57 protein-coding genes and 2 tRNA genes (1 of these 59 running past the window's edge) are annotated in these 57671 nt (G+C 43.8%); 31 read left to right on the top strand and 28 right to left on the bottom strand.

Translation table 11 applies throughout. From position 1 onward, the window contains the following. Both rbbA and ACEYKX_RS09200 read right to left on the bottom strand, forming a co-directional pair. On the bottom strand, positions 1-2085 hold the 5' portion of the coding sequence (gene rbbA, locus ACEYKX_RS09205) for a ribosome-associated ATPase/putative transporter RbbA (protein ID WP_373767712.1). It extends 636 nt beyond the left edge of the window; only the first 2085 of its 2721 coding nucleotides appear in the window; its start codon is at positions 2083-2085; the stop codon falls past the left edge of the window. A gap of 15 nt (positions 2086-2100) precedes the next feature. Beyond that, positions 2101-3159: an HlyD family secretion protein gene (locus ACEYKX_RS09200; RefSeq protein ID WP_373767711.1), complete on the bottom strand. Its 1059-nt coding sequence runs from the start codon at positions 3157-3159 to the stop codon at positions 2101-2103. 184 nt (positions 3160-3343) lie between these two features. Between ACEYKX_RS09200 and ACEYKX_RS09195 the strand changes: the two genes are divergently transcribed. From ACEYKX_RS09195 to ACEYKX_RS09185, 3 genes are all read left to right on the top strand, one after another. After that, positions 3344-3898, top strand: a complete 555-nt coding sequence (locus tag ACEYKX_RS09195) for a TetR/AcrR family transcriptional regulator (protein WP_373767710.1) — start codon at positions 3344-3346, stop codon at positions 3896-3898. A 227-nt stretch (positions 3899-4125) separates the two neighbouring features. Next, positions 4126-4290, top strand: coding sequence for a hypothetical protein (locus tag ACEYKX_RS09190; protein WP_373767709.1), 165 nt, complete (start codon positions 4126-4128; stop codon positions 4288-4290). A gap of 142 nt (positions 4291-4432) precedes the next feature. Beyond that, entirely contained in the window at positions 4433-4786 is a 354-nt protein-coding gene (locus ACEYKX_RS09185; protein WP_373767708.1) for a hypothetical protein, read from the top strand. 73 nt (positions 4787-4859) lie between these two features. Here ACEYKX_RS09185 and recR read toward each other — a convergent pair whose 3' ends face one another. Beyond that, positions 4860-5465, bottom strand: coding sequence for a recombination mediator RecR (gene recR, locus ACEYKX_RS09180; protein ID WP_373767707.1), 606 nt, complete (start codon positions 5463-5465; stop codon positions 4860-4862). Positions 5466-5551: 86 nt separating this feature from the next. Next, positions 5552-5881 carry a YbaB/EbfC family nucleoid-associated protein gene (locus ACEYKX_RS09175; RefSeq protein WP_373767706.1) on the bottom strand — a complete coding sequence of 110 codons (330 nt, stop codon included), beginning with the start codon at positions 5879-5881 and terminating at the stop codon, positions 5552-5554. A gap of 228 nt (positions 5882-6109) precedes the next feature. Between ACEYKX_RS09175 and dnaQ the strand changes: the two genes are divergently transcribed. Further along, positions 6110-6880, top strand: a complete 771-nt coding sequence (dnaQ, locus tag ACEYKX_RS09170; RefSeq protein WP_373767705.1) for a DNA polymerase III subunit epsilon — start codon at positions 6110-6112, stop codon at positions 6878-6880. Between the two features lie 101 nt (positions 6881-6981). Further along, positions 6982-7058: transfer RNA gene (locus ACEYKX_RS09165), tRNA-Asp, on the top strand. A 112-nt stretch (positions 7059-7170) separates the two neighbouring features. On the opposite strand, the gene ACEYKX_RS09160 is transcribed toward ACEYKX_RS09165, so the two are convergent. From ACEYKX_RS09160 to ACEYKX_RS09140, 5 genes are all read right to left on the bottom strand, one after another. Continuing rightward, positions 7171-7434, bottom strand: a complete 264-nt coding sequence (locus tag ACEYKX_RS09160) for a GrxA family glutaredoxin (RefSeq protein ID WP_373767704.1) — start codon at positions 7432-7434, stop codon at positions 7171-7173. A 45-nt stretch (positions 7435-7479) separates the two neighbouring features. Then, entirely contained in the window at positions 7480-9327 is a 1848-nt protein-coding gene (gene typA, locus ACEYKX_RS09155; RefSeq protein ID WP_373767703.1) for a translational GTPase TypA, read from the bottom strand. Positions 9328-9484: 157 nt separating this feature from the next. Further along, positions 9485-10834 carry a patatin-like phospholipase family protein gene (locus ACEYKX_RS09150; protein ID WP_373767702.1) on the bottom strand — a complete coding sequence of 450 codons (1350 nt, stop codon included), beginning with the start codon at positions 10832-10834 and terminating at the stop codon, positions 9485-9487. 103 nt (positions 10835-10937) lie between these two features. Further along, a complete protein-coding gene (locus ACEYKX_RS09145; protein ID WP_373767701.1) occupies positions 10938-11666 on the bottom strand; it encodes a DUF6636 domain-containing protein in 729 nt (242 codons plus the stop codon). Positions 11667-11794: 128 nt separating this feature from the next. Then, the gene (locus ACEYKX_RS09140; RefSeq protein ID WP_373767700.1) at positions 11795-12799 is read right to left on the bottom strand and encodes a LacI family DNA-binding transcriptional regulator; all 1005 of its coding nucleotides are present in this window, start codon (positions 12797-12799) and stop codon (positions 11795-11797) included. Between the two features lie 260 nt (positions 12800-13059). On the opposite strand from ACEYKX_RS09140, the gene ACEYKX_RS09135 reads away from it, so the two are divergent. The 6 genes from ACEYKX_RS09135 (at position 13060) to ACEYKX_RS09110 (ending at position 23035) form a co-directional block, all read left to right on the top strand. Further along, positions 13060-14346 carry an MFS transporter gene (locus ACEYKX_RS09135; RefSeq protein WP_373767699.1) on the top strand — a complete coding sequence of 429 codons (1287 nt, stop codon included), beginning with the start codon at positions 13060-13062 and terminating at the stop codon, positions 14344-14346. Between the two features lie 30 nt (positions 14347-14376). Next, complete coding sequence (locus ACEYKX_RS09130; protein WP_373767698.1) at positions 14377-16515, top strand: alpha-galactosidase; 2139 nt, start codon at positions 14377-14379, stop codon at positions 16513-16515. Between the two features lie 79 nt (positions 16516-16594). Next, positions 16595-19609 carry a glycoside hydrolase family 2 TIM barrel-domain containing protein gene (locus ACEYKX_RS09125; protein ID WP_373767697.1) on the top strand — a complete coding sequence of 1005 codons (3015 nt, stop codon included), beginning with the start codon at positions 16595-16597 and terminating at the stop codon, positions 19607-19609. Between the two features lie 70 nt (positions 19610-19679). Continuing rightward, positions 19680-20732, top strand: coding sequence for a UDP-glucose--hexose-1-phosphate uridylyltransferase (locus ACEYKX_RS09120; RefSeq protein WP_373767696.1), 1053 nt, complete (start codon positions 19680-19682; stop codon positions 20730-20732). Between the two features lie 59 nt (positions 20733-20791). Next, the gene (gene galK / locus ACEYKX_RS09115) at positions 20792-21946 is read left to right on the top strand and encodes a galactokinase (protein ID WP_373767695.1); all 1155 of its coding nucleotides are present in this window, start codon (positions 20792-20794) and stop codon (positions 21944-21946) included. Positions 21947-22048: 102 nt separating this feature from the next. Next, positions 22049-23035, top strand: coding sequence for a galactose-1-epimerase (locus ACEYKX_RS09110; RefSeq protein WP_373767694.1), 987 nt, complete (start codon positions 22049-22051; stop codon positions 23033-23035). An 87-nt stretch (positions 23036-23122) separates the two neighbouring features. On the opposite strand, the gene aspA is transcribed toward ACEYKX_RS09110, so the two are convergent. From aspA to purM, 5 genes are all read right to left on the bottom strand, one after another. Further along, the gene (aspA, locus tag ACEYKX_RS09105) at positions 23123-24547 is read right to left on the bottom strand and encodes an aspartate ammonia-lyase (protein WP_373767693.1); all 1425 of its coding nucleotides are present in this window, start codon (positions 24545-24547) and stop codon (positions 23123-23125) included. 186 nt (positions 24548-24733) lie between these two features. Next, the gene (locus ACEYKX_RS09100; RefSeq protein WP_373767692.1) at positions 24734-25096 is read right to left on the bottom strand and encodes a YgiW/YdeI family stress tolerance OB fold protein; all 363 of its coding nucleotides are present in this window, start codon (positions 25094-25096) and stop codon (positions 24734-24736) included. A 17-nt stretch (positions 25097-25113) separates the two neighbouring features. Further along, positions 25114-25479: a YgiW/YdeI family stress tolerance OB fold protein gene (locus tag ACEYKX_RS09095; protein ID WP_373780711.1), complete on the bottom strand. Its 366-nt coding sequence runs from the start codon at positions 25477-25479 to the stop codon at positions 25114-25116. A gap of 105 nt (positions 25480-25584) precedes the next feature. Next, on the bottom strand, positions 25585-26226 hold the full coding sequence (purN, locus tag ACEYKX_RS09090; protein ID WP_373767912.1) for a phosphoribosylglycinamide formyltransferase: 642 nt from the start codon (positions 26224-26226) through the stop codon (positions 25585-25587). Between the two features lie 102 nt (positions 26227-26328). Next, on the bottom strand, positions 26329-27363 hold the full coding sequence (gene purM / locus ACEYKX_RS09085) for a phosphoribosylformylglycinamidine cyclo-ligase (protein ID WP_373767911.1): 1035 nt from the start codon (positions 27361-27363) through the stop codon (positions 26329-26331). Between the two features lie 341 nt (positions 27364-27704). On the opposite strand from purM, the gene dksA reads away from it, so the two are divergent. From dksA to folK, 3 genes are all read left to right on the top strand, one after another. Then, positions 27705-28154: an RNA polymerase-binding protein DksA gene (gene dksA, locus ACEYKX_RS09080; RefSeq protein WP_373767690.1), complete on the top strand. Its 450-nt coding sequence runs from the start codon at positions 27705-27707 to the stop codon at positions 28152-28154. A gap of 141 nt (positions 28155-28295) precedes the next feature. Then, a complete protein-coding gene (gene pcnB, locus ACEYKX_RS09075; RefSeq protein ID WP_373780709.1) occupies positions 28296-29801 on the top strand; it encodes a polynucleotide adenylyltransferase PcnB in 1506 nt (501 codons plus the stop codon). Further along, on the top strand, positions 29798-30271 hold the full coding sequence (gene folK, locus ACEYKX_RS09070; protein ID WP_373767689.1) for a 2-amino-4-hydroxy-6-hydroxymethyldihydropteridine diphosphokinase: 474 nt from the start codon (positions 29798-29800) through the stop codon (positions 30269-30271). Before pcnB ends, folK begins: the two co-directional genes overlap by 4 nt. 30 nt (positions 30272-30301) lie before the next feature. Here the strand turns inward: folK and ACEYKX_RS09065 are convergent, their stop codons facing one another. The 3 genes from ACEYKX_RS09065 to ACEYKX_RS09055 all read right to left on the bottom strand — a co-directional run bounded on the left by ACEYKX_RS09065 (position 30302) and on the right by ACEYKX_RS09055 (position 33866). Continuing rightward, positions 30302-31387, bottom strand: a complete 1086-nt coding sequence (locus tag ACEYKX_RS09065) for a metallophosphoesterase (RefSeq protein ID WP_373767688.1) — start codon at positions 31385-31387, stop codon at positions 30302-30304. A 123-nt stretch (positions 31388-31510) separates the two neighbouring features. Next, positions 31511-32962, bottom strand: a complete 1452-nt coding sequence (locus ACEYKX_RS09060) for a catalase (RefSeq protein ID WP_373780708.1) — start codon at positions 32960-32962, stop codon at positions 31511-31513. 163 nt (positions 32963-33125) lie between these two features. Further along, the gene (locus tag ACEYKX_RS09055) at positions 33126-33866 is read right to left on the bottom strand and encodes a cyclase family protein (protein ID WP_373767686.1); all 741 of its coding nucleotides are present in this window, start codon (positions 33864-33866) and stop codon (positions 33126-33128) included. Positions 33867-34064: 198 nt separating this feature from the next. On the opposite strand from ACEYKX_RS09055, the gene htpG reads away from it, so the two are divergent. Then, complete coding sequence (gene htpG, locus ACEYKX_RS09050) at positions 34065-35951, top strand: molecular chaperone HtpG (protein ID WP_373767685.1); 1887 nt, start codon at positions 34065-34067, stop codon at positions 35949-35951. Between the two features lie 26 nt (positions 35952-35977). Here htpG and mutT read toward each other — a convergent pair whose 3' ends face one another. The 3 genes from mutT to secM all read right to left on the bottom strand — a co-directional run bounded on the left by mutT (position 35978) and on the right by secM (position 39711). Further along, entirely contained in the window at positions 35978-36379 is a 402-nt protein-coding gene (mutT, locus tag ACEYKX_RS09045) for an 8-oxo-dGTP diphosphatase MutT (RefSeq protein WP_373767684.1), read from the bottom strand. Positions 36380-36454: 75 nt separating this feature from the next. Continuing rightward, positions 36455-39151 (bottom strand): preprotein translocase subunit SecA, encoded by a 2697-nt coding sequence (secA, locus tag ACEYKX_RS09040; protein ID WP_373767683.1) that lies wholly within the window; start codon positions 39149-39151, stop codon positions 36455-36457. A gap of 239 nt (positions 39152-39390) precedes the next feature. Further along, a complete protein-coding gene (gene secM / locus ACEYKX_RS09035; RefSeq protein ID WP_373767682.1) occupies positions 39391-39711 on the bottom strand; it encodes a secA translation cis-regulator SecM in 321 nt (106 codons plus the stop codon). A gap of 106 nt (positions 39712-39817) precedes the next feature. Here secM and ACEYKX_RS09030 point away from each other — a divergent pair, with 106 nt between their 5' ends. Beyond that, positions 39818-40126, top strand: coding sequence for a DciA family protein (locus tag ACEYKX_RS09030; RefSeq protein ID WP_373767681.1), 309 nt, complete (start codon positions 39818-39820; stop codon positions 40124-40126). Between the two features lie 33 nt (positions 40127-40159). Continuing rightward, on the top strand, positions 40160-40534 hold the full coding sequence (locus tag ACEYKX_RS09025) for a copper resistance protein NlpE N-terminal domain-containing protein (RefSeq protein WP_373767680.1): 375 nt from the start codon (positions 40160-40162) through the stop codon (positions 40532-40534). Between the two features lie 165 nt (positions 40535-40699). Here ACEYKX_RS09025 and ACEYKX_RS09020 read toward each other — a convergent pair. Both ACEYKX_RS09020 and ACEYKX_RS09015 read right to left on the bottom strand, forming a co-directional pair. After that, a tRNA-Ser gene (locus tag ACEYKX_RS09020) sits at positions 40700-40789 on the bottom strand. Positions 40790-40895: 106 nt separating this feature from the next. Continuing rightward, positions 40896-41207 carry a BolA family protein gene (locus tag ACEYKX_RS09015; RefSeq protein ID WP_373767679.1) on the bottom strand — a complete coding sequence of 104 codons (312 nt, stop codon included), beginning with the start codon at positions 41205-41207 and terminating at the stop codon, positions 40896-40898. An 80-nt stretch (positions 41208-41287) separates the two neighbouring features. On the opposite strand from ACEYKX_RS09015, the gene ACEYKX_RS09010 reads away from it, so the two are divergent. The 9 genes from ACEYKX_RS09010 (at position 41288) to ftnA (ACEYKX_RS08970) (ending at position 48087) form a co-directional block, all read left to right on the top strand. Further along, a complete protein-coding gene (locus ACEYKX_RS09010) occupies positions 41288-41875 on the top strand; it encodes a YajG family lipoprotein (protein WP_373767678.1) in 588 nt (195 codons plus the stop codon). A 100-nt stretch (positions 41876-41975) separates the two neighbouring features. Then, entirely contained in the window at positions 41976-42710 is a 735-nt protein-coding gene (rsmE, locus tag ACEYKX_RS09005) for a 16S rRNA (uracil(1498)-N(3))-methyltransferase (protein WP_373767677.1), read from the top strand. Next, the gene (locus tag ACEYKX_RS09000) at positions 42711-43268 is read left to right on the top strand and encodes a YqgE/AlgH family protein (protein ID WP_373767676.1); all 558 of its coding nucleotides are present in this window, start codon (positions 42711-42713) and stop codon (positions 43266-43268) included. Further along, positions 43268-43681, top strand: a complete 414-nt coding sequence (ruvX, locus tag ACEYKX_RS08995; protein WP_373767675.1) for a Holliday junction resolvase RuvX — start codon at positions 43268-43270, stop codon at positions 43679-43681. Before ACEYKX_RS09000 ends, ruvX begins: the two co-directional genes overlap by 1 nt. A gap of 178 nt (positions 43682-43859) precedes the next feature. Then, complete coding sequence (gene yajC, locus ACEYKX_RS08990; protein WP_373767674.1) at positions 43860-44153, top strand: preprotein translocase subunit YajC; 294 nt, start codon at positions 43860-43862, stop codon at positions 44151-44153. A gap of 31 nt (positions 44154-44184) precedes the next feature. Beyond that, positions 44185-46029: a protein translocase subunit SecD gene (secD, locus tag ACEYKX_RS08985; protein ID WP_373767673.1), complete on the top strand. Its 1845-nt coding sequence runs from the start codon at positions 44185-44187 to the stop codon at positions 46027-46029. Positions 46030-46041: 12 nt separating this feature from the next. Beyond that, positions 46042-47013: a protein translocase subunit SecF gene (secF, locus tag ACEYKX_RS08980; RefSeq protein WP_373767672.1), complete on the top strand. Its 972-nt coding sequence runs from the start codon at positions 46042-46044 to the stop codon at positions 47011-47013. 76 nt (positions 47014-47089) lie between these two features. Next, complete coding sequence (gene ftnA / locus ACEYKX_RS08975; protein WP_373767671.1) at positions 47090-47590, top strand: non-heme ferritin; 501 nt, start codon at positions 47090-47092, stop codon at positions 47588-47590. Continuing rightward, positions 47590-48087 (top strand): non-heme ferritin, encoded by a 498-nt coding sequence (gene ftnA, locus ACEYKX_RS08970; protein WP_373767670.1) that lies wholly within the window; start codon positions 47590-47592, stop codon positions 48085-48087. Before ftnA (ACEYKX_RS08975) ends, ftnA (ACEYKX_RS08970) begins: the two co-directional genes overlap by 1 nt. A 48-nt stretch (positions 48088-48135) precedes the next feature. Here ftnA (ACEYKX_RS08970) and ACEYKX_RS08965 read toward each other — a convergent pair whose 3' ends face one another. Beyond that, the gene (locus ACEYKX_RS08965; RefSeq protein WP_373767669.1) at positions 48136-48360 is read right to left on the bottom strand and encodes a YgjV family protein; all 225 of its coding nucleotides are present in this window, start codon (positions 48358-48360) and stop codon (positions 48136-48138) included. A 182-nt stretch (positions 48361-48542) separates the two neighbouring features. On the opposite strand from ACEYKX_RS08965, the gene ACEYKX_RS08960 reads away from it, so the two are divergent. The 5 genes from ACEYKX_RS08960 to ACEYKX_RS08940 all read left to right on the top strand — a co-directional run bounded on the left by ACEYKX_RS08960 (position 48543) and on the right by ACEYKX_RS08940 (position 54102). Then, entirely contained in the window at positions 48543-49478 is a 936-nt protein-coding gene (locus tag ACEYKX_RS08960) for an ABC transporter permease (RefSeq protein WP_373767668.1), read from the top strand. Continuing rightward, a complete protein-coding gene (locus ACEYKX_RS08955; protein WP_373767667.1) occupies positions 49475-50272 on the top strand; it encodes an ABC transporter ATP-binding protein in 798 nt (265 codons plus the stop codon). The genes ACEYKX_RS08960 and ACEYKX_RS08955 overlap by 4 nt, the downstream gene beginning before the upstream one ends. Before the next feature lie 83 nt (positions 50273-50355). Then, complete coding sequence (locus ACEYKX_RS08950; protein ID WP_373767666.1) at positions 50356-51459, top strand: CdaR family transcriptional regulator; 1104 nt, start codon at positions 50356-50358, stop codon at positions 51457-51459. 115 nt (positions 51460-51574) lie between these two features. Further along, positions 51575-52954 (top strand): GntP family permease, encoded by a 1380-nt coding sequence (locus ACEYKX_RS08945; RefSeq protein ID WP_373767665.1) that lies wholly within the window; start codon positions 51575-51577, stop codon positions 52952-52954. A 14-nt stretch (positions 52955-52968) separates the two neighbouring features. Then, positions 52969-54102: a glycerate kinase gene (locus ACEYKX_RS08940; RefSeq protein ID WP_373767664.1), complete on the top strand. Its 1134-nt coding sequence runs from the start codon at positions 52969-52971 to the stop codon at positions 54100-54102. A 23-nt stretch (positions 54103-54125) separates the two neighbouring features. On the opposite strand, the gene ACEYKX_RS08935 is transcribed toward ACEYKX_RS08940, so the two are convergent. The 5 genes from ACEYKX_RS08935 to thrS all read right to left on the bottom strand — a co-directional run. Further along, a complete protein-coding gene (locus tag ACEYKX_RS08935) occupies positions 54126-54422 on the bottom strand; it encodes a hypothetical protein (RefSeq protein ID WP_373767663.1) in 297 nt (98 codons plus the stop codon). A gap of 131 nt (positions 54423-54553) precedes the next feature. Further along, complete coding sequence (rplT, locus tag ACEYKX_RS08930) at positions 54554-54907, bottom strand: 50S ribosomal protein L20 (RefSeq protein ID WP_005714486.1); 354 nt, start codon at positions 54905-54907, stop codon at positions 54554-54556. Between the two features lie 90 nt (positions 54908-54997). Continuing rightward, positions 54998-55195 carry a 50S ribosomal protein L35 gene (gene rpmI / locus ACEYKX_RS08925; protein WP_006249241.1) on the bottom strand — a complete coding sequence of 66 codons (198 nt, stop codon included), beginning with the start codon at positions 55193-55195 and terminating at the stop codon, positions 54998-55000. A 101-nt stretch (positions 55196-55296) separates the two neighbouring features. After that, complete coding sequence (gene infC / locus ACEYKX_RS08920; protein ID WP_373767909.1) at positions 55297-55836, bottom strand: translation initiation factor IF-3; 540 nt, start codon at positions 55834-55836, stop codon at positions 55297-55299. Between the two features lie 198 nt (positions 55837-56034). Further along, a partial coding sequence (thrS, locus tag ACEYKX_RS08915; RefSeq protein WP_373780707.1) for a threonine--tRNA ligase occupies positions 56035-57671 on the bottom strand: 1637 nt, incomplete at its 5' end.

Raw genomic sequence — 57671 nt, 5'->3', positions numbered from 1 at the left:
CAGCGATGATGTCGTTGAATTTGCTGTAGCAGGAAAATTCTCCCGTACATATTGAGCAAGCACACCGTTTGCCGACGATTTCAAATTTTCCGCCGTGGACGGAAACGCCCCGTCAATAAAAATCCCGATTGGCGTCATTTGACCTTTTAAGATCGAACGCCCGAACTCCGCCGGAATTTCCAGCACCAACTTGACTTCGGCGCTTTTTAGCACCCGATCAATCTCCGCCGTGGAATAAATTTCAGGCTGTTCAATAAAATAAGGTGAGCCACGAAAATACTCGATCAATCGGCGGCTTTCCGAGCTGTTGTCATGATCCAATACCGTAAATTTCAGCGGGTTAATATCAAACGAAATACTCGATGCCATCGCTAACAACATAATGGCGGGGCCGCCAATCGCAAACAACAGGCGGATATTATCCCGTAGCAACTCTTTGCTCTCACGCAAAGCGAAAGTCCAAACCATGGCAAACCAAGCAAACAATCCGACCGCTTGTGAATGGCTGGCAAGCGGTTCGTTTTGCGCATTTTTTTGCAACTGGGGTTGGGTAATCTCGTCCGCTTGTTCTTCCAAGTAACGAATAAAGGCTTCTTCCAGCGTGGCGGCGTTTTTTCCGATCCGTAACTCCTCCGATGTACCAACGCCTAATACTTTGCCACGGTGCATAAAAGAAATACGATCGCAACGAGCCGCTTCATTCATAAAATGGGTGGTGACGAAAATCGTGATCTTATCTTCCCGAGACAGTTTAATGAGATATTCCCAAAACATATCCCGTGCGGCAGGATCAACCCCCGACGTCGGTTCGTCCAAAATTAACACTTCCGGCTGATGTAAACAGGCGGCAGCCAGTTGTAACCGTTGGCGAATGCCCAACGGCAACGAAGCCGGCGTTTGCTCGGCAAATTCAACTAGATGAAATTGTTCAAGTGAGCGTTGAATGTACTGCTCCCACTGCGAAGGTTCGATTTGATACAATTTGGCGTGTAAGAGTAAATTTTCCCGTACAGTAAGTTCTTCATAGAGTGAAAAGGCTTGCGACATATAGCCCACTTTTTTACGGGTATTGATATCGCCGGCATCAATCGGCTGCCCAAGCAAAGTTGCCGAACCTTCCGTTGGCTCCAATAAGCCGGTTAGCATTTTCATTGTGGTAGATTTACCACAACCGTTCGAGCCTAAAAAGCCAAAAATCTCGCCTCTTGGAATGGTGAAGCTCACATTATCCACCGACACAAAATTCGCAAATTTTTTGGTTAAACCGACCGCTTGTATTGCCGGTGGTTCGTTCGGGTTTGGGACAAAAGGCGGAATAACCAAGCCGTTCTCCGCTCCTCGTTTTTCGGGCGGTAACAATTTGATATAAGCTTGCTCTAAAGTCTCACTGTTCGTTTCTTGCATCACTTGGCGGGTCGACTTATCGGCAATAATTCTGCCGTCGTCCATCGCAATCAAATGTTCAAATCCTTCAGCTTCATCAATGTAAGCGGTGGCAACAATCACGGTCATTGTCGGGCTTTCTTGGCGTAAACTCTCCACCAATTCCCAAAATTGGCGGCGGGAAAGCGGATCTACACCGGTGGTCGGTTCGTCTAAAATCAGCAAATCGGGGCTGTGCACCAACGCACAACATAAACTCAGTTTCTGCTTCATTCCGCCCGATAATTTTCCGGCTGGTCTGTCGGCAAAGGGTAGCAAGCCAGTCGCTTGCAATAACCGTTCGATCCGAGCTTGGCGGTAGGCTTTCGGTAAGCTGTAAAGACGGGCGTGGAACTCAATATTTTCATAAATAGAGAGTGTCGGATAGAGGTTTTTCCCCAATCCTTGCGGCATAAAAGCAATTTTATGGGAGAGCTGATCGCGAGCTTTGCTGTCGGCAATGTTTAAGCCGAACACCGAAATATCGCCCTGTTGTAAGATTTTTACCCCTGAAATCAGCGAAAGCAAGGTTGATTTTCCCACGCCATCAGGCCCGATTAACCCCACGGTCACGCCTTGAGGAATTTGTAGCGATACCTCTTTCAGCGCCTGTGTTTTGCCGTATTGATGAGAAAGATGTTGGATTGAAATAGCGAAATTCATAGCATTTCCACATTATTATTCTGATGGCAATTTAACGTTGAGGGCTTCCGACCAGTCGATACTTGCATCGTATTTCACATATCCCATTGCGGTCATACCGCCTTTAAAGAATGCCGGATTTTGTTTTACGATCTCTTCGGGAATTTGTAGCTTGATTTTAAACATCATTTTGGTACGTTCTTCGGCAGTTTCGACCGATTTCGGCGTAAATTGAGCTTGTGAAGAGATATAGCTTACCTTGGCAGGGAAAACCGCATCCACGCCATCAACAATGACTCGGGCTTCATCACCGATTTTCACTTGATTGGCTTGATAAGACGGTAAGAATACGTTGATATACACGTCATCTAAATCCAAAATGCTGACCACTTTACCGCCGACACCAAGCACATTCCCCACATCGGCAAGCTGATATTCCACACGTCCGCTTAACGGCGAACGAATAAGCATATCTTCATGTTGAGATTGGGCATTTTGCGCATCAGCTTTGGCTTTGCCGACCATCGCTTGTGCTTGAGAAATGGTCGCCTCCGCTTGGCTCACGGTCGCTTGTGCTTCGGCTCGAGCGGCTTTTGCCGTCTCAATCGCCGATTGTGCCACTTTATAATTGGCTTGGCGGCGTTCTAATTCGCTGGCAGAAATCAAATTATCACGGCGTAGCTTTTTAGCGTTATCCAATTCCAATTTCGCCACGCTTAACTGTTGCTGTTGGGCATTAATTTCAGCACTCGCACGGCTGACGGTTTCCAACGCACGTTGCTTTTGGGCTTTCGCTTGTTCGACTTGTGCCTGCATCGCTTCAATTTGTGCCGAAGTCGCATTTACTTGGCTCTCAATTTGACTGGAAGAAAGACGAGCCAGCGCTTGATTTTTCTCTACATCTTCGCCTTCTTTGACCAACATTTCTTCCACTCGCCCCGCATAAAGTGTTGCCACATCAACACGATCCACCGTCAAACGCCCATTTACACCACTAATCCCGTCCGGTAAGTTCGAGCGGCTTTGCGTCTGTTTCCAATAGATACCGCCACTAACAATGGCAATTACCAAGAGTGCAATCCATACTTTTTTCATCTTATCTCCTTAATTCCTCAATATCGTCTAAATAAAAAGCAGTGTAGGAAAATCGTGAATCCGGCTCAATCATCAAAAAACAATAAAATGTTGCTTATCTCGATAAAAAACGATATTTTGTTGTTTATCCTGTTCAAAAAGGATGCAGATAAAAAGACAACAAATAGAAAAGAAGGCAAATGAAATGAATAAAGACGATATTCGAGTCATTAAAACCGCGAAAAGTATTCATCAGGCGTTTTTCAGCTTATTGGAAGAAAAAGATTATCAAGAGATTACGATTCAAGATATTTTGGACGTTGCACAGATTAACCGCACCACGTTCTATAAACACTATGCGAATAAAGATACGTTAGCTCGGCAGCTTGTTGAGGAATTTAAACAAACGGTTTTTTTGCCTTTGTTAGAGCAACGTTTTCATGAAACGTCTTTAGTATTTGCCGAAAAAGCGGCACCGCTCATTCTCAAAAACCGCGAAAAAATCCAACTGCTTTGGAAAATCGAAACGCCTAAAATTCACCTTAAACAAGATATGTATAAAATCATTCGGCAGCGATACATTGAAGTCTTATCGAAAGAAGTTGATGATAACGAATTAATCGATTTGGAATATCAAGGGCATTTATATGCGTCCTTTGCCATTGCGTCGATGACTTTCAGTTTTGAGCATAATAAAGCGCTCAACCCGTTGCATCTCATTGAAAATTTAAAAATGTTATTTGAACGGGCAATTTTATAATCCGACAAGCGGTGAGATCTTCCGAAAAATTTGCAAATTGCAAAATGTGGTCAACATCCGACCGCTTGTTTCAAGGTCGAATACGGCAAATCATATCGTTAAAAAGCTCACCTGATTGTCATTGCCGGCGTGTCATTTTAAGTTTTGACTTTTTCCGCTTGCCGATTAGAATACGGTCGTTTTTACATTGCTATCGATAACATCAAGCAAATAAAGGAAAAAAACGAATGAAAAAGTTTCTGGCTATATTATTAGGGGCTGCCGGTCTGAATGCTTATGCACATAACTGCGGTGGGCAAATAGCAATTAAACAATGTGAAGCTGATGGTGCAACCAATTGTAAAATTGTGATGCCCGAAGGCTGCTCCATACCTGACGGCATGTATGATTAAAATACACCGTTTTTTACTTGTGGCATTAAGGACAAAAGATGACTGAAAAACGTTTTGCTGTAACTGTCGTAATCCTCGCTACGCTGATCATGATAGCCTACTCATATATCAGTGCCTATTTATACTCCGAGACGACCGAACAATGGTCTTCTTCGCCCTCACGAATTCGCTGTGGTTTGTCATCCCGTTTATATTGGCATGGATACCCTATACTGCCGTTAGCGCCGCGGCGGTTTCCGGCGCTGCGTTCACCGCATTCGGTTTATTCGTTTATTTCGCCTTATACATTCATTCGATTGACGATCCCAAAGGTGGCGGCGCCCTTTGGCTGATTTATCTGTTTTGGATGGTGGGCTCGTTTATCGCCGCATTGTTCCCCGCAATGTCATGCCCCGTATTCTTTATCAAAACCGCAAAGCGAGCCTTTATTTCCGCCTGCGTTTTTACCTTGGTTGCCGGGTTTCTGATGGGATTTTTAGTCAGTAATCTTTTCTAGATGATTATGTGCAATACGATGAGGCGATTCTATAGAGATATAGGGATACGGCATAAATCCGTATCCTTTTTCATTATATGAGTACGTCCCGTCTTCCGGCAAACGAGTGGGAAAGCGTTGTACCGTCTACCGTTTCAAGTTCGCCGCCGACCGGAATACCGTGAGCTATGCGGGTCACTTTAATGTGATGCACCAGGCACATTTCCGCAATATAATTTGCCGTCGCATCCCCTTCAATAGTCGGATTCGTCGCCAAAATTACCTCATGAAACGATTCCTCTTCCAACCGTTTTTGCAGCAAATCCAAGCCGATTTCCCGCGGACCGATTCCGTCTAAAGGCGATAAATGCCCCATCAACACAAAATAACGCCCCGAAAATTGCCCGGTTTGTTCGATTGCCTGAATATCCGACGGCATTTCAACCACACAAAGTTGTCCGCTCGCCTGACGGCGTGGATTTTGGCAAATGGCGCACTCCTCTTCTTCCGTAAACGTGCGGCAAGACTTGCAATGCCCGATGTGGGTCATTGCCTCATTGAGCGCCTTGGCTAACGCGATTCCACCCGAGCGGTTGCGTTGCAGAAGATGATATGCCATACGTTGCGCAGATTTCGGACCAACGCCCGGTAACACGCGTAAGGCTTCCATTAAATTTTCAAGTAAAGGGCTGCTTTGCATATTGAATTGCCACTGACTAAAAAGGGATAGGGGCAAATCATGATTTGCCCCTACGGAAAACGATAAACTCTTGCAATAAATTTACGTTAAAGCGGCAGTTTCATACCTGCCGGCAATTGCATGCCTGCTGTGACGGCTGCCATTTTTTCTTTTTGCATTTCATCCGCACGACGAATCGCATCATTAAATGCCGCCGCAATTAAATCTTCCAGCATTTCTTTATCTTCTTCCATCAGAGACGGATCGATTTCAATACGACGGCAATTGTGAGCACCGTTAATCGTTATTTTGACCAACCCGGCGCCGGATTCCCCCGATACTTCCAACTGTGCAATTTCTTCCTGCATTTTTTGCATACGCTCTTGCATTTGCTGGGCTTGCTTCATTAAGCCGCCTAAACCACCTTTTCCAAACATTGAGGACCTCTCTTTAATTTTTAAAATAATCAAATAAAAAACGCCTGCATTCTACTGAACCAAATGCCTCGGCGCAAGCGGTTAGATTCGGCAAATTTAATTCGCTTTTCCGAATCAAAATAATCCGTCGCTATTATGTTAAAGAGAAGATACAATTAAATGAGAAAATTTCACCAAACTACGTTTTTCAGTGCATTTTTAAATGCGCGGATCAATTTGAGAACAATAATGAGCGAACAACAGATATTACGTCAAATCGTACTCGATACGGAAACGACCGGAATGAATTTTAACGGTGCGCCGCATATCGGACACAATATTATTGAAATCGGTGCCGTTGAAGTGATTAACCGCCGTCTGACGGGGCGAACTTACCACGTTTATATTAAACCACCGCGTGAAGTTGATGCCGAAGCTATTGCCGTTCACGGTATCACAAATGAAATGCTTGCCGACAAACCGACTTTTGCCGACATCGCCGATGAATTTATTGCATTTATCAAAGGTGCCGAATTAATTATTCATAATGCCCCCTTTGACGTCGGTTTTATCGACCATGAATTTTCATTTTTACCGAACCCGCCGCCGAAAGTCGCAGAAATGTGCAGCGTAACAGACAGTTTGCAACTTGCCCGTAAAATGTATCCGGGTAAGCGTAACAGCTTGGATGCGTTATGCGATCGCCTGCATATCGATAACAGTAAACGGGTTCTTCACGGCGCATTGCTGGATGCGGAGATCCTTGCCGATGTATTCTTAATGATGACCGGCGGGCAAATCGCCTTGCTTTCGGAAGAAGAACAGGAAACGCATCACTCGGTTCACACAGAAACGCTTGAACGTCGTGTAACGGTGGATACATCCGGTTTGATTGTGCTCATGCCGACGGAAGAAGAACGTGAAGCACATCAGAAATACCTTGAATTGATTGATAAGAAATCGAAAGGTAATTGCCTGTGGATAAAAGCGGAACAAGGCGATTCGATTGTAATAAACTAAAAAATGCGCAGCTTGTACAGTAAAAAAGCAAACAATCCGTTTTTTACAAAAAGTATTTGACGGTTAAAAACGAAATCATTAATATACGCCCCGTTCGCTGCGGAGTGGTAGTTCAGCTGGTTAGAATACCTGCCTGTCACGCAGGGGGTCGCGGGTTCGAGTCCCGTCCATTCCGCCAACTTATTTTAGATTCATAATATACCTCCTTAGTATGTTAAAGGAAAAAACCTCTGAGAAATCAGAGGTTTTTTCTTTTCTGTAAAAAGGCGTTTTACACGCCTTTTCAACACTTAAAGTGCAATACCGAATTTTTCTTTCACCAACGGTGCAAAATCCGAATAACCGCCAACGTGAACCTCATCTAAAAAGATTTGTGGCACAGTCGCAACGGGTTTACCCACACGCGGTTCTAAATCTTGTTTTTCGATACCTTCAGCGATCATATCGATAAATTTAAAATCGAAATCAGGTAATTCTGCTTTCATTTTTTCTGCAAGCTGTTTTGCTCGAACGCAATAAGGGCAACTTAGTCTGCCGTAAATTTCTACAAACATTTTTAATCTCCTATAAATTAGGGGCATTGTTGCCCCTACTTCTCATTACTTCGTACTGGTACTTGTCGTAGTACGACTTGCACGTTTACGTTCTACTTCAGTGAGTAATTTTTTACGAATACGCACAGATTTTGGTGTGACTTCCACTAACTCGTCATCATCAATAAATTCTAACGCTTGTTCCAAGCTGAATTTAACCGGCGTTGTTAAGGTTAAAGCATCATCTTTACCTGACGCACGCATATTGGTGAGCTTTTTCCCTTCAAGTGGGTTTACGGTTAAGTCATTTGAACGGCTATGGATACCGATTACTTGCCCTTCATAAATTTCTGCACCGTGATCGATCATTAGTTTACCACGATCTTGTAGTGCATAGAGCGAGTAAGCCAGAGCTTTACCTGTACCGTTTGAAATTAACACGCCGTTAATACGCTGACCGATTTCACCTGCTTTGACATCGTCATAGTGGCTGAAACTTGAGTAAAGTAAGCCTGTACCTGATGTCATCGTCATAAATTCGTTACGGAAGCCGATTAAGCCACGGCTTGGAATGATGTATTCTAAACGAGTACGACCTTTACCGTCTGGGATCATATCACGCACTTCGCCTTTACGGATACCAAGTGCTTCCATCACAGCCCCTTGGTGTTGTTCTTCAATATCAATAGTCACTTGCTCAAATGGCTCTTGTTTGCGACCATCAATCTCTTTGAAAATCACTTTTGGACGAGATACCGCTAATTCATAGCCTTCACGACGCATATTTTCGATTAATACAGACAAGTGCAATTCACCACGACCCGATACGCTGAAAACATCAGAGTCATCGGTTTCTTCTACGCGTAATGCGACGTTATGCACTAACTCTTTCTTCAAACGCTCTAGAATTTGGCGTGAAGTGACGAATTTCCCTTCTTGACCGCAGAATGGTGATGTGTTTACACAGAAGAACATTGTTACTGTCGGCTCATCAACCGATAAGGCTGGAAGCGCTTCAACATTGTTGATGTCACATAAGGTATCTGAAATGTTTAATTCGCCTAAACCAGTAATTGCAATGATGTCGCCGGCATAGGCCTCTGTTGCTTCATAACGTTGTAAGCCTAAGTGACCTAACACTTGACCTACGCGACCATTACGGGTTTTACCTTCTGAGTCCACCACCGTAACCGGTTGGTTCGGTTTAACCGTACCACGTTTGATACGACCGATACCGATAACGCCGAGATATTTGCTGTAATCCAACTGCGAAATTTGCATTTGGAACGGTGCGTCAAGTTCAACATCCGGCGGAGAAACTTGCTCTACAATCGCTTCAAATAATGGATCCATATTCGGAGCAAGATCTTCGTGATCTAAACCTGCGACACCATTTAATGCAGAAGCATAAATAATCGGGAAGTCTAACTGTTCATCGGTTGCTCCCAAGTTCACGAATAAATCGAAAACTTGATCCACAACCCAGTCAGGACGAGCACCTGGGCGGTCAACTTTGTTGATAACCACGATTGGTTTTAAACCGTGAGCAAAGGCTTTTTGCGTTACGAAACGGGTTTGCGGCATTGGACCATCAAAGGCGTCTACCACCAGTAATACCGAGTCCACCATGGAAAGTACACGCTCAACTTCACCACCGAAGTCTGCGTGTCCCGGGGTATCGACGATATTGATACGATAGCCGTTCCAGTTAATTGCGGTATTTTTCGCAAGAATGGTAATGCCACGTTCTTTCTCAAGGTCGTTTGAGTCCATTACACGCTCATCTACATCACCACGAGAAGTGTCTAATGTACCTGACAGTTTTAATAATTTATCAACCAGCGTGGTTTTGCCGTGGTCAACGTGGGCAATGATTGCGATATTACGCAGTTTTTGAGTATCTAATTGTTGCATTGAAATTTCTTTATTTTGAAAGTATAAAAATGGTGGGATACCCCACCAGACGAATCCTGAATTGTGATAGAGATCACAAAAAGACGGGCGATTATACAGAAATTCCGCCAAGCTGACTAGAAAGCAAGCGGTCAGATTGTCAGAAAAATTTGCAAATTTAACGTAGTGCTTCCAATAGCGCCTGATATTCCTTGGAATTCTGTAATAAAATTTGAGCCGCTTGCTTTAATTTGTTGACATCTCGGCTCGGTAAATAAAACGACGTATTGATATTCAGCACTGCTTTTTTCAATTCCGACTCCGGCAGTTCCTTCAACCCCAAGCTGACGAAATGTAATTCCACCCGTTTGTCTTTAGGTTGTTTTGCCATGGTTTTATTCCATTCGTCGACAAACCCACGGAAACGACGCAGCGTCGTTTGCGTATTGCGATCAATCGGCACATTGATGATCGTATTCACTACATCCATCGTTTTCGGAATATTTGCACTGTGATCGATTTCACCTGTTACTTCATTTTGGGCATTAACGCTGATAATCACAATCCGTTTTAATTTATTCTTTAAAGCGGTCTGATACATCCCTTCCTTGCCAATCAGATCATAACTATCGGTAAAGGCGGCAAGCCCCAAATTATCCGTTAGCCCTCCGTCAACAAGGTGAAGAAAAGGTCTGGTTTTACTGTCTTGATAAGCGGCTAAGGTTTCTCTAATCTCTTCGACATTTTTCGACTTTTGTGTATCCGCATTAACTGCAATCATCATATTAGTAATCTCGGGAAGATGATAATGACAATTGCCGCCATGATTATTAAACGTCAACGGACTAAAAATAAGCGGCACGGAACTTGAAGCGGCAACCGCCCTTGCAATTTCTACATGACTCAAATTCAAACATAATCCATCGAAAAATTCTTGAGTAAAAACGACTTTTTGTCCCAAGCTCATATCCGTCGCACTCACAATCACAAAAGGACCTTTACGCTTGCTCGCCAGCTCGCCGAATGTCTTGCCTTTATAAAGCGCCAAATTAAATTGTTCTTGAAGCAGATCCCCCCGCCCATATTGTTCCGATGTCAATTTAGGCACATTCGCCAATGAAAAGAACTGGCTCGTCAACTGGCTCTCAAAATCCTTTTTCAAGAAATTGTCTTCAAATTTCGGTACCACGTCTTTGCCTTCCAAAGAGAAATAGGTCGCCAACACCGAACCGCCCGACACACCGAAGACCAAATCAATGTTATCCAATAACGTCGACTGAAACGGATTGGAACCTATCGCCGTTTGCTTAAATTGTTCTAACACACCGTAACCGAGTGCCGCAGCACGGCTTCCGCCCCCCGATAGCATCAGAATAATTAAATTGCCGTCACGTTGTTCCATCAACGTTTTAACCCGATATCCTTTATCCGGCGTAATTTGACTGATCGTTTCAATCGGCTGAAACTGCGTGGAAGTACAGCCGCAAAGAAAAGCGGCTACCCCCAACATGAAAAACTTTCTCAACATAAGTCACATAAAAAAATAACAAGCGGGCTGATTTGCAAAATATTTTGCGAATCGCACCGCTTGCAGGTTAACAAATGCGGTTATATTGGCTGCAAATCACTAATCAAAACAAACGTTGTTTGCTACGACTGATTTCAAAACCATGTCCGCTACTGTTGCTGCAAATGAGCCCTGTAGGACGGCTGGTGCACTGCCATTCTTTGTTTTGCCGACCTTTACCGCGAATGGTTTCACCGTATTTCAATACGCGACTGTTCGGATCGGCTACGCTATCCCCTGCGCATACCATATCTGCCTTGCCGGTAGGTCCAAGGGTAAAATTGCCTTCCCAATCCAAATCGCAGTGTGGAGGCTTAGGCAGAGGAGGCTTGGCTGTACTGCCTGTCACTTGACAGGTTAACGCGTCTACTTTTTCTTCCGCATCGGAATGGTACAGGCAGTTGATATTGCCGCTTGGCGTTCGGAAAGACGTAAACCGAGTGTCAGCGGCAATAATAATCGAATCGGCATCGCGATAACCGCCTTCAATGGGATCGCTGATTTTCAGTGTGCCGTCGGCTTTATCCACCAAATAGGTAAATAAGTGCGGGGCGGTAGTCGGGTCACCGCCACATTGTGCATTATGTTTTTCATGTACGGAAACAGAAAAGTGGTTGCCTTTATCGTCGGTAATAAAGCTTAAACATTCGGCTCGAATATCGTTTGAATGTTTTTTCTCAATGGAAGTGCGTACCAAATTAACAGCCTGACTCTCTTCGGCAACAGGTGCGGCACAAACGGTCGAAGCAACAACCAGACCTAAGCCCGCAATGAATATACGTAAGTTTTTCATAAGAAGCTCTTTTTGTTGAAGTCATGTTAAATGTTATTTCTCAGGCGGCTTTGCTTTTGTTCGGGCTGCCTGAAAAAGAACGGAATATTTTTACATCCAATCATGTTGCAAACCGCACCGCTTGCAGGTTAACAGGAGTCACGTTCAATTAACGGGCAAGGCAAGTGGTGTACTTGCTTATCCGTTCGCCCTTCGATTAAATGCAAAGTGGCTTGTTCACCGATTTCATAATGCGGCAACTGAACGGTGGTCAACGGTGGCAAAAACAATTCGGCAACGCCGACCATATTATCATAGCCGATAACGGCAACGTCTTCGGGAATGCGAATGCCCCGACTCAGCAATAACTGGTATACCAACATGGCAATCCGGTCATTACCACAAATAATAACATCAAAGTCAAACGGCTCGGACGAACGGCGTAAGATGTCCTTTAACGGATCGGCTCCGCAAACATAATCGTTTAAATCCTTCGGCATAAAGAACTGAACGGGTAATGCCGGTTCGGCTTGAGCAAACCAAGCCGCTTCAAATCCTGTTTGTCTTTCCGCCGCAGCAATTGCATTCTCCGGAATATATAAGCAGAGAGGCTTTTTATATCCCTTTCGTATCACTAATTGCGTCGCATCAAACTGCCCTTGAAAATCATGCGGAATGTAGCTGGCAACACGCAGATCGTCCGTGACGCAATTCGCCAATACAATCGGGAATTGTTGTAACGCTTTCGGGATTTTAACCTTTTTTAAGCCGTTTCGGGTAATAATAATGGCGGAAGGACGGTGGGACAATAAAAGTTCCACCGCCTTCTCCACTTCACTGTCATCTTCTTCAAACGTATTAATCAAAAACGAATTCCAACCGAATTTACGCACCGTTTGCTCTATCGCTAAAATGATTTCAACGGAAAACGGCGTCGTCGCCGTCCCTAAAGACAGCACACCGATACTTTTATTCGCCGAATCCACTCCGCGAATCTTTTGTGCGGAAAGGTTCGGAACATAATTCAGATCCTCAATCGCCTGCTTCACTAATCGGTAGGTTTTTTCCGATAACTGCTCCGGGTTATTGATTGCGCGCGAAACGGTCATCAATGACACGCCGGCTAATTTTGCCACATCTTTTAATGAAGCCATTTAGACAAACTCCTTAATTTATCCGACAAGCGGTCTTTTTCTTGTTATTTTTTGCAATGTTTGCAACAACTTGACTAGTTTAATCTGAAATACGGTGATTTTCCGCTCACACTATAAAAAATGAGATCTTGATCACAAAAATGAAATGTTAACGTTAAAAATTGTGATGTGCATCACATTTTTAGCATTTACCCGCTTGATCATAAAAATGATAACGTTAACATAATGAACAAAGTTTAATCATGCCAGTCGAGGTTTATATGCAAACAGTCAATCCACATCAAGCCTATTACCTAAAAAATCGTAACTATTGGGTGTTTAGCGCTTACTTTTTTACTTACTTTTTCATTATGGCGACATGCTATCCGTTTTTAGGAATTTGGCTTGGTGATATCAACGGACTGACGGGAGAAGAGCGCGGCATTGTATTTGCATCCATGTCGTTTTTTGCCCTCTGCTTTCAACCGGTTTTCGGCTATGTTACCGACAAGTTGGGGGTGAAAAAGCACATGCTTTGGGCGGTTGCACTGACCCTCGTGTTTTATGCACCGTTCTTTATTTACATCTTTGCACCGTTATTGAAAACCAATATTTGGTTAGGCGCCATCTCAGGCGGTATCTATATGGGATTCGTCTTTTCCGGCGGAGCGGGCGCCTCAGAGGCTTACGTCGAACGGGTCAGCCGTCAGAGCAACTTCGAATACGGACGGGCAAGAATGTTCGGTATGTTCGGTTGGGGAATTTGTGCCTCTATTGCGGGGATCATGTACAGCAAACATCCCGACTCGGTATTTTGGTTAGGATCAGCCGCTTCCTTATTTTTATTGGTGCTGGTTGCACTGGCAAAACCTGAACAAAACTCCACGGCAAGCGTTGTTTCTCAGCTCGGCGCCAATAAAAATCCGGTTAGTTTGAAACAAGCCGCTGCATTATTGAAGCTGCCGCGATTTTGGGCGCTACTTGGGTATGTCGTCGGAGTTGCCTGTACTTACGATATATTTGACCAACAATTCGGTAATTTCTTCAATACCTTCTTTGATTCCAAAGAGAAAGGCATTGAAATGTTCGGCTACGTGACCACCATGGGGGAACTACTGAATGCTGCGATCATGTTCTTTGTTCCGCTTCTAATTAACCGTATCGGTGCCAAAAATGCGTTACTGATTGCCGGCTTTATTATGACCATCCGCATTATCGGCTCTTCCTTCGCAACGGAAGCGTGGCATGTCGTTGTATTAAAAACATTACATATGTTTGAGGTTCCCTTCTATCTCGTCGGTTTATTCAAATACATTGCCAATGTATTTGAAGTCCACTTTTCCGCCACGATTTACATGGTGGCTTGCCAATTCGTTAAACAGGTCGGCAATATGCTCGCCTCTTCCATCGTCGGCAGTTGGTATGACAAATTCGGCTACCAAGACACTTATTTTATCTTGGGCTGTATTGCCCTTGCCTTTACCGTACTGTCTATTTTTACTCTTACGGGCAAAATGTCGATTAGCGAGCGCTATCAACTCCAAAAACGGAACGTTCACGGTATTTAATGCTTCACACTGACACATTGAGAGGAATATATGATGAATCAAGTTATTCGTTTAACCAGTCAAAAAAATGATCTGATTTTAGTCACCGACACCAATCCGCGTATCATTCATTGGGGGGCACGTCTGAATCAATTCGTCCCCGAAAGCGTTATCGGGTTGGAACCCGGTGTTACAAACGGCGGATTGGATATTTCGGTTCCGGTATCGCTTGCCTGTGAAAACGGACGGGGTTATTTTGAGTCCAGCAGTATAGAAGGTCATCGTAACGGGCAAGATTGGGCGCCTGTATTTAATCAAACTCATGTCGAACAACATCATCAAACCGTAATTATTCGAAGCGTGGATGAACTCGCCGGTTTGGAATTTATCAGTGAATTTGAACTGGATGAAAAAACCTCCGTACTCAAAACCCGTAACAAACTGCGTAACCTCAAAGCGGAAAACTTCACGGTAAACCGTTTGGCCGTCACACTACCCTTACCGGAATATGCCGACGAGGTATGCAGTTTCTACGGACGTTGGGTGCGAGAATTTCAACTCAACCGACAAACCTTAAAGCACGGCGGGTTTATTCAAGAAAACCGTGTCGGACGCACTTCCCACGAATATCCGCCGAATATCATGATCGGCGAATCCGGTTTTAAAGAGCAAAGCGGTCAAGTATGGGGTTTCCACCTTGCTTGGAGCGGTAACCATCGTATACGTGCCGATATTGATATTCGCGGTCGCCGTACGGTACAGCTGGAGGCGCTTTACTTCCCCGGTGAAATTCAACTTAAACGGAATGAAGAAATCGCGACACCTTGGGTATATACCACTTTTTCAGACAACGGATTAAACGGGATGAGCCGACAATTCCATCAATATCTCCGTGAACATATCGTGCGCTTTCCGAAACAACAAACGCGCCCTGTTCATCTCAATATTTGGGAAGGCGTGTATTTCGATCATCAACCAAATCATATTATCGCCATGGCAAGAGCCGCCGCAGAAATGGGGGTGGAACGTTTTATCATTGACGATGGTTGGTTTATCGGTCGTAACGATGATTTTGGCGGTTTGGGAGATTGGTATCTCGATGAAAATAAATACCCAAACGGCTTAACGCCGATTATCCGTGAAGTCAAAGCATTGGGCATGCAATTCGGGATTTGGGTTGAGTTGGAAATGATCAATAAAAACAGCCGCCTTTACCGTCAACATCCCGACTGGATGCTTCAAATCGAGGGCTATGATCAACCTGAAGAGCGCAATCAAAATGTCTTAGATTTATGTCATCCCGACGTATTTGATTATCTTGTCGAACGCATGGATTGGCTGCTCGGTAATCACGACATCGACTACATCAAATGGGACATGAACCGTCGAATCGTACAAGGTGCACATCACGGTCAAGCCTCCGTCACCAAACAAACGGAAGCCTTATATCGATTATGCGATGTGCTTTGTCAAAAATATCCTCATATCGAGTTTGAAGCCTGCGCATCCGGCGGCGGACGAATCGACTATGAAATATTAAAACGCGCTCAGCGCTTTTGGACCTCTGATGACAATGATGCGTTGGAACGTCAAGTCATTCAACGGGGCATGAGCTACTTTTATCCGCCTGAAATCATGGGCGCTCATATCGGTGGCTTCCATTGCCACACGACCTATCGTAAACTGGATGCCGGTTTTCGGGGGCTAACGGCGCTCTTCGGTCATATGGGGGTCGAACTGGATCCGGTGAAAGAAGGAGAAGCCGAACGCCAAAGTTTCCGTAAATACATTGCATTACACAAACAACTGCGTGATCTATTGCACAGCGGTGACGTGTTCCGCTTGGATCGCAAAGACCCCGCGTCATTGATTAACGGTGTTGTCAGTAAAGACAAATCGCAGGCGGTGGTTTTAATCAGCCAACTTGCCATGTCGGATTATTTGCAACAGGAACTGCTCCGTGTGCCTTATCTGGATGAGGCAAATTATGCGGTACAACTGTTAGATATGCCGCGTAACTATCAAGAAGGAAAATTCGGTCACTTAATGAAAAAACTGCCCGAATGGATGACAAAAGTCATTGCGGGAGAACCGGTAATCATAAACGGAAGCTGGCTGGCAACCTTGGGACTGGTTCTGCCGAACCTCGATCCGGCAAGCGCCCTGTTGCTTCGATTCCAACGTGTGTAACTGACATCCGCGGTAAGCTATTTGCAAAATTTAACCGCAATCTTACCGCTTGTTCTATCGAATAATAAAAGGAGGCATTATGCTATTCGCCGATTATTTTCAAAACCCTGCCGTGTTGCACCTTAATACGCAGCCCCATCACGCTTATTTTATTCCTTTTGCAAAGGGGCAAACGGCGTGTCAAATCGAACGCGAATCGTCACAGTATTTCCTCAATCTGAACGGTGATTGGGATTTTCACTACTATGCTGGTTATCAATCTCTTCCGACACAATTGGCGGAAATCCCCTTTGCACATCGTATTCCCGTACCGTCAAATTGGCAAAACCATGGATTTGATCACCATCATTACACCAATATCAACTACCCTTTCCCGTTTGATCCGCCTTATGTGCCGATTGAAAATCCGTGCGGCGTTTATCGTCGCATTTTTGAGTTGAAGAAGAACAACAGCAAACGTTACCTGCTGAACTTTGAAGGCGTGGATTCCTGTTTGTACGTGTACCTCAATCAACAATTTGTCGGCTACGGGCAAGTCAGCCACAGTACCAACGAGTTTGATGTGACGGATTTCTTATATGAAGGCGAAAACCATCTTATCGTTTTTGTCCTGAAATGGTGCGACGGCAGCTATTTGGAAGATCAAGACAAATTCAGAATGTCGGGAATTTTCAGAGATGTCTATCTGCTCGAGCGGGAGCAAAATTACCTGCAAGATTTCTTCGTCCGCACCGCTTTGTCCGATGATTTACATACCGCAGAGCTCACGGTGGAATGCCAATTTGCACAAACGCCCAAATCGATTGAATACCAACTGTTCGCCCCAAACGGTACGTTAATTTGTCGCGAGCAAGGAACGTATTTTTCAGTCACGCTGAATAATGTGCAATTATGGAATGCCGAACAACCGCAGCTTTATCGGTTACACCTAATCACGGAAGAAGAAATCATCGAACAAAAAATCGGCTTCAGACACATTCACATTGAGCGCGGCGTGCTGCGTCTTAACGGACAACCGATCAAATTCCGTGGCGTCAACCGACATGACAGCGATCCGAAAACCGGTTACGCCATCAGCCGTGCGCAAGCACTCCAAGATTTAGCCCTGATGAAACAACATAACATTAATGCGATTAGAACGGCGCATTACCCCAATTCACCATGGTTTAGCGAATTGTGCGATCAATACGGCTTTTATCTGATCAGCGAAAGCGACATTGAAAGCCACGGCGCGAGTATGCTGTATGTCAGTACCCCTGAGCAGAGTATCTTTTTAAACCATTCACAGATTTGTGAACACGAACGGATCCGCCAAAAAGCGATCGATAATTTCTGCTACTTTGCCCGCGATCCGCAATTCAAACAGGCGATTTTAGACCGCACTTATGCCAATGTTGAACGGGATAAAAACCGCACCTCCGTCGTGATTTGGTCGCTCGGTAACGAAAGCGGTTACGGTGAAAATTTTGAAGCGGCGGCGCAATGGATTAAACAGCGTGATCCAAGCCGCTTGGTGCATTATGAAAGCTCGATTTATCAACATTCACAACATCAAAACGATTTAATGCCCCTTGATTTTTACAGCGAAATGTACGGCAGCCCTGAAGATGTAGCACGCTACTGCCAGCAGCCGCAAACCAAGCCGTTTCTGTTATGCGAATATAGTCATGCCATGGGGAATTCCAATGGGGATTTGGAAGACTACTTCCAAGTTTTTGAGAAATATGAACATGCCTGCGGCGGCTTCATTTGGGAATGGTGCGACCATACGCCTTATCTGCCCGACGGTTCGGGTAAGTTAGGCTACGGCGGTGATTTCGGCGAATATCCTCACGACGGCAATTTCTGTGCCGACGGCTTGGTGTCGGCAGAACGTATCCCGCACAGCAACCTGCTAGAACTCAAAAATATCAACCGTCCTGCACGGGCGAAGCTTGTCGGTCATCAGATTGAATTGCAAAATTATTTGGATTTCACACCGCTTGCAGAGGTACTATCCGTTCATTATCAATTCAGTGAAAACGGCGAAGTGACCTCGCAAGGCACGCTTGAGGTTGATTGCGCCCCTCATCAAACCGTACAACTTCCGTTAAGCTTGCCGATCAACAAGGGAAAGCTGACTGTTCTAACCTTAACTTACCTTGCCCGCCGAGCAAGCGAATTTATCCAAGTCGGTGATAGCTTAGGCTTTGATCAAATTGTCTTTAATGAAGACGTGTTAGTGAAGCCTGAAACGCATTTCCCTCAACAACGCTTTGATGTCACGGAAAATAATTGCAAAATTTTCATCAAATCCGACCGCTTGTATTTTGAATTTGATAAAAACAAAGGGATTTTCAGCCGAATCAAACGGGATCATCAAGACCTTATTCAACAGCCGTTGGATTTTAATATTTGGCGGGCGCCGACGGATAACGACCGTTTGATTCGGGAATTTTGGGCGAATGCAGGTTATAACCGCGCCTATACGCGTGCTTACCAAACTCAAGTCACCCGACATGCACAAGGTGTAGACATTCATGCGCTATGTGGCATCATTGCCGTATCCAAAGCCAAAATATTGGCATTAGATGTGACATATCGTTTACATCATAACGGAAAATTAGACGTAATCATTCACGGGGAAAAATCCCCCGAACTGCCGTATTTGCCACGCTTCGGGTTACGTTTTTTCCTTGAGAAACAGACTCAACCGATTGAATATTTCGGCTACGGTGAGGGTGAAAGTTATATCGACAAACATCACGCGACGCAGGTAGGGCGATATACGACAACCGCCGCACAAAACCACACGGATTACTTAAAACCGCAAGAAAACGGTAGCCACTTCGGTTGCCACTATGTGAAAACACAGAACATGTTGATTTCAAGCGATCGCGGTTTTAGCTTTAATATTTCACCTTATATGCAAGAAGAATTGACCGAGAAAACCCATGCATATCAATTGGTAGCCTCATCTTATGATATTTTATGTATCGACTATAACATGAGCGGAATCGGTTCCAACTCGTGTGGTCCGAAGTTGAAACCGCAGTATAGATTCAACGACTGCGCTTTTTCGTGCCGTTTCGCCATTGAATTGATTCCGAAATGATTTTTGTGAGCCACGTCATAGAACGAATTTTAGAATTTAACTATACTATTACGGCTAGGAGGAATACATAATGAGCGAACAATTTGCGATACATGATCACCCGCACCGCCGTTATAACCCGTTGAAAGACGAATGGATTTTGGTTTCGCCCCATCGGGCGAAACGTCCGTGGAGCGGTCAGGTGGATAAAGCGGCGGTTGAACAGCTGCCAAGCTATGATGAAAAGTGCTTTCTTTGCCCGACGAATACCCGTGTTTCAGGCGATGTAAACCCGAATTATCAAGGCACTTATGTTTTTAACAACGATTTTGCGGCATTAATGCCCGATACGCCTGACGCACCACCATCTGATAATCCGTTGTTTAAAATTCAGGGAGTGCGAGGTTTGGCTAGGGTGATTTGTTTTTCGCCTGATCATAGTAAAACGCTCCCTGAATTGCCTGTGGAAAAAATTCGTGGTGTGGTGGATACGTGGAATGCTCAATTAGAAGAACTAGGTAAAGATTATCTGTGGGTTCAAGCCTTTGAAAATAAAGGGGCGATGATGGGTTGCTCACAACCACACCCACACGGGCAAATTTGGGCGAACTCATTTTTACCTAATGAAATTGCAACCAAGGATAAAAACTTACGTCGTTACTATGAACAATACGGTTCAAATTTATTGGTAGATTATGTTCAAGCCGAATTAAAAGACGGCACGCGTACTGTCACGGAAACAGAGCATTGGCTTGCTGTGGTGCCTTATTGGGCGGCGTGGCCTTATGAAACAATTTTGATGCCAAAACGCCATGTAAAACGAATGAATGAGCTGAGCGAAGCCGAAAAAGACGATTTAGCTTTAGCGATTAAAAAGCTGACCTGCCGTTATGACAATCTGTTTGAATGTGCCTTCCCGTATTCAATGGGCTGGCATTTTGCCCCGTTCTTTAAAGACGGGCAAGATATTGAACATTGGCAACTCCATGCTTATTTCTATCCGCCACTACTCCGCTCGGCAACTGTACGGAAATTTATGGTCGGTTATGAAATGTTAGCCGAAGCCCAACGGGATTTAACCCCGGAGCAAGCCGCCGAGAAGTTAAGAGCGGTGAGTGAAGATGTTCATTATAAACAAAGATAATTGAATGGGGCGAACACATCGGTTCGCCCCTACATAAAAAATAACAAAGGAAGATAACAATGAGCCCAATCCAACTCTCTCAAACCCAATTTGAACAACATTTTGGTTATGCCCCGCAGCAGACGGTTTTTGCCCCGGGGCGCGTAAACATTATCGGTGAACATACCGATTATAACGACGGTTTCGTGATGCCTTGTGCGATCAATTATGGTATGGCAGTGAGCTTTGCTAAACGTGATGATTCCATGTGGCGTGTCTATGCGATTGATATTAACGAAACCGATGCCTTTGATATTAAAAAAGAGATTCCGCAAAGCGAAGATAAATGGAAAAACTATGTGCGCGGTGTGGTGAAATATATTCAAGAACGTTGCCCTGAATTTATTCAAGGTGCGGACATTGCAATGACCAGTGACGTGCCGATGTCGTCGGGATTAAGCTCGTCCGCCGCCCTTGAAATTTCTATCGGCAAAACCTGCCAAGTACTGGGCGACTTGCCGCTGACGTTAACGGAAATTGCCCTGATCGGACAACAAGCGGAGAATCAATTCGTCGGTGCCAAATGCGGTAACATGGATCAGCTGACCTCCGCATTAGGCAGAAAAGAACACCTTATCATGATTGACTGCCGTTCGCTTGAAATCAACCCGACACGGGTTCCGAAAGGATATGCTATTGCCATCATTAACTCCAACGTAAAACATGACTTGGTCACCGGTGAGTACAATAGCCGTCGAAAAGAATGTGAAGCCGCTGCGAAATTCTTTAAAGTCAAAGCGCTACGTGATGTCACGCCTAAAAAATTGGAAGAACGTGCCGACGAACTACGAGAATACAGCGAAGTGGTCTACAAACGGGCAAAACATGTGATCACCGAAAATCAACGCGTACAAGATGCCGCCAAAGCGCTAAAAACCAATAATATGCAAAAACTCGGGGTATTAATGGCGGAATCCCACCTCTCTATGCGGAATGATTTTGAAATCACTATTCCGGAAATCGACTACCTTGTCGAGTTGGCTCAAGCGGCAATCGGTAAAAACGGCGGAGCAAGAATGACGGGCGGCGGTTTCGGTGGTTGTATCGTCTGTCTCGTACCGGATGATAAAGTAGAAACCTTGCGTAAATCCGTTGCGGATAACTACCAAAAGCAAACTGGTATTCAAGAAACCTTCTATGTTTGTACGGCAAGTGATGGCGTGAGAGTGGTTTAATTTCTTAATATTTGTCGGCGCGAGCCTCTCGCTCGTGCCTTATTATCTATTGTTTACGGCAAGAGCGGGACGCTCGCACCGGCTACAAGTTAAGGTATCTTTATGCAACTCTACACTCTCGAAAACGATCATCTCAAAATCACCCTATCTGACTTTGGTGCATCTTGGCTTTCTTGTATTGTAAAATTACCGAATGAACAGCGGGAAGTCCTTGTCACCACCACACCCGAACGCTGGCAAAAACAAACCGCCTATTTCGGCGCAACCGTCGGACGCTACGCAAACCGTATCGCTAATGGGTGTTATCGTTTAAACGATAAAGAATTCATACTGGCTCGGAATAATGGCGAAAATAATTTACACGGTGGGGAGTTAGGCGCCGATAAACAGCTCTGGCAAGTAGAATCCGCCTCGTTACAAGCGGTCAGATTGAGCAAAAAATTTGCAAATGGTGAAGAGGGCTTTGGCGGAGAAGTAAATGCAACGGTAGAATACCGCTTAAACGGTAATCAACTTGAGATCGAATTCAATGCGCAGAGCGACCAAGATACACCGCTCTGTTTCACCAATCATGCCTATTTTAACCTCTCAAATGCGCCGACGATTCATCAACATGAATTGCAACTGAATGCAGATTATTACCTGCCTGTCGGCTCAAACGGGATTCCGAATGCACCGCTAAAAGCGGTTGAAGGTACAAGTTTTGATTTTCGCAAGCGTAAGAAAATCGGGCAAGACTTGTTGACTGATGCAGATCAGCAAGCCGTGCGCGGTTACGATCACGCTTTCAGACTTGCAAAACATTGCCAAGATCTGACCGCTTGTCAACCGGATGCGACGCTTTCAGCGGGCGGAATTACCCTTGAATTACGCACAACCAAGCCTGCATTACAAGTTTATACCGGCAACTGGCTGGGTGGACAACCTAACTTGACGGGCGGCAGCTATCCTGATTATGCAGGAGTCGCCCTAGAACCTGAGTTTTTCCCTGATACCCCGAACCACCCCGAATGGTGGAAAATCGGCGGTATTACTCGAGCCGGAGAAACTTACCGCCATCGGATTCATTATTGTTTTAAAACCGCATAAAAAATCTGCACCTCAAACGTTGAACTAAGCAACGGGTTAAGGTGCAGATTATCATACGCTTGTACCTTTTTATCAATTTATACGGCTTTACTCATCTTCAAAGCGTTTTGCTTTGTATTTCGGGTTCATCAAGTTTTCGACGGAAAGAATATCGTCTAATTGCGCTTCCGTCAGTAAACCGCGTTCTAACACGACTTCGCGTACGCCTTTACCGGTTGTAGCACAAATTTTACCGACAATATCACCTTCGTGGTGTCCGATAAACGGATTGAGATAAGTTACAATACCGATCGAATTGAATACATAGCTTTCACAGATTTCTTTGTTTACCGTAATACCGTCGATACATTTATCACGCAGGTTCACGCAAGCATTCGATAAAATCTCAATGGATTCAAACATCGCTTGACCGATCACCGGTTCCATGACATTTAACTGTAATTGACCCGCTTCAGCGGCGAATGTCACGGTCGTATCGTTACCAATGATTTTGAAGCAGACTTGGTTGACCACTTCAGGTACCACCGGATTGACTTTCGCCGGCATAATCGATGAACCCGCTTGCAATTCAGGCAGATTAATTTCATTTAAACCGGCACGCGGCCCTGATGAAAGTAAACGTAAGTCGTTACAGACTTTTGACAATTTTACCGCAGTACGTTTTAACGCACCGTGAACCATCACATAGGCACCGCAGTCTGAAGTCGCTTCAATCAGGTTTTCCGATAAGGTACACGGAAGTTGTGTCACTTCGGACAGATATTTCACTGCCAGCGGTGCATAACCTTCCGGCGTATTTAACCCTGTTCCGATAGCCGTCGCCCCCAAATTCACTTCCAATAGCAACTCCGCCGTACGTTTTAAGTTTTTCACTTCTTCGTCAAGTAACACAGAAAACGCTTTAAACTCTTGACCGACCGTCATCGGCACCGCATCTTGCAATTGGGTACGCCCCATTTTCAAGATATTGGCAAACTCATTGGCTTTTGCTTCAAACCCTTGTTGCAAGTAAAGGACTTTACTAATCAATTTCATAATGCTGTTATACACCGCAATGCGGAAGCCGGTCGGATAAGCATCATTGGTTGATTGGCTGGCATTCACATGATCCATCGGATTTACAATGTGGTATTCGCCTTTTTTATGTCCTAAAAGCTCAAGCGTCAAATTCGCCACCACTTCATTGGTATTCATATTGACCGAAGTGCCGGCGCCGCCCTGATACACGTCTGACGGGAACTGATCCAAACAGCGCCCGTTCACCAGTATTTCATCACAAGCCTGTACGATTGCCTTGGCAATTTTTTTCGGTATCGCCCCCAACTCACCGTTCGCCAATGCGGTGGCTTTTTTTACCATGACCATACCGCGCACAAATTCCGGCACATCCGAAATAGTGTTTTTTGAAATCTTAAAGTTTTCTACTGCACGTAATGTGTGAATGCCCCAATACACTTCATTCGGTACTTCACGCTCACCTAATAAATCCACTTCAATACGAGTATGACTCATAATTTTCCCCTTTGTTATTTGCTATGAAATTGCGATTCATCATACTGACTTCAACGGAATAAAAATGCGATCTAGATCATATTTTTCAGAAAGTCACGGGCGATATAAATTGCCGTTTCGGATTAGTTTTTTTTATGCAAAAAAAAACGGGAACACTGCGTGTCCCCATTCTTAACGTCTTGAAACTTATCTTAAAATAGTCAATTCACGTACTTTCAATTCGGTTTTGTTCCACTCTCTGTCAATTTCGCCGTAGACGCGAATAACGTTTTCCGAACTGACATTTTTGCCTTGCCAAACATGGTTGTCGATTTCAACGCGGATCTGACCGCTTGAGTCCGCCAGAATATACTCATCGTTATCGACTTGATCCAAAATAGAACCTTCCAGTGTTACATAGCTGTCGTCATAAGCCGATAACGCTTGCTTTACGCTGATCACACTGGATGGTACGTTGGCACCGAACTGCTGTTGGTTGGCATACGGATTGCTACAAGCCGTTAACACCAATGCACCGGCTAATAACGATAATGACATTAATTTTTTCATGTGATTTTCCTCAACATTTACTTGCTAATACGTTTTACATCAATTTCCGTTCTATTATCGTCTCGGTCAACTTTACCGTGAATACGGATTCTGGTTTTGGAATCCACATGTAATCCGCCCCACGCATCATCATCGACATCAATCCGAATTTGACCGCTCGAATCTCTAAAAATAAAGCTGTCCTCATCAAGTTGCTTAACAATGTAACCGGAAATGGAAACCGGAGCATCATCATAGGCTTTTTTAGCTTGCGCAACCGTCGTGATACTTTTTGCCTTTTTCCCTTGGAAACCGCCGCCATTATTACCTTGAAAACCGGCAAACGCCGATGTTGAAAGTGTTAAGATTGAAACTAAAGTGATTAATTTTTTCACTGCAACCATTCTCCGAATAGACATTCATTCAATAAACCGCCGCGTGTTACCGCTTTCTCGAGCATTAGAACAGTAAAATCTTAAAAAATTCTTAAGACGGATAAATTTATTGATTCACTCTTCCATCGCATAGCCGCCAGGCGGTAAACGCTGGTTATCCAAATAGGCATAGCCGTCTTTCAAATATAAACGATCAGTACAAAACCATTGAATCACTAGCGGATAACAACGGTGTTCCTGTTCATAAACACGTTCAATCACATCGTCTAATTCATCATCCGGATAAATCGGCACTTTCGCTTGCAATACGATGGCGCCGCCGTCAACCTCTTCGTTCACAAAATGAATACTCATTCCGTGTTCTTGTTCACCGGCTTCCATTGCCCGTTGATGGGTATGCAATCCGGGGTATTTCGGCAGTAAAGACGGATGAATATTCAAAATTTTACCGTCAAAGCGACGGGTAAATTCCGCCGTTAAAATTTTCATATAGCCAGCCATCACGATTAAATCGGCATGTAGTACTTCGATTTGTGCCACGATTGCCCGATCCATATCAAGGCTCGTGGCAAAATCCCGACGTTCAAACACAAAAGTCGGGATATTCGCTTGTTTGGCACGTTCCAAACCGTAAGCAGACGCTTGGTTTGAAATGACCCCGCAAATATTTCCCTTGATTCTGCCCGCTTGTTGGGCTTCAATAATTTTTTGTAAATTCGAGCCATTGCCCGAAATCATGATCACAATATTTTTCATCATATTTTGCCGAAATTACATAGACGAAAGGGCGTATTTCCTACGCCCTTGATAAATAGTATAACCCGCCGAATCTACAAGCGGTCGGTTCAGGCCAAAATTTTACACAATTTCAACTTGTTCGCTACCGCCACCCAAATTCTCAATTTTTCCGATTACCCAAGCCGTTTCACCCGCTTGTTTCAATACGGCAAGCGCCGTTTCCACATCACTTTCGGGTAACGCAATAACCATACCGACACCACAGTTAAAGGTGCGATACATTTCATAACGACTAATGTTGCCCTTTTCTTGTAACCAAGTAAAGGCGGGTTGCCATGTCCAGCTTGATTCGTTAATCACGGCTTTAACATTATTCGGCAACACGCGCGGAATATTTTCCCAAAAACCGCCGCCGGTTAAATGCGCGATTGCGTGTACATCAACTTGTTTAATTAATTGAAGCACCGATTTGACATAAATTTTCGTCGGCGCCAAAAAATGCTCGCTTAACGGTTTGCCGTCCAATAAGTCCGACGGTGCAGCACCGCTGACTTCCAACACTTTACGAATCAGTGAATAACCGTTTGAATGAGGACCACTCGAAGCTAACGCAATCAGTACATCACCGACTTTTACGTTTGAACCGTCAATGATCTCGGATTTTTCGACCACGCCGACACAGAATCCGGCTAAATCATAATCGCCTTCGTGATACATGCCAGGCATTTCCGCCGTTTCACCGCCGACTAAGGCACAACCTGACTGCTCACAACCGTTGGCAATACCTTTGATGACCGAGCCTGCCACATCGACATCCAATTTTCCCGTCGCGTAATAATCAAGGAAAAAGAGAGGCTCGGCGCCTTGAACGACAAGGTCATTGACACACATTGCCACCAAATCGATGCCGATAGTGTCATGTTTGTTTAAATCAATCGCTAAACGCAATTTAGTGCCGACGCCGTCCGTACCGGAAACCAAAATAGGTTCTTTATATTTGCTTGGTAAGGCACACAACGCCCCGAAGCCGCCTAATCCACCGATAACTTCCGGACGACGGGTACGCTTCACATCCCCTTTAATACGCTCGACCAGTTCATTCCCGGCATGAATATCAACACCGGCATCTTTGTAACTTAGTTGTGTTGTCACGATTAAAACCTCAATCAAATAAAAAAGCGGAGCAAGTATATCACCATGCAAACGTTTGCGATAGAGATTGTATAACGATCTTTATCTAAAAACAGCGAAGTACAAATTTCATACTAATGCACGGAATACATTGAACAAAATAAAAAATACCGACTCTTATTCAGATATTTGTTATCGCAAACACTGTACGTTTGATGTTTTTTATCGGCTGCGCATAAATTGCACAAAATAATTTGCTAATTGAAGCAAGTTCTGTTATTTATACGCGCCTTTAAATATAACCCTAATAACCCCTAAACAGCAGTATCTTAGGGAAGACGATTCCAAGAAAACAGGAGTGAATTATGACTCAAGTGGCAAAAACCACTTCTTTAAGTTTACTGGCTCTTGCCGGTGTGTCGCCTTACGAGCCGAGTAAGAATGAAGAATACATGAACGATGCCCAAATCGAGCATTTCCGTAAAATTCTGAAAGCATGGCATGCGCAAATTATGGAAGAAGCGGAACGTACCAAAAGCCAAATGCAAGATGATGTGACCAATTTCGCCGATCCTGCCGACCGTGCAACACAAGAAGAAGAATTCAGCTTAGAATTACGCAATCGCGATCGTGAGCGCAAATTACTGAAACGTATTGAGCAAACATTAGTGAAACTGGATGAAGGTGACTACGGCTATTGTGATGCCTGCGGAATCGAAATCGGTTTAAAACGTTTGGAAGCGCGCCCGACCGCCGAACTTTGTGTCGATTGCAAAACACTCGCCGAGATTCGTGAAAAACAGATGGGCGGCTAATCATTAAAAATACGATAGTTAGACAATATTGAAAAAGTAGGGACACACTGCGTGTGTCCGTTTAGCATATGTTTACGGTGTTCCTACATTTCTATGTCATAGTAATGAGGTGACTTATTTTAAATTACATCAAATCTTTTTTTGGTCGCAAAAAAAAAGGACGATATCCCACCGCTTGCCGAAACCACACAAGCGGAACACAACTTTCATCCCAAACGGTTAGAACCTAAGCCGATTGAACACCCCAATCGCACACCGAAGAAAAAATCACACAGAACGCACACGGTACCGAATCATATTCTGCACAAAAAGTTTACCCTACCGGCAGGACATTACGGCATTTCGCCGAAAGATTTCCCTAGCAATGCTATCGCCATTGTTAATAAGTTGCAAAAAAACGGTTATGAAGCCTATATGGTCGGCGGCTGTATCCGCGACTTATTGTTAGGGCAAAAAGCGAAAGACTTTGACATTGCTACCAATGCGCGCCCTGAGGAAATTCAAAAAATCTTTGGTCGCCAATGCCGCTTAATTGGTCGGCGTTTCCGTCTGGCTCATATCGTTTTCGGGCGTGAAATCTATGAAGTTGCAACATTCCGCGCGGATCATCACAGTAACGCGACGGAGAAAATGTCCAAAACCAGTGAAGCGGGAATGCTATTGCGAGACAATGTCTACGGCTCATTACGGGAGGATGCGGAACGCCGTGATTTCAGCGTCAATGCCTTTTATTACGATGTCAGTCATAATATGATTTACGACTTCTTCAACGGGATTGATGATCTGAAAGCAGGCAAATTAGCACTGATTGGTGATCCCGTCACTCGTTATCAAGAAGATCCGGTGCGGATGCTGCGTGCCGTCCGTTTTATGGCAAAACTCGACATGTTTCTTGACAAGGCAAGCGATGAGCCGATTCGCAACATGGCGCCGTTGTTAAAAAATATTCCGGCGGCCCGCCTGTTTGACGAATCACTGAAATTGTTGCAATCGGGTTACGGCTATAAAACCTATGAATTATTGCGTCAATACGGTTTGTTTCAGCAGCTTTTCCCTGTGTTAAGCCGCTTTTTTACCGAATACGGTGATTCCGATACCGAACGCATGATCGGCAAAGCGCTTCGGTCAACGGACGAACGAATTCGAGATAACCTACGTGTGAATCCCGCATTCTTATTTGCAGCACTGTTTTGGTATCCGCTACGCGAAAAAATCGATGAGCTGAAAAATGAAGGGGGTTTAAATAACCATGATGCGATGATGCTGGCGGCAAACGAAATCCTTGCCGACAGCGTGAAAGCCGTTGCATTACACCGTCGTTATACCACGGTAATTCGAGATATTTGGGCATTACAATTCCAATTTCCGAAACGCACCGGCAAACGCCCGCAGCAAACCCTCGAACATATTAAATTCCGCGCGGGCTTTGATTTACTCGTAATGCGCGCCGAAATTGAAGGCGGCGATCTCGTGGAATTAAGTGCATGGTGGCATGAATACCAATTCAGCAATGAAGCTCAGCGGACTGAAATGCTGAAAAATGTAAAAAGTTTACCGACCTTCCGAGATGAAGAAACAAAGAAAAAACGCCGCCCGCGCCGCAAATTCAGCCGCAAAAAGAAAGTGACTCAAGGAGAAGCCTCATGACGACGGTTTATGTGGCGCTGGGTTCAAACCTTGAAAATCCGTTGCAACAGCTCAAACAAGCGGTCTCTTCACTGCGAAAATTTGCAAAAAATATCCGAGCGAGTTCATTCTATGGCAGTAAACCTCTCGGACCACAGGATCAACCCGATTATGTTAATGCCGTGGTAAAATTCGATACGGATCTGACTGCTATCGAATTACTCGATCAATTGCAACGCATTGAGAATGAGCAAGGTCGCGTGCGCTTACGCCGTTGGGGCGAACGCACGCTTGATTTGGATATTTTGCTTTACGGCGACGAACGAATCCAAACGGCACGTTTGACCGTTCCCCATTACGATATGCACAACCGCGAATTCGTCATCGTACCGCTTTATGAAATCAGCCCCGAATTGATTTTGCCGAACGGCACCGCACTGCGAGACCTCTATCAACAATTTGCCGATCATCAAATGGTAAATTTCGGATAACAAAAGACCGCTTGTCAGCGGTCTTTTTTGCTATTTACCTTTTACATCAATAATCACGACTTCCGATTGTGAGCCCAAACGCATTGGGATCCCCCAAAAGCCATAGCCCGATGTCACGAAAAAGTGCCCGTTGCCGATTTTTTCATAGCCGTAAGATAACACATACATCGCCGATGTCATGATATTTGCCGGGAACACCTGTCCGTTATGCGTATGACCTGAAACCTGAATATCAATCGGTAATTTTGCATGTTGTTCGATTTGCGTCGGGCGATGGTCCATTAAAAATACCGGTAAATTCGAATTAACGCCTTCCAAAAGCTGCTCCGTATTCGGGCGGGTTTTATTCATCTCATCATTCCGTCCGATAATGGTAAATTTTCCGTCCAAACGGACCGCTTGATCCCATAAAACCTGAATTCCCGCCGCGCGCATTTCCTTGGCAATCTGATTCTGCGCACCGAAGAAATCATGATTCCCCAAGGTGGCGTAAGTGCCTAACGGCGCCTTTAACTTGGCTAAATGCGGACGCATATTTTCGGCAAAATAGTAATTTAAATTATCGTCCATAATATCGCCGGGCAGTAAAATTAAATCGACTTTCTCTTTATTAAAAATCTCTGCCAGTTGATCCAATTGCTTTCCGCCGAATAATTTACCTAAATGTAAATCACTTGCCACCCCGATGCGGGTCGGTTGCATCGGTTTATCCAATGTAACGGTATAACGAACAATGGTCGGCGTATAGGCGTTATATACCGAAAATCCCACCAAGGCTAAAAACCCTATCGGATACATTATCCTCAGCGCATTATTCAATTTACGCGAATCCATAAACCGCTTGCCTGCAAAATAAACCGCCGCCGTTGCAATACGGACGAACAGGGCAAAAAGCAGGAATAGTAATATCAGCGCATTTAGTCTAAAGCTGCGCAATATTTGCGTGAAATGTAAAAGAATAAACAGATTGACGGTAACATAACTTGACACCGTCACGAGCCAACGCCCCCGTTTGGATAAATTAAACAACCACGCCGTGGTTCTGGAGAAGTTTAACAATAATAATTGTAATGCGATTACCACAACCACAATGGTGATGTAATGTCTGGCTTCCAAATTTATAATACCTATCTAAATAAAACGGCATTCTACACATTTATATTGAGAAAAAAAGCCCAACTGCTGTTGGGCTTTTAAGTAAGCAAATGCCAAATAAAGGAGAAAAGTCGTCTTCGCTTATTATTTCATCAGCTTTTGACGAATCGCATTTGCTAATTCTGGGCTAACTTTTTCAAAGTGAGCCATTTGTCTTTCTACGATTTCAGGGACAGTGACACCGGATAAACCTGCTGCAAAGTTACCTGCCAAGCGATCTTTTTCTTCCGCTGTAAACAAGTTATAAAGTGCTGCTGGTTGTGAGTAGTAATCTTCATCGTACTCACGGAAGTTAAAGTGTGCAGCTTCACGCTCAATTTGTAATGGTAATTGGTCGTGGGTCGGCACATAAGTATCAAAACGGTTCGGTGCGTAGTTAGGGTGGTTACCACCGTTTGCATCTACACGCATTGCACCATCACGGTGAGTCGTGTGGTATGGGCATTTTGGTGCATTTACAGGGATTTGGTGGTGGTTTACACCTAAACGGTAACGCTGTGCATCTTGGTAAGAGAACAGACGACCTTGTAACATACGGTCTGGCGAGAAGCCGATTCCCGGAACGATGTTAGAGGGTGCAAATGCTGCTTGCTCTACTTCAGCAAAGTAGTTTTGTGGATTACGGTTTAACTCTAATACACCCACTTCGATCACTGGGTAATCTGCGTGTGGCCATACTTTAGTTAAGTCAAAGGCATAGTTATGTTTGTGAGCATCTGCTTCTGGCATAATTTGCACTTGAACAGTCCAACGTGGAAATTCACCACGCTCAATCGCTTCATATAAATCTCTTTGGCTAGATTCACGATCTTCACCTACAACTTTAGCTGCTTCTTCGTTAGTAAAGAATTTGTGACCTTGTTGTGTTTTGAAGTGGAATTTCACCCAGAAACGCTCGTTGTTTGCGTTTACAAAGCTATAAGTGTGGCTACCGTAACCGTTCATATGACGTAAAGTCGCAGGAATACCACGATCTGAGAATAATGTCATAATTTGGTGCATTGACTCAGGGTGACGTGACCAGAAATCCCACGCGGCATTTGCATCACGCAAGTTCGTTTGCGGATTACGTTTTTGTGTATGGATAAAATCCGGGAATTTTAACGGATCACGGATAAAAAATACCGGCGTATTGTTACCCACTAAGTCCCAGTTACCTTGTTCTGTATAGAATTTTAATGAGAAACCACGCACGTCACGCTCTGCATCGGCAGCCCCACGCTCACCGGCAACCGTTGAGAAACGTAATAATACTTCAGTTTGCGCACCCGGTTTAAATACTGCAGCTTTGGTGTATTTGGTAATATCTGCAGTGACAGTGAATGTACCGTAAGCCGCTGAACCTTTAGCATGAACCACACGCTCAGGAATACGTTCACGAGCAAAGTGAGCTAATTTCTCTTGGAACCATACATCTTGTAAAAGAAGCGGACCGCGTGGGCCAGCAGACATGGTGTTATCGTTATCTACAACAGGTGCGCCTGCTGCATTAGTTAAGGTTTTAGAACCATGATCAAACGGACATTTTGACATCATTGTATTCCTCTGTAGTTAATAGGTAATTGCTTTAAATAAATTATAGTTTGATAGCTAAAAACTTATCAAACTATCAATTTAATCACAAATAACTATTAAACAAAGAAAATCAATAGTCAAAATGTCTTTTAGCATACAAAGCTGATCTTTTTATAAAAAATTATTACGCCGGAATAATCGCAAAAACCCGCGCGTTAAAACCGGAAGCGTTCTCAATTTTCGGTACTCCGATAAAAACGGCACCGCCGGTTGCGGGAAGATCAGCTAGATTATTCAACACTTCCACTTGGAATTTATCTTGAGAAAGCCAGTAACGTTCACCGATCAAGTCATTGTGCTTAACGAAATCCAATGCGCTGTCCGTATCAAGCGTTTCATGTCCGATGGCGGCAACATCTCGTTGTTGGTGTAAAAATTCAAGCGCTTCCAAGCTCCAACCCGGCGTATGAGCCTGTCCGTTTTCATCTTTATTATAAAACGCTTGATGATCTAACCAGCGCGACGACCAACCGCTGGCAAACACCACGAAGCTTCCTTCGGGGATTTTTCCGTACTCCGCCTCAAAAGCCAAAATATCCTCGACGGTTAAACAATAGTCGTGATTGCGTTCCACCTCTTTTTCTTTATGGAGAACAATCAGCGGCAATACCAATTCCAGCGGCTGAATTTCCTCCAAATAACGTTTACCTACCGCAAAGTGAACCGGTGCATCAATATGCGTACCGTATTGACTCGCTAAAGTAAATTCATTGGCAAGGAAACCGTCTCTTTCCACGGTGAAAAGAACCTTGCTTTCAATCGGCTTAAAGGCGGGGAAATACGGGATAGTCGGATTAACCGAATGGCTTAAATCGACCCATTTCTGTTTTTTTAATACTTGAATTGCATTGAGAATATCAGACATATTGCCTCCTGATGAATGAGAAAGACGTCAATCTAACGAGAGACGTTTTTAAATTCAAATAACTAAACGTTATAACCTAGAAATCAATATCTTTATACAAATCTCCCTTGAAATTTGACTTTTACGCCTTATTTAGTAAGCCATTTTTTATGACAAGCGGTCTGTTTCCGCTTATTTTTTACAAATTTAAGAGGACTTATGAGTACAAACCAAGAAACCCGTGGCTTTCAGTCGGAAGTCAAACAACTACTTCAATTAATGATCCACTCACTCTATTCTAATAAAGAGATCTTTTTGCGTGAGTTAATTTCCAATGCGTCAGACGCTGCCGACAAATTGCGTTTCAAAGCCCTTTCTCAACCTGAACTTTATGAAGGCGATGGTGAATTGCGTGTACGTATTAGTATTGATGAAACCTTAGGCACCATCACCATCAGCGATAATGGTATCGGTATGAGCCGCGAGCAAGTGATTGATCATCTCGGTACTATCGCTAAATCAGGTACCAAAGAGTTTTTAAATGCACTCGGTTCAGACCAAGCGAAAGACAGCCAATTAATCGGGCAATTCGGTGTGGGCTTCTATTCGTCTTTTATCGTTGCCGATAAAGTGACTGTTCGCACCCGTGCCGCAGGCTTAGAAGCCAACCAAGGCGTATTGTGGGAATCTGCCGGTGAAGGCGATTACACCGTTGCCGATATTGAAAAAGCAGGACGTGGCACTGACGTGATTTTACACTTGCGTGATGATGAAAAAGAGTTTTTAAGCGAATGGCGTTTGCGTGACATCATCGGTAAATACTCTGACCATATCGGTTTAGCCGTAGAAATTCAAACCAAAGAGTATGACGATGAAGGCAAAGAAACTGGCACCAAATGGGAAAAAATTAACAAAGCTCAAGCACTTTGGACACGCTCTAAAAATGAGATTTCCGATGAAGAATATAAAGAGTTCTACAAACACATCAGCCACGATTTTGCCGATCCGTTAATTTGGTCGCACAATAAAGTTGAAGGCAAACAAGAATATACCAGCCTACTTTATGTACCGAGCAAAGCACCTTGGGATCTTTTCAACCGTGAACAAAAACACGGTTTGAAACTCTATGTCCAACGTGTGTTTATTATGGACGATGCGGAAGTCTTTATGCCGAATTATCTTCGCTTTATGCGTGGTTTATTAGACTCAAATGACTTACCGTTAAACGTTTCTCGTGAAATTTTACAGGATAACAAAACCACATCGGCACTGCGTTCGGCATTAACCAAACGTGCATTACAAATGTTGGAAAAACTGGCGAAAGATAATACCGAACAGTACCAACAATTCTGGAATGCGTTCGGTTTAGTGTTGAAAGAAGGCGTAGGGGAAGATTTTGCGAATAAAAACCAAGTGGCAGCGTTAGTCCGCTTTGCTTCAACGCATACTGACAGTAGCGAACAAGCGGTCAGTTTGAACGATTATATTGCAAGAATGAAAGAAGGTCAGAAAGCGATTTACTTCTTAACTGCCGACAGCTATCAAGCGGCGAAAAACAGCCCACATTTAGAGCTGTTTAACAAAAAAGGCATTGAAGTCTTACTGCTTTCCGACCGCATTGATGAATGGTTTATCAGCCATTTAACCGAATTTGACGGCAAGCCACTACAAAGTATCACTAAATCAGACTTAGATTTAGGCGATCTTGCCGATAAAGCGGAAGAAGAAACCCAAAAAGCACAAGAAGTTGAATTTGCGAGTTTCTTAGAGAGAGCCAAAGGCTATTTAGGCGAACGTGTCAAAAAAGTGGTCTTAACTCACCGCTTGACTGATACGCCGGCCGTTGTTTCAACTGACAGCGATGAAATGACTACGCAAATGGCAAAACTGTTCGCAGCAATGGGACAACAAGCCCCTGAAGTGAAATATACTTTTGAGTTAAATCCTGAACATTCAATGGTAAAACGTGTGGCTGATATTGCCGATGAAGCGGAATTTAACGACTGGATTGAACTCTTGTTTGAACAGGCATTACTCGCTGAACGTGGCACATTGGAAAATCCAACGGCGTTTATTAAACGGATGAATAAGTTGTTGGGGGCATAAAATAAGGGGCGTAAGCCCCTTAATTTTTAATCCGATTCTTGCCTCAAACGGCGGATTAATTCAGTATTCGCCGGTGGAAACTGCCCTTCTTCCAACTCTTGCTGAGCGATCCAAAAGCCGTCTTGACCTTCCCGTCCGAAAGGTTCACCGACCCATTCTTCCACTAGATAGAAGAAAAGCTCGATCACTTTCGTCGGATATTCAAAACTAAAATGCTCGTAAGGAAACGCGCTGAGCACATGAATACCGATTTCTTCTTCCAATTCGCGACGTAACGCTTCTTCAGGCGTTTCATCTTGCGACACTTTACCGCCGGGAAACTCCAACGATTGGGCAAAATCTTGCCCCTCAAGGCGTTGTGTTAAATAAATTTGTCCGAATTCATTACGGATAATGCCCGCAGCGACTTGAACAAGGGGTTTAGACATAAAAGTTCCTATGGTTATATAGTGTTACAAGCGGTCGGATTGGTAAAATATTTTGCAAATCCGACCGCTTGTCAATTAGGCATATTTCGCTTTACTGCCGTGACAATGCTTGTATTTCTTACCCGAACCGCATGGGCAAGGTTCATTGCGTCCGATATTCAAATTTTCATAATTCTCTTCACCGCTTTCCGCTTCACCTTCGGCATGGTAATGCGCACTTTCTTCTTCCGCATGAGCTTGACGTTCACGTTCAGCTTGTTCTACTTCTTCTTGGCTACGCACTTGGATACGGCTTAATACGCTGATCACGTTTGATTTTAAGTGGTCAAGCATATCGGTGAACATTGCAAAAGACTCTTTTTTATACTCTTGCTTCGGATCTTTTTGGGCATAACCGCGTAAGTGAATCCCTTTGCGTAAGTAATCCATTGCGGATAAATGCTCTTTCCAAAGTTCATCAAGGTTTTGTAACATCACGCCTTTTTCAAAACTACGCATAACTTCTGTACCCACCATCGCTTCCTTCGCTTGATACTGCTCTTTAGCAATGTTGATGATACGTTCACGCAAGGTTTCTTCGTGTAAATCATCTTCTGCTTCAAGCCATTTTACAATCGGCAGATCCATACCAAACTCTTGTTTCAAGCGGTTCTCTAATGCTGGAACGTCCCACATTTCTTCGATAGATTGTGGCGGAATATACTGGTCAATTACCGCATTAAACACATCTTCACGCACGGTGTTAATCATCGCTGAAATATCGTCTGTTTCAAGTAAGTAGTTACGTTGCTCGTAAATCGCTTTACGTTGTTCGTTTGCGACATCATCGTATTGTAGAAGCTGTTTACGTCCGTCAAAGTTGTGCGCTTCTACTTTTGCTTGAGCTGAAGCAATCACTTTAGTCAGCAATTTCGATTCCATTGCTTCGCCTTCTTCGGTAAAGGCTTTACGCATCATATTAAGCTTACCTTCATTGAGGTAAATTCGCATTAAGGCATCATCTAATGACAGGTAGAAACGTGATGAACCAGGGTCACCTTGACGGCCTGAACGACCACGCAACTGGTTGTCGATACGACGAGATTCGTGGCGTTCTGTACCGATAATGTGTAAACCACCCGCTTGCATTACAATGTCGTGACGCTCTTGCCATTTTGCTTTGATCTCGTCAATTTGCTCTTGGGTTGGGTTTTCTAATTTTGCAATTTCCGCTTTCCAATTACCGCCAAGCACAATATCCGTACCACGACCAGCCATATTCGTGGCAATGGTAACTGCCCCCGGATAACCTGCGTCAGCAACGATTTCCGCTTCTTGTGCGTGGAATTTGGCATTCAATACTTTATGCGGAATACCTGCCTGTTTTAGTGCTTCTGACAGTGCTTCTGATTTTTCAATCGAAATCGTACCGACTAATACAGGCTGATTACGAGCCATACAGTCCTGAATATCCTTAATCACCGCTTGGAATTTCTCCGGTTCGCTCTTAAACATTAAATCGGTTTTGTCGTCACGGATCATCGGGCGGTTAGTTGGGATCACGACGGTATCTAAGCCGTAGATTTGTTGGAACTCAAAGGCTTCGGTGTCCGCTGTTCCCGTCATACCCGCTAATTTTTCATATAGACGGAAGTAGTTTTGATAAGTGATAGAGGCAACAGTTTGGTTTTCGCCCTGAATGTTTACCCCTTCTTTGGCTTCAATCGCTTGATGTAAACCATCTGACCAACGACGGCCAGCCATTGTACGACCGGTATGTTCGTCAATGATCACGATCTCGCCATCTTTCACGATATAATCGACATTCACTTCAAACAGCTTGTGGGCGCGTAATGCCGCATAAACGTGGTGTAATAAGCTAATACGGGCCGGGTGATAAAGGCTTTCCCCTTCGTGCATTAAGCCCATTTCCGTCAAAATATTTTCGACTTTTACCTGACCACGCTCAGTCAAGTGGGCTTGTTTGCTCTTCAGATCAAGGGTGAAATCGCCATCGCCTGTGTATTCTTCGGTATCTTCTTTATCTTGTGCAATTAAATGCGGAATAACCTTATCAATCGCTTGATAAATTTGTGTCGCATCTTCAGCAGGGCCTGAAATAATCAATGGAGTACGTGCTTCATCAATTAAAATCGAGTCCACTTCGTCCACTAACGCGTAGTGTAACGGGCGTTGGAAACGCTCTTCTTTTGAGTGAGCCAAGTTATCACGCAGATAGTCAAAGCCAAGCTCGCTGTTCGTTGCATAAGTAATGTCCGCCAAATAGGCTTGACGTTTAACATCGGACGGTAGCCCCGGAATATTCACCGCAACCGTCATTCCTAAAAATTCAAACAACGGACGGTTGGTTTCCGCATCACGACGAGCTAAGTAATCATTCACCGTCACAACGTGAACCCCTTTACCCGTCAAGGCATTTAAGTAACAAGGTAGGGTGGCAGTTAAGGTTTTACCTTCACCCGTACGCATTTCTGCAATATTACGTTCGGTCAGCACCATACCGCCGATTAACTGCACATCGAAGTGACGCATACCTAACACACGCTTACTCGCTTCACGCACAGTGGCAAAGGCTTCGTGTAATAAGCTGTCTAGCGTTGCCCCTTCTGCTAAACGTTGTTTAAATTCAGCGGTTTTCGCTTGTAATTGTTCATCGGTTAATTTTTCAAATTCAGCTTCTAAACGGTTAATTTGTGCGACACGCTTGTTTAAACGGCGTAAAGTACGATCATTGCTACTACCAAAAATAGCGGTCATTAATTTTGTAAACATATCAATTTTTTCCAATAAAAATAATAAGGTAATAAGTATTAGTAACGAATTTCCGCTCCCCCTGCTTGCGGGGGGAGCTGCCGAAGGCTGAGGGGGATTTTGTGACTCACTTGCAACGTTAGTCCCCTTCCGTCTTCGGCACATTATTCACTCGCTCACCCTACGGGTCGTTGGCAAAGCCAACGCTTAAATGCTATCGCATTTGTCCGCCCGTAAACGGGGGAAGGAAAATAGATGAATTACGCTGTTGGCCCGGCTCGAATCGGCGGATTTGACACTTGATACAAGCGGTATGATTTTGCAAAAAATTCGCAAAAAACCACCGCTTGTTTGATAGGTATGATAAGAGGTTGCTGCTCCAAATGCAGTAAGTGAGCCGCTTCCAACTCAACTTTCTGAACGGAAGAAAAATCACTTAAACGTAAAACAAGCTGCTTTGCCGGAAGCACATCACTTTCGTTTGCCAACGGCTGAGTCGCAGGCAAAGCAAAAATCGCAACGATCCCCAATAGGAATTGCGATAAAAATGCCGGTTTATGAAAATGACGTAAAAAATTCATTTTGTTCTCAATAGAAAAAATAATGCCGATTATACGACATTTTTGTAGAATACGGCAGATTATTGGGGCAATGAGAATAAAAACAAGATAAACGGGAAAGGGAAAGATGAAAAATTCGACAACTAAAAATATTACGGAAATTTTGCAGAACTCCGGTCTGTCTCATATTGTCCAACGGGTCGGAGAATTACATGAATTAAACCGAAAAATTCAACAGTTACTACCCGAACAATACCGCAGACTTTACCGAATTGTCAATTTGTCCGATAATTCACTGATATTTGAAGTTCAAAATGCCACGATCCGTCAAGGATTGTCGTTACAAAAACAATATTTGCTTAAATGCATTCAAACGGATTTTCCGCACATAACCGAGCTTCAATTTAATATCAATCCGGATTTTAAATACGTTTAAGTCATTCGATATTTACATGAAGAGGAACGCAATATGAAAAAAATAGTATTCGTCACGACGTTAACGACGATGTTGGCGGCTTGTTCACTATTACCGTCAAAAACGGTGTCAGGTACATATCAAGGTACGTTACCTTGTGCAGATTGTGAAAAAATTGAGGCCGAGCTTATCTTAAACAAAGACAACACTTATCAATACAATACGGTATATTACAAAAATAAAGAGAAACATCCGTTCCACGAAAAAGGTCGCTATACTTGGGATCCGAATAAATCCAATGTGATTCGTTTAACCAATTCAGGAAACATGGCAGTTCAAGTATCGGATAAATACGTAGAATTTTGTGATGCCAGCGGCAACACGGTGAAAAGCAGCCATAATTACAAATTGCAGAAAGTGGCGCCTTAACACGTGATTTCATTCGGAAGATCGCCTCGGCGATCTTTTTCACATAAAAAGATCCCCGAACAATCGCTCGGGGAGTAACCTGTTAAGGAAAAAGTATTCGGTTAGTTAATTGGACTTAACCAAGGAAATATCTATGAAAACAGTAAAGGAATCTTTCTTATTGAATGGCGGTGAGAGGGGGATTCGAACCCCCGATACGGTTTCCCATATACACGCTTTCCAGGCGTGCTCCTTCAACCACTCGGACATCTCACCGAATCAATAAAAAATGTGCTTCAAAAGCACATTTGAAAGACGGGCGGAACTATACCGATTTTTCATTGTCTCGGCAAGCAATTTCTTTATTTTATGAAATAATTCTCTAATGACCGTGCCCCACGCAGTTGGTCGATGCCGGAACAACCTCTCCACCATCATACCACTCCGTCGGTGTATAAAGGTGTAACGCGAGCGCATGAACACCGTTTTGCAATTCTTGAGACAAACATTGATAAACGGCACGGTGGCGGGAAACGGCACGTAACCCGTCAAATTTTGCCGAAACCAACGTCACTTTAAAATGCGATTCGGCACCTCTGCCGGAACTGTGTCGATGGCTTTCATTTTCAATTTGTAACATGACGGGCGCAAATTCGGTAGTTAGTTTTTGTGAAATTGTCGATTCAACGGACATTTTTATACTCTCTATTTGGAAATTTATGCAGAATAATACTATACTTTACTGCGATTTTATTCATCAACAAGGAATCTTTTATGAAACTCAGCAAAAAAACGATTCTCGCCGCAACGGTTTTAGCTACCGCTGTATTAACCGGCTGTCAAACACAGTCAAATACATTAACCTTCACAACACCGTCACCGACAGCCATGTTCAATACCAACAACCAAACGGCACTGGTGAATGTGTCCACTCAAGATCTTCGTCCGTCGGCAGAAGTGGCAAGTTATACCAGCGGGGGTAATGTCACCCGTTTGAATGCAATGCCTGAAGTTGCCCAATTGTTCCAACAAGTGATGCAACAAAATCTCAACAGCAAAGGATTCGGTGTGGTGCAAGGTGCCGGCAATGCAAACGTAACCGTCAAAATCCACAAATTTTTTGCCGATGTCGAACAAGGGAACTTACGCCATAAAATCACGGCGAATGTCGGTATTGAAGTTGTCGTACAAGGTTCGAGAGGTCATTTCAGTAAAAACTTCAACACCTCCCGTTCTTATGAAGGCGCATTCGGTGCCGATAACGCCGATATCCAAAAAGTGTTGAACCAAGCCTATGACGATGCAGTGAATCATATCTATAACGATAATGAAATCGGCAATGCCGTTCATCAATTTAAATAATCCTTTACTCCCTTTACAAGCGGTGAGATCGGCTGAAATTTTTGCAAAATTTTCCACATATCTCACCGCTTGTTACATTACGCCAATCAATGAATAATAAATGAGAATTCCAAGAATCTATCACCCCGAACCCCTTGCCGGAAAAAACAATTGTGTCCTAAGTGACGAAGCGGCAAACCATGTCGGACGCGTATTACGTATGCAAGAAGGCGCCGAATTGATTTTATTTGACGGTTCCAATATGACCTTTCACGCCGTCATTCGCCATATCGGTAAAAAACAGATTGATGTTGCGATTCGGTCAAGTCAAACGGATGATCGCGAATCTCCTCTGTCGATTCACCTCGGGCAAGTGATTTCACGCGGTGATCGTATGGAATTTACCATTCAAAAATCCGTCGAATTAGGAGTCAACGTCATCACGCCGCTTTGGTCGGAACGTTGCGGAGTCAAATTGGACGGTGAACGCCAAGACAAAAAAATTCAACAATGGCAAAAAATTGCGATTGCCGCTTGCGAACAGTGCGGACGAAACATGATTCCGGAAATTCGACCGATCATGAAGTTATCCGATTGGTGTAAAGAACAAGACGGCATGTTGAAGTTGAATTTACATCCGCGAGCCCAATATACGTTAAAGTCACTCCCAACGATTCCTCGTGAGGGCGTGCGTTTATTAATCGGCTCTGAAGGCGGACTCTCTCCGAAAGAAATTGCCATGACTGAGGAAGAAGGTTTTACCGAAGTATTACTCGGTAAACGTATTTTACGTACCGAGACGGCTTCTCTGGCAACCATCACCGCCTTACAACTGTTGTATGGAGATTTAAGTTAGATGATGAATTTACAAGGGCAATTATTGGTTGCGACTCCCGACATGAACGATGATTACTTTGATCGGGCCGTGATCTATCTGTGCGAACACAATGAACAAGGTGCCATGGGCGTCATGATCAATTCTCCGACGGATCTGTCCGTAATGGAGCTGCTCGCTAAAATTGATTTTTTAATGGCCAATGAGCGTAATTATACGAAAGATCAATTGGTTCTCAGCGGCGGTCCGGTCAGCCAAGAACGAGGCTTTATTTTACATACGCCGACGGAACGCCAATTTCTGCACAGTTACCCGACCGGTAACGGTATTATGCTCACTACCTCCGGCGATATTTTAGAAACCTTCGGACGTGAAGACGCCCCCGAGCATTTTATGGTCTGCTTAGGTTGCTGCACATGGAAAGCGGAACAATTAGAACAAGAAATCGCCCGAAATTATTGGATTGTCACCCCGGCAACCGAACAAATTCTGTTCAAAACAGGTTATTTGGATCGCTGGGTAGAAGCCAATGAATTATTGGGTATTGAAGGTATCCTTGCTAAAGCGGGGAGAGCCTAATGACGCAGACCGTTATCGCCTTTGATTTCGGCACCAATAGTATCGGCTGTGCCGTCGGACAAAGCATCACCAAAACCGCACAACGCCTACCGGCGTTTAAAGCGCAAGACGGTATTCCGAATTGGGAGCAAATCGGCAAACTCCTTACCGAATGGCAGCCTGACCTTTTGATTGTCGGTTTACCGTTGAATATGGACGGTACGGAGCAACCACTGACTCAACGTGCTAAAAAATTTGCCAACCGGCTTAACGGGCGGTTTAATTTACCGGTAGTGTTACAGGACGAACGTTTAACGACAGTAGAAGCCCGCTCGGAAATTTTTTCCCGCGGTGGGTTTAAAGCGTTAAAAAAAGATAAAGTGGATTCGATTTCCGCTTGCCTCATTTTAGAAAGTTGGTTTGACAGCCATTAAGCCCATCGAGGTTATACAAATTCCACGATTTACTTGTTAAAACGAGCGAATACCGCTTTTGGACTGAATTTCTTCTCGTTAAATCCATGAAATTATGCTATGTTAACGCCCGTTTTTCTCTTCGTAGAAAAGAATCGTGTTTTATTTTTTAATTTATTGATTTTTAAGGAGCCCTTTTATGCAACAAGGCAGCGGAATGGAAATGATCTTTATTTTGGTTATTTTCGGTTTGATCTTCTATTTCATGATCTATCGTCCACAAGCGAAACGCCAAAAACAACAACGTGAACTATTGGCGAGCTTGGCAAAAGGCGAAGAAGTACTGACAAGCGGTGGTTTAATCGGCAAAATTACCAAAGTCAGTGCAGATAACGACAATATCGTGATCGCACTGAATGATACGACCGAAGTAACGATCAAACGTGATTTCGTGGTTGCCGTGTTACCAAAAGGTTCACTCAAATCTCTTTAATTTATTCTTTCCTTAAAAAAGGGGACTTATTGTGTTAAACCGTTTCCCTCTTTGGAAGAATCTAATGGTGATCCTTGTGGTCGCCATTGGTGCTTTATACGCCCTTCCAAATTTATATGGTGAAGACCCGTCCGTACAAATTTCCGGTACGCGTGGTCAACAAGCGTCGGCAGAAACGCTGACTCAAGTACAATCCGCTCTGGCATCTTTAAATATTACGCCCAAAGCCATGAACCTGGAAAACGGTTCCATTTTGGTTCGTTTATCTAAAGATGAAGAACAACTTCCTGCCAAAGAAAAAATAGCCGACGTTTTAGGTAATAATTATTCCGTTGCATTAAACCTTGCTCCGGCAACCCCTTCGTGGCTTACATCAATTGGCGGTGAACCGATGAAACGCGGTTTGGATTTACGCGGCGGCGTTCGCTTTCTCATGGAGGTGGACATGAATACTGCGTTAACCAAACAGCAAGATCAGTTGCAAGACACCTTACGTAACGAGCTACGTCGCGAAAAATTGCAATATAAATCATTCAAAAAAACCGATAACTTTGCGACGGAAATCGAATTTGCCGACAGTGACACCGTAGATAAAGCAATTCGCTTTGTTCGCCGTAATCACCCGACATTAGATGCTAATCTCGTGTCATCGACAGTCGTAACACTGACACCTTCGGCACAAAGCCTTTCCGAATCACGCGATCTCGCTATCGAACAAAACTTATCCATTTTACGTAAACGGGTGGAAGAACTCGGCGTATCCGAACCGACAATCCAACGCCAAGGTGCGGATCGTATCGTTGTCGAACTACCGGGGGTACAAGATACCGCGCGCGCAAAAGAAATCTTAGGTGCGACGGCAACCCTTGAATTCCGTATCGTGAATCAAGAAGCAAATTTGGATTCGGCTACGCGCGGCATTATCCCTGCCGGTTCCGAAATAAAATATATGCGTGACGGTACGCCGGTTATCTTAAAAATGCGCCCGTCTTTAGGCGGAGAGCACATTATTAATGCCAGCTCCGGTACGGATGAACGCGGTTTACCGCAAGTCAGCATTACGCTTGACAGTGAAGGCGGCAATATCATGTCGGAAATCACGAAGAGTAATGTACAAAAACCGATGGCAACCCTTTACAGTGAGTTTAAAGATTCGGGCAAACGGGATGCTAACGGTAAAGTCGTACTGGAAAAACACGAAGAAGTGATCAATGTGGCAACGATCCAAACCCGTTTGGGCAGTAATTTCCAAATTACCGGGATTAACTCTGCGGCGGAAGCGCAAAACCTTGCCGTACTTCTCCGTTCAGGGGCATTAATCGCACCGATTGTGATCGTTGAAGAACGTACGATCGGCGCGTCTTTGGGGGCGGATAACGTCGCTCAAGGTATGGATGCCGGTTTATTGGGCTTAGGTTTAACCATTTTATTCTGCGTGGTTTACTATAAAGTATTCGGTCTGTTTGCAACCGCAGCCCTACTGGCAAACTTGGTGTTGACGGTCGGCTTAATGTCACTTATCGGCGCTACGCTCACTATGCCGGGGATTGCGGGGATTGTCTTAGCGGTTGGGATGTCCGTGGATGCAAACGTATTGATCTACGAACGGATTAAAGAAGAAATCCGCAACGGTCGCTCGATTCAACAAGCCATTCACGAAGGCTATAACGGCGCATTTACCAGTATCTTCGACTCCAACTTAACAACAGTCTTAACCGCACTGATCCTTTATGCCGTCGGCACCGGTCCGGTAAAAGGTTTCGCCGTCACCTTGGCACTCGGCGTGATGATTTCCATGTTTACCGCCATCACCGGGACCCGTATGTTGGTTAACTGGGTTTACGGCGGCAAACGTGTGAAAAAACTTTGGATTTAAAGGGAGAACAACATGTCTGTTCAAACAGAAAAAGATATTGCAGAAATCAAACTGCCTTATAAATTAATCCCTTTCATGCGATACCGTTTTATTGCTTTCGCATTTTCTATCTTGCTCACTGCATTTTGTATTTTCACAGTGGCGACGAAAGGATTTAACTGGGGGCTGGACTTTACCGGCGGTACGGTGATTGAAACCAATTTCTCACAACCCGCCGATCTCGGCAAAGTGCGTGAAGTCTTAGATGAAAGCGGTTATCACAGTGCATTGGTTCAAACATTCGGCGGACAAAAAGATGTCATGATCCGTTTACCTGCATCAGCAGGCGATACCACATTAGGCACAAAAATCATGGATCTGATCCACCAAAAATTAGATGCAGGTGCCCGCATTCAAAGTATTGAATTCGTCGGTCCGAATGTCGGGGAAGAACTCACGCAAGGCGCGATTTACGGTACGCTTGCCACACTCGCCATGCTATTACTCTATGTCGGCATCCGCTTTGAATGGCGCCTTGCCGTGGGTGGGATTATCGCACTATTCCATGATGTAATGGTGACAATCGGCGTCTTTTCTTTCCTGCAAATAGAGATTGATTTAACATTTGTGGCGGCAATCTTATCGGTTGTCGGTTACTCCCTGAACGACAGTATCGTGGTATTTGACCGCGTACGGGAAAACTTCCCGAAAATTCGTCGGGCAAATTCCACTGAAGTGATCGACATTTCATTAAGCCAAACACTTTCCCGTACCTTGATGACCTCGGTTACGACGTTGTTTGTGGTGTTTGCCTTGTACTGGCTCGGCGGTCCGACACTTCACAGCTTCTCATTGGCTTTGCTAATCGGTATCGGTTTCGGTACGTATTCGTCTATCTACATCGCTATCGGTGTGGCATTACAGCTTGGCTTAAAACGCGAACATATGCTTCAACCGGTTGTCGAAAAAGAAGGCGCAGATCAGCAATCCCTTTCCGATTACTAAATCTACAAGCGGTGAGATTTGAACATTATTTTGCAAAACTCACCGCTTACACATTCACTTAATCATAGGAGAGCATATGTTACAGCAGAAAATCATTGATAAGCTCAATGAACAAATTAATCTGGAGTTCTACTCATCCAACACCTACTTGCAAATGAGTTCTTGGTGTTCCAATAACGGTTATGAAGGCGCGGCTAAGTTCTTGCTTCGTCATGCGGATGAAGAATTAGAACACATGCAAAAACTATTCAATTACGTCAGCGAAACCGGGGCGTTACCGATTCTCGGTAAAATTGAAGCGCCGTGCAAAACGTACAATTCCTTAAAGGATTTGTTCGAAATCGTACTTGAACACGAAAAGCATGTTACGGCCAAAATTAACGAATTGGTTGAAGTGACGTTTGAAGCGAAAGACTACTCTACCTTTAACTTCTTACAATGGTATGTAGCGGAGCAACATGAAGAAGAGAAGCTTTTCAGTGAAATTATCGATAAATTCACACTCGTCGGCGAAGGCGGAAAATCACTTTACTTTGTGGATAAAGATTTAGAAAACTTAGATCAAGGAGCGGCATAATGTTATCCGAAAATATTATCAAACATCTAAACGATCAGTTAAACCTCGAATTCTACTCTTCAAACGTCTATCTTCAAATGGCGGCGTGGGCGGACAACAACTGTTTTACCGGTGCGGCCGCCTTTTTGAAAGCGCATGCGCAAGAGGAAATGGATCATATGCGTCGTTTATTCACCTATTTAAACGAAACCGGCGCATTAGCCGAAATCGGCGCAATCGAAGCACCTCAAGCGGACTATGAAAGCCTCAAAGAATTATTTGAGATTGTCTACGAGCATGAAAAACATGTGACCGCACAAATCAATAAATTAGTGGAAGAAACCTTTGCGCAAAAAGACTATTCCTCCTTCAACTTCTTACAATGGTATGTTGCAGAGCAACATGAAGAAGAGCATTTATTTAAGACCATTTTAGATAAATTCGCTCTACTTGGCGATGATAGCAAAGCGTTATACTACATCGATAAAGATTTAGCCGAATTGGCCGGCTCACATTAAAAAAAACGGCACCTTAACTTTAAGGTGCCGTTTTCTTATATGAACTCATTATGCTTTGCTTGCTTTGAGGTCTTTCAAAATATAGTAGGCATTCACACATACCACAAAAATATTCAAGCCCGTTACCGGGAATGAATCAATCAACAAACCGTAAATGACAAAGCAGATTGCGCCACATGAATTGACGATACGCAATTTAATGACATCTTTTAATAAAAAAGAACCGGCAACTAATACCATTGCCACATAACCTAAGATTTCAATTCCGTTCATATTTTCCTCTTTTTAGCTTGATAATATGGTTATGAATTGCATTCTACTCGCTCTTTTTTCATTTGTCGGCAAGAGGTTAAAACGCAAAGGTTTGCGCGAAAAAACTTTACAAAAGACCTGATTTTTCACAAGAAATAGCGTAAAATCTCAGACTACTTTGTACTAGTAAAGTAGTATTTCAAATGGAAACCTTACTGCAATTTTTAACAACCTATTTCACCAACGTCACTTGGATCGGCGCATTAGAACTCGGCTTGATTTATGCCTTGGTCGCTCTTGGCGTGTTGATCTCTTACAAGATTCTTGATTTCCCCGATTTAACTGCCGACGGTAGCTTTCCGCTTGGCGGCGGCGTATGCGTATTATGCATTCTAAACCACATCGACCCTTGGCTTGCCACCTTGTCCGGCATGCTGGCAGGAGCGGTTGCCGGCGTGATCACCGCCGGTCTGCATATCGGTTTTAAAATCGAAAAACTGTTGACCAGTATCTTGATGATGATCGCCCTTTATTCGATTAATTTACGCATTATGGGATCGCCGAATGTTTCTTTGCTGGGAGAAACGACGATTTACGATGCCGTCACCGCCCACGATGATGTGCAATTAGCAATGGTACGTCTGCTGATTGCCGTTTTTGTCGTGATTATCGCCAAACTACTGTTCGATCTGTTCTTTGCCACACAAGTCGGTTTAGCGGTTCGTGCGACAGGCACGAATCCCCGTATGGCAAAAGCGCAAGGTATTGCCATTAACAAAATGACACTACTCGGTATGGCAATTTCAAACGGACTGATTGCACTGGCCGGCTCACTTTATGTTCAGAGTAACGGGGGATTTGATATTTCGATTGGGGTCGGTACTATCGTGATCGGGTTAGCGGCAGTCATTATCGGTGAAGCGATTTTCCCGGTAAAACGGATTGTTTGGCTGACGTTCGCGGTGATTATCGGCTCTATTCTCTATCGTTTCTTTATTGCTTTAGCCTTAAACAACGACACCTTAAACGGTATCGGCTTCGGTCCTCAGGACTTAAACCTCATCACCGCTTTGCTCGTCGTTGCGGTGTTAGCGCTTCCCAAATTTAAACAACCATTCGCTAAACGAGGAAAACCATGATCGAATTAAACAACTTATTTATCACCTTTAATAAAGGTACGGTCATTGAAAATCCTGTATTACGAGGCTTAAGCCTGAAGGTTGCCGAAGGCGAGTTTGTCTCGGTCATCGGCAGCAACGGTGCCGGAAAATCGACCTTACTGAATGCGATCAGCGGCGATTATCCGATTGACTCGGGCGAAATTTTTATCCAACACAAAGAAGTGAGCAAAACGACTTGCTGGCAGCGTGCGCACCTTGTGGCTCGAGTGTTTCAAGATCCGATGATCGGTACTTGCGAAGCCCTCACCATTGAAGAAAATATGGCTCTCGCCTATCAACGAGGTAAAAAACGCAGCTTAGGTTTTGCATTGAACCGCCAATTAAGAGAGATGTTCAAAGAAAAATTATCACTGCTCGGACTCGGTTTGGAAAACCGCCTCACCGATCAAATGGGGCGCCTGTCAGGCGGTCAGCGACAAGCGGTCAGTTTGTTGATGGCTTCGTTACAACCATCAAACATTTTACTATTAGATGAACATACCGCCGCCCTTGATCCGAAAACCACCGCATTCGTTTTGGAATTGACCAATAAAATCGTGAGAGAACAAAAGCTCACCACGTTAATGGTCACCCACTCAATGCGACAAGCCCTCGACTACGGTGACAGAACAGTGATGTTACATCAAGGACAAGTTGCCTTCGATGTGGCAGGAGAAGAGCGTAAGCGAATGGATGTACCGGATTTATTGCGCTTATTCGAAAAGAGCCGTAATGAGCAACTGAGTGATGACGGTTTATTGCTAGAAGGCTAAAATAATAAGACTAATTCTGGAAAGGGTTAGTCTTTTTTATTACGCTGTTCCCGACTTTTATATGCGGTTATACAAGGAGTAACATGAAACTAAATAAAGATATCGCCAATATGATTGTAAAACGTGCGATGCAAATTATTCCGAATTCAGTGAATGTTATGGATGAAAATGGGATTATTATTGCTTCCGGCGATCCGAAACGTCTTAATCAAAAACATACGGGAGCGGTGATCACATTACGCAAAAATCAAATTGTCGAAATTGATCATGAGTTGGCTAAATTATGGAATTATGAAGCCAAAGAGGGAATTAATTTACCGTTAAGCTACTTAGGATCTAATGTTGGAGTGATAGGAATTTCCGGAAATCCAAATGAAGTGAGACAATATGCTCAATTAGTCAAAATGGCAGCCGAGCTGATTATGGAACAATCTTTCTTACTCGAACAAGAGCGTTGGCAACGCCGTTACAAAGAAGAATTTATCAGAGAATTACTTAAAGGCGATTTAAATCAAATAGAAATTAGCGAACAAGCGCAGTTTTTTGATATCCCTTTCCATCAATCTTTTTCGGTTATTCTACTGAAAGTACAAGATCCTACAGCCGATAAACTTCAAACACTATTAGCCTATATAGAACATCATTATCCTAAATTACCGACCGCTGTAATAGGTCGAGATCGAATTGCATTACTTAAATCATCCGCTGACACCCCAATTCAGCATAAAAAAGAAATCATCGATTTTTCGCATCCTGAGATTCAATTTAAAGCCATCGTCGGATTACAAGTCAATGACCTATCCCAAACACATATCTCTTATCAAACCGCTTGCTATGCGGCAGAATATACGGAAAAGACTCAAAGTAAAAAACATGTCATTCAATTTGATCAAGTCAAATTACCTGCCCTATTTCAAAATTTTAGTCATACTTGGCAAGCGGATATTCTACTTTCCAGCTTCAAAAAGTTGCTAGAACAAGATGAACAGCAGATCCTCATTAAAACCTTACAAATTTATTTTGTATCAAATTGTGATCTCTCTCACACCTCACAAAAACTCTTCGTACATCCGAATACCTTACGCTACCGTTTAAGTAAAATTGAACACATAACATCCTTATCTTTCAATAAGATAGAAGAAAAATTTATCCTTTATTTAGGCACAATGATCTATCAAGGATTGTAAAAAATCACAATACAAGCGGTCTCTTTCGGCTGCTTTTTTGTAAAAAAGAACAACGCTTTTTTCATCGAAAATATCAATAATAAGCTCACATTTTAAGCATAATACGGAGCTTTCTATGACGGGTATTTCTCTTATTATTAGTTTTACGATTGCTATTATTGTGATGATTTGGATGATAGCAAAACTCAAAGTTCACCCCTTCTTAGCCCTAATGTCAATTTCCTTAGCATTAGCGTTGATAGCCGGTATTTCTCTTGAACAAATTCCAACCATTATCGGTAACGGATTTAGTGGTACCTTCCGCAGTATCGGTATTGTGATTATTTTTGGTGCGATCATCGGTACCGTTCTTGAAAAAACAGGAGCTGCACTCAAACTTGCCGATATGGTCGTCAAGGTCGTCGGACAAAAACGCCCCGAATTAGCCATGCTGATAATGGGTTGGGTTGTCGGAATTCCGGTTTTCTGTGATAGCGGATTTGTGGTGTTAAACCCGATTCGTGAAGCGATTCGTAAAAAGATCTTAGCCAATCCTGTCGGTATGGCGGTGGCGTTAAGTGCGGGGCTTTACACTTCTCATGTGTTTATTCCACCAACACCCGGCCCGATTGCTGCAGCCGGTGCAGTAGGCTTGGGTGGAAATTTATTACTGGTGATATTAATGGGGACGGTCGTCTCTATCCCTGTTTTAATTGCAAGCTACCTTTTCGCAAAATATATTGGTAAAAAAGTGACTATTGATGAAGAAAAAGAAGCGGATAGTGTGATAGCACAAAGCTACGATGAGCTGCTTAAACAGTACGGCAAATTACCAAGCGGTTTCTTAAGTTTAGCCCCGATTTTTGCTCCGATTTTTCTGATGGCATTAGGCTCAGTGAGTAAAATTATGGGTATCAGCGGAGATTTAGGTATTCTATTACAATTCTTAGGTAACCCGATTATTGCATTAGCTGTTGGTGTTGTCTTTTCAATCATTTTATTATTCAAAACAGGTAAAATGGACGAATTTGACGGTTTAACCAACAACACGTTAAAACTTGTTGGTCCAATCCTATTTATCACCGCTGCAGGTGGTGTATTGGGTAATGTGATTACTCAAGCAGGTTTTGTCGATTACATCAAAGAAAATGCTCATATCATCAGTGCGGCAGGAATCTTCTTCCCATTCATTATTTCAGCGATTCTTAAAACTGCACAAGGTAGCTCCACAGTGGCAATTATTACCACCGCCTCTATTATGGGTATGTTCAATGCCGGCGATTCATTAATGAATGCATTAGGGCTTACCACCGAAATGGCTGCGGCGTTAACGGTAATGGCGATTGCAGCAGGTTCAATGTGCGTTTCTCATGCAAATGACAGCTACTATTGGGTGGTAACGAACTTTACCAAACTCACACCACAACAAGGCTATCGCACTCAAACTACATTAACCTTTATTATGGGTATTGTCGGTATTCTTACCGTTTATATTTTGTCGCTCGTGCTGTTGTAAAAAAGGATGTCAACATGAATATTGTTATCGCCCCCGATTCTTTTAAGGAAAGCCTGACTGCATTAGAGGTCGCGCAGGCGATTAAGACGGGATTTGAACGTATTTTTCCACATGCCGGGTATCAGCTCGTACCGATGGCCGACGGCGGTGAAGGAACGGTTCAATCATTAGTGGATGCCACACAAGGCAATTTGCAAAAAACCACGGTAATCGCACCGCTTGCAAATCAAGTAGAAGCCTTTTGGGGATTATCGGGCGATAAACAAACCGCCTTTATTGAAATGGCGGCGGCCTCAGGTTTACATCTTGTTCCCCCAGAACAACGCAATCCGTTAATTACCACAAGCTACGGTACCGGTGAATTAATTAAAGCGGCGTTGGATTATGGTGTGAAGAAAATTATCTTAGGTATTGGCGGCAGTGCGACAAATGACGGCGGCGTTGGCATGTTGCAAGCCTTAGGTATCCGTTTTCTCAACGCTCAACAGCAAGAGATCGGCTTTGGCGGAGCGCAATTAGCAACGATTTCACATATTGATCTAAGCGGTCTCGATCCCCGTTTAGCTCAAGTGGAAATTGAGGTTGCTTGTGATGTGAATAATCCCTTATGTGGAGAGCGAGGGGCTTCCGCAGTGTTTGGTCCGCAAAAAGGGGCAACGCCGGCAATGGTCAATCAACTCGATCATGCGCTTACCCATTTTGCACAGGTGACAGAACAACAATTGGGGATTCAAATCGCTCACCATGCCGGCGCGGGAGCGGCTGGCGGAATGGGAGGCGGTTTATTATTACTGCCGAACGTGATCCTCAAATCAGGGGTACAAATTATTATTGAAGCGACTCATCTTAGCGAGGAAATTCAACAAGCCGATTTGGTAATTACGGGTGAAGGCAGAATGGATGCGCAATCTATCGCAGGTAAAACGCCTATCGGCGTTGCCCGGCTTGCCAAACAATTTGATAAACCGGTCATAGCGATTGTCGGCAGTCTTAGAGAAGATTATTCCGTGGTTTATCAACATGGTATTGATGCGGTTTTCCCGATTATTCGTCAGTTGAGTAGTTTAGATGAGCTGCTCAAACAAGGGAAAGAAAATTTAATTTCAACTGCAGAAAATGTAGCGAGACTAATAAAACTTGGATTATAAAATCGGGGCATGAGCCCCGATTTTTAATAATATCCGAACCCGATTCCTACCCCGGAATGATGACGCCCATAATAATGATAACCTATATGCGGGCGAATTCGAGGATGAGGATAGTGATGATAAACGTCAACTTTTGCCCGTTTATCACTTTGATTCAGCTCCCATTCTTCCGAATCGTTTGAATCCACCGTTTTCCTAGAAGCCACACGTTGTTTATATTCTTCGACGGCTTGCATATCCATCGGAATAGAACTTTGCTGTACCGGCGTAGAACAGGCAGCTAACATAAAGGACAATACCGTTAACACGACTTTTTTCATGCTTTTCCCCTTCAATTTGCAAAAATGCTTTCATATTTGACCGCTTGTTTAGCGAATTTCTCCGCCATTTGGCATAGTTTACCGACAAAAAAGGACGCTCGAAAGCGTCCTCATTTATCTATTCTTTAAAATTAAAGAGCAGATTTTGCTTTAGCAACTAATGCTGCGAAAGCCACTTTGTCAAATACTGCGATATCAGCAAGGATCTTACGATCGATTTCAACAGACGCTTTTTTCAAGCCGTTGATGAATTTGCTGTATGATAAACCGTTTTGACGAGCTGCCGCATTGATACGAGCAATCCATAATTGACGGAATTGACGTTTACGTTGACGACGGTCACGGTAAGCATATTGTGCAGCTTTAACTACTGCTTGGAAAGCAACGCGATACACGCGTGAACGTGCACCATAATAACCTTTAGCAGCCTTAAGAACTTTCTTATGGCGTGCTCTTGCAATAACACCACGTTTTACACGAGCCATTATTAAATCTCCTACTATTTAAGCGTAAATTAACGCTTTGACATTATTAAACTAAAAATTAACTAATCGTACGTTGTACTTCATTTACGCTTATGCGTATGGTAAGCACGCTACGACTAAAACTTGGTCTGCTTTCGCTACCATTGATTTGTGACGTAATTGACGTTTACGTTTAGTTGTTTTCTTAGTCAAAATGTGACGTAAGTGAGATTGTTTACGTTTGAAACCGCCGGAAGCTGTTTTTTTGAAACGCTTTGCAGCACCACGTACTGTTTTAATTTTAGGCATTGTTAAAATAACTCCGCATTGTTTATGTTAATAACCAGTAATCAGGCGAATATTGTTGCCAATATTACTTGGAAGCACTAATTACATCTTAAGGTAACGGACTATTTCTTTTTCGGAGCCAGTACCATTACAACTTGGCGACCTTCGAGTTTGCCAGGAGCAGACTCTACTACGGCAATTTCCGCTAAATCGTTTTTAACACGCTCTAGCACGTCCATACCAATTTCTTGGTGAGCCATTTCACGTCCACGGAAGCGAACCGTGATTTTGGCTTTGTCGCCATCTTCCAAAAAGCGAATCAGGCTGCGTAGTTTTACCTGATAGTCGCCTTCGTCTGTACCCGGACGGAATTTAATTTCCTTCACTTGTACAACTTTCTGCTTTTTCTTCTGCTCTTTTGCAGCTTTCTCTTTTTCGTAGATGAACTTACCATAGTTCATAATACGACAAACCGGCGGTTCCGCATTCGGGCTAATTTCAACTAAGTCTAACTCAACTTCTTCCGCTTTTGCTAATGCTTCTTGAATTGATACGATACCAAGTTGTTCACCGTTTTGGTCGGTTAAACGAACTTCTTTTACGCGAATTTCATCGTTAAGGCGATGCGCGCGATTTGTCTGAACGCGTTTTACGGGTTTAATAGTATTATTCCTCTTGTAAATTTATCTTAAGATCATACCGCTTGCAGAAGATATGATTGGTTGCTTATTACGCCCCACCTGAGCAAGGCAAAACGGGCGGGATTTTACTCATTTTTCAGTCTCGGAGCAAGAAGTTTTTCTATATCTGTCCAATGCATGTAAGGCGTATTTTCTACGCCTTACATTTCACAGGGAGAACTACTCTTCCCCTAGTAACTTCAACTCACGTCCACGCACTTGTTTTTTGAGGATATCGATAAACTCTTCCACTTTAAACGTGCCTAAATCTGTACCTTTACGGGTACGCACAGAGACTTTGCCTTCGGCGATTTCTTTATCACCGCAAACAAGCATATATGGCACACGGCGTAAGGTGTGTTCACGCACTTTAAATCCCACTTTTTCGTTGCGTAAATCCGCTTTCACACGCAAGCCTGCGTCAGAAAGTTGTTTCACCACTTGTTGAACGTATTCTGCTTGGCTGTCAGTAATGTTCATCACAACCGCTTGAGTTGGGGCTAACCACGCCGGGAAGAAGCCTGCGTATTCTTCGGTAATAATGCCGATGAAACGCTCGATTGAGCCTAAAATCGCACGGTGGATCATCACTGGTGTTTTACGGTCGTTATCTTCCGCCACATAAGAGGCACTTAAACGCTCCGGTAAGAAGAAGTCTAACTGGATCGTACCGCATTGCCATTCACGATCTAAACAGTCACGCAAGGCAAACTCAATTTTCGGGCCGTAGAATGCACCTTCGCCTTCTTGAATTTCAAAGGCTAAGCCATTAGCCGTTAATGCAGCCGCTAAGTCTGCTTCGGCTTTGTTCCACATTTCATCTGTACCGATACTGTTTGCCGGGCGAGTTGAAAGCTTCACTTGAATATTTTCAAAACCGAAAGTGCTATAAATGTCATACACCATTTTAATGCACGATGTCACTTCGCTTTCTACTTGCTCTGGCATACAGAAAATATGGGCGTCATCTTGGGTAAAACCACGCACACGCATTAAACCGTGTAATGAACCAGACGGCTCGTTACGGTGGCAAGAACCAAATTCCGCCATACGCAACGGTAAATCACGGTATGATTTTAAGCCTTGATTGAAGATCTGAATGTGACCTGGACAGTTCATCGGTTTGATCGCATATTCACGGTTTTCCGATTGGGTGGTGAACATTAAATCGCCATAGTTTTGCCAGTGACCTGTTTTTTCCCATAACACACGATCCATCATAAACGGACCTTTCACTTCTTGGTAATCGTACTGTTTTAACTTAGTACGCACGAAAGTTTCAAGCTCACGGAAAATCGTCCAGCCGTCATTGTGCCAGAACACCATACCCGGTGCTTCTTCTTGCATATGGTATAAATCTAACGCTTTACCGATTTTACGGTGGTCACGTTTTGCCGCCTCTTCTAAACGGTGTAAATAGTCGGCAAGTTGTTTTTTATCCGCCCACGCCGTACCGTAAATACGTTGCAACATTTTATTTTTGCTGTCGCCACGCCAGTATGCGCCCGCCACTTTTTGTAATTTGAAGTGATGGCAAAAACGCATATTCGGCACGTGTGGACCACGACACATATCAATATATTCTTCGTGATGATAAAGTGCCGGACGATCATCTTTACTGATATTTTCGTCCAAAATCGCCATTTTGTACAACTCGCCACGGCTTTCAAACGTATCTCTCGCTTCCTGCCAGCTCACACGTTTTTTCACCACATCGTAATTGGTTTTCGCCAGTTCCAACATACGCGCTTCAAGTGCATCAAGATCTTCCTGTGTTAAAGAGCGGTCTAAATCAATGTCATAGTAAAAACCGTTGT

The sequence above is a fragment of the Glaesserella sp. genome (assembly GCF_041817755.1).
Taxonomy (GTDB): Bacteria; Pseudomonadota; Gammaproteobacteria; order Enterobacterales; family Pasteurellaceae; genus Glaesserella.
This window is presented reverse-complemented; position numbering and strand designations above follow the sequence as displayed.

What these genes read in the sequence shown, in the direction of transcription:
- rpmI (WP_006249241.1), bottom strand. Translation starts at nt 55,195, where the DNA reads ATGCCTAAAATTAAAACAGTACGTGGTGCTGCAAAGCGTTTCAAAAAA.
- ftnA (WP_373767670.1), top strand. Translation starts at nt 47,590, where the DNA reads ATGTTATCCGAAAATATTATCAAACATCTAAACGATCAGTTAAACCTC.
- ACEYKX_RS08940 (WP_373767664.1), top strand. Translation starts at nt 52,969, where the DNA reads ATGAATATTGTTATCGCCCCCGATTCTTTTAAGGAAAGCCTGACTGCA.
- rplT (WP_005714486.1), bottom strand. Translation starts at nt 54,907, where the DNA reads ATGGCTCGTGTAAAACGTGGTGTTATTGCAAGAGCACGCCATAAGAAA.
- ACEYKX_RS08965 (WP_373767669.1), bottom strand. Translation starts at nt 48,360, where the DNA reads ATGAACGGAATTGAAATCTTAGGTTATGTGGCAATGGTATTAGTTGCC.
- ACEYKX_RS09060 (WP_373780708.1), bottom strand. Translation starts at nt 32,962, where the DNA reads ATGATGTCAAAATGTCCGTTTGATCATGGTTCTAAAACCTTAACTAAT.
- ACEYKX_RS09010 (WP_373767678.1), top strand. Translation starts at nt 41,288, where the DNA reads ATGAAACTCAGCAAAAAAACGATTCTCGCCGCAACGGTTTTAGCTACC.
- ACEYKX_RS08955 (WP_373767667.1), top strand. Translation starts at nt 49,475, where the DNA reads ATGATCGAATTAAACAACTTATTTATCACCTTTAATAAAGGTACGGTC.
- dnaQ (WP_373767705.1), top strand. Translation starts at nt 6,110, where the DNA reads ATGAGCGAACAACAGATATTACGTCAAATCGTACTCGATACGGAAACG.
- ACEYKX_RS08935 (WP_373767663.1), bottom strand. Translation starts at nt 54,422, where the DNA reads ATGAAAAAAGTCGTGTTAACGGTATTGTCCTTTATGTTAGCTGCCTGT.
- ACEYKX_RS09015 (WP_373767679.1), bottom strand. Translation starts at nt 41,207, where the DNA reads ATGTCCGTTGAATCGACAATTTCACAAAAACTAACTACCGAATTTGCG.
- ACEYKX_RS09190 (WP_373767709.1), top strand. Translation starts at nt 4,126, where the DNA reads ATGAAAAAGTTTCTGGCTATATTATTAGGGGCTGCCGGTCTGAATGCT.
- ACEYKX_RS09120 (WP_373767696.1), top strand. Translation starts at nt 19,680, where the DNA reads ATGAGCGAACAATTTGCGATACATGATCACCCGCACCGCCGTTATAAC.
- ACEYKX_RS09200 (WP_373767711.1), bottom strand. Translation starts at nt 3,159, where the DNA reads ATGAAAAAAGTATGGATTGCACTCTTGGTAATTGCCATTGTTAGTGGC.
- dksA (WP_373767690.1), top strand. Translation starts at nt 27,705, where the DNA reads ATGACTCAAGTGGCAAAAACCACTTCTTTAAGTTTACTGGCTCTTGCC.
- recR (WP_373767707.1), bottom strand. Translation starts at nt 5,465, where the DNA reads ATGCAAAGCAGCCCTTTACTTGAAAATTTAATGGAAGCCTTACGCGTG.
- secA (WP_373767683.1), bottom strand. Translation starts at nt 39,151, where the DNA reads ATGTTTACAAAATTAATGACCGCTATTTTTGGTAGTAGCAATGATCGT.
- ACEYKX_RS09185 (WP_373767708.1), top strand. Translation starts at nt 4,433, where the DNA reads ATGGTCTTCTTCGCCCTCACGAATTCGCTGTGGTTTGTCATCCCGTTT.
- ACEYKX_RS09125 (WP_373767697.1), top strand. Translation starts at nt 16,595, where the DNA reads ATGCTATTCGCCGATTATTTTCAAAACCCTGCCGTGTTGCACCTTAAT.
- ACEYKX_RS09110 (WP_373767694.1), top strand. Translation starts at nt 22,049, where the DNA reads ATGCAACTCTACACTCTCGAAAACGATCATCTCAAAATCACCCTATCT.
- ftnA (WP_373767671.1), top strand. Translation starts at nt 47,090, where the DNA reads ATGTTACAGCAGAAAATCATTGATAAGCTCAATGAACAAATTAATCTG.
- ACEYKX_RS08950 (WP_373767666.1), top strand. Translation starts at nt 50,356, where the DNA reads ATGAAACTAAATAAAGATATCGCCAATATGATTGTAAAACGTGCGATG.
- secF (WP_373767672.1), top strand. Translation starts at nt 46,042, where the DNA reads ATGTCTGTTCAAACAGAAAAAGATATTGCAGAAATCAAACTGCCTTAT.
- ACEYKX_RS09000 (WP_373767676.1), top strand. Translation starts at nt 42,711, where the DNA reads ATGATGAATTTACAAGGGCAATTATTGGTTGCGACTCCCGACATGAAC.
- ACEYKX_RS09150 (WP_373767702.1), bottom strand. Translation starts at nt 10,834, where the DNA reads ATGTTGAGAAAGTTTTTCATGTTGGGGGTAGCCGCTTTTCTTTGCGGC.
- folK (WP_373767689.1), top strand. Translation starts at nt 29,798, where the DNA reads ATGACGACGGTTTATGTGGCGCTGGGTTCAAACCTTGAAAATCCGTTG.
- secM (WP_373767682.1), bottom strand. Translation starts at nt 39,711, where the DNA reads ATGAATTTTTTACGTCATTTTCATAAACCGGCATTTTTATCGCAATTC.
- ACEYKX_RS09025 (WP_373767680.1), top strand. Translation starts at nt 40,160, where the DNA reads ATGAAAAAAATAGTATTCGTCACGACGTTAACGACGATGTTGGCGGCT.
- typA (WP_373767703.1), bottom strand. Translation starts at nt 9,327, where the DNA reads ATGCAACAATTAGATACTCAAAAACTGCGTAATATCGCAATCATTGCC.
- ruvX (WP_373767675.1), top strand. Translation starts at nt 43,268, where the DNA reads ATGACGCAGACCGTTATCGCCTTTGATTTCGGCACCAATAGTATCGGC.
- ACEYKX_RS08960 (WP_373767668.1), top strand. Translation starts at nt 48,543, where the DNA reads ATGGAAACCTTACTGCAATTTTTAACAACCTATTTCACCAACGTCACT.
- ACEYKX_RS09095 (WP_373780711.1), bottom strand. Translation starts at nt 25,479, where the DNA reads ATGGTTGCAGTGAAAAAATTAATCACTTTAGTTTCAATCTTAACACTT.
- mutT (WP_373767684.1), bottom strand. Translation starts at nt 36,379, where the DNA reads ATGTCTAAACCCCTTGTTCAAGTCGCTGCGGGCATTATCCGTAATGAA.
- ACEYKX_RS09100 (WP_373767692.1), bottom strand. Translation starts at nt 25,096, where the DNA reads ATGAAAAAATTAATGTCATTATCGTTATTAGCCGGTGCATTGGTGTTA.
- ACEYKX_RS09145 (WP_373767701.1), bottom strand. Translation starts at nt 11,666, where the DNA reads ATGAAAAACTTACGTATATTCATTGCGGGCTTAGGTCTGGTTGTTGCT.
- ACEYKX_RS09030 (WP_373767681.1), top strand. Translation starts at nt 39,818, where the DNA reads ATGAAAAATTCGACAACTAAAAATATTACGGAAATTTTGCAGAACTCC.
- aspA (WP_373767693.1), bottom strand. Translation starts at nt 24,547, where the DNA reads ATGAGTCATACTCGTATTGAAGTGGATTTATTAGGTGAGCGTGAAGTA.
- ACEYKX_RS09195 (WP_373767710.1), top strand. Translation starts at nt 3,344, where the DNA reads ATGAATAAAGACGATATTCGAGTCATTAAAACCGCGAAAAGTATTCAT.
- purN (WP_373767912.1), bottom strand. Translation starts at nt 26,226, where the DNA reads ATGAAAAATATTGTGATCATGATTTCGGGCAATGGCTCGAATTTACAA.
- galK (WP_373767695.1), top strand. Translation starts at nt 20,792, where the DNA reads ATGAGCCCAATCCAACTCTCTCAAACCCAATTTGAACAACATTTTGGT.
- ACEYKX_RS09175 (WP_373767706.1), bottom strand. Translation starts at nt 5,881, where the DNA reads ATGTTTGGAAAAGGTGGTTTAGGCGGCTTAATGAAGCAAGCCCAGCAA.
- rsmE (WP_373767677.1), top strand. Translation starts at nt 41,976, where the DNA reads ATGAGAATTCCAAGAATCTATCACCCCGAACCCCTTGCCGGAAAAAAC.
- ACEYKX_RS09130 (WP_373767698.1), top strand. Translation starts at nt 14,377, where the DNA reads ATGATGAATCAAGTTATTCGTTTAACCAGTCAAAAAAATGATCTGATT.
- htpG (WP_373767685.1), top strand. Translation starts at nt 34,065, where the DNA reads ATGAGTACAAACCAAGAAACCCGTGGCTTTCAGTCGGAAGTCAAACAA.
- ACEYKX_RS09160 (WP_373767704.1), bottom strand. Translation starts at nt 7,434, where the DNA reads ATGTTTGTAGAAATTTACGGCAGACTAAGTTGCCCTTATTGCGTTCGA.
- ACEYKX_RS08945 (WP_373767665.1), top strand. Translation starts at nt 51,575, where the DNA reads ATGACGGGTATTTCTCTTATTATTAGTTTTACGATTGCTATTATTGTG.
- yajC (WP_373767674.1), top strand. Translation starts at nt 43,860, where the DNA reads ATGCAACAAGGCAGCGGAATGGAAATGATCTTTATTTTGGTTATTTTC.
- ACEYKX_RS09055 (WP_373767686.1), bottom strand. Translation starts at nt 33,866, where the DNA reads ATGTCTGATATTCTCAATGCAATTCAAGTATTAAAAAAACAGAAATGG.
- ACEYKX_RS09135 (WP_373767699.1), top strand. Translation starts at nt 13,060, where the DNA reads ATGCAAACAGTCAATCCACATCAAGCCTATTACCTAAAAAATCGTAAC.
- ACEYKX_RS09140 (WP_373767700.1), bottom strand. Translation starts at nt 12,799, where the DNA reads ATGGCTTCATTAAAAGATGTGGCAAAATTAGCCGGCGTGTCATTGATG.